The organism is Streptomyces tibetensis (assembly GCF_007655005.1).
Taxonomy (GTDB): domain Bacteria; phylum Actinomycetota; class Actinomycetes; order Streptomycetales; family Streptomycetaceae; genus Streptomyces; species Streptomyces tibetensis.
Map to the genome: position 1 here is coordinate 53215 of NZ_SZVW01000029.1, position 56214 is coordinate 109428.

Annotated in this window: 56 protein-coding genes and 1 pseudogene (2 of these 57 cut by a window edge); 29 read left to right on the forward strand and 28 right to left on the reverse strand. The window is 70.9% G+C overall.

The features are described 5' to 3' along the window. The 6 genes from FDO69_RS37130 to FDO69_RS37150 form a co-directional block, all read right to left on the reverse strand. A protein-coding gene (locus FDO69_RS37130; protein ID WP_104787601.1) for a VOC family protein crosses the window boundary here: on the reverse strand, positions 1 to 10 show its 5' portion. The gene continues 365 nt to the left of window position 1, outside the view; the window shows 10 of its 375 coding nt (coding positions 1-10); it begins with the start codon at positions 8 to 10; its stop codon lies off the left edge, out of view. Positions 11 to 139: 129 nt separating this feature from the next. Continuing rightward, positions 140 to 400 (reverse strand): DUF3099 domain-containing protein, encoded by a 261-nt coding sequence (locus FDO69_RS37135; protein WP_104787603.1) that lies wholly within the window; start codon positions 398 to 400, stop codon positions 140 to 142. Between the two features lie 86 nt (positions 401 to 486). Further along, entirely contained in the window at positions 487 to 774 is a 288-nt protein-coding gene (locus FDO69_RS37140; RefSeq protein ID WP_003991226.1) for a DUF1416 domain-containing protein, read from the reverse strand. 39 nt (positions 775 to 813) lie between these two features. Then, entirely contained in the window at positions 814 to 1659 is an 846-nt protein-coding gene (locus tag FDO69_RS37145) for a sulfurtransferase (protein ID WP_104787606.1), read from the reverse strand. A gap of 137 nt (positions 1660 to 1796) precedes the next feature. Continuing rightward, a complete protein-coding gene (locus tag FDO69_RS43170) occupies positions 1797 to 1877 on the reverse strand; it encodes a putative leader peptide (RefSeq protein ID WP_350310325.1) in 81 nt (26 codons plus the stop codon). A gap of 202 nt (positions 1878 to 2079) precedes the next feature. Then, the gene (locus FDO69_RS37150; protein ID WP_104787609.1) at positions 2080 to 2817 is read right to left on the reverse strand and encodes an LmeA family phospholipid-binding protein; all 738 of its coding nucleotides are present in this window, start codon (positions 2815 to 2817) and stop codon (positions 2080 to 2082) included. Positions 2818 to 3142: 325 nt separating this feature from the next. Between FDO69_RS37150 and FDO69_RS37155 the strand changes: the two genes are divergently transcribed. The 3 genes from FDO69_RS37155 to FDO69_RS37165 all read left to right on the forward strand — a co-directional run bounded on the left by FDO69_RS37155 (position 3143) and on the right by FDO69_RS37165 (position 5753). Next, the gene (locus tag FDO69_RS37155; protein ID WP_104787611.1) at positions 3143 to 3805 is read left to right on the forward strand and encodes a DedA family protein; all 663 of its coding nucleotides are present in this window, start codon (positions 3143 to 3145) and stop codon (positions 3803 to 3805) included. A gap of 92 nt (positions 3806 to 3897) precedes the next feature. After that, positions 3898 to 5118 (forward strand): sensor histidine kinase, encoded by a 1221-nt coding sequence (locus FDO69_RS37160; RefSeq protein WP_234388268.1) that lies wholly within the window; start codon positions 3898 to 3900, stop codon positions 5116 to 5118. Next, positions 5109 to 5753, forward strand: coding sequence for a response regulator transcription factor (locus FDO69_RS37165; protein WP_167526763.1), 645 nt, complete (start codon positions 5109 to 5111; stop codon positions 5751 to 5753). Before FDO69_RS37160 ends, FDO69_RS37165 begins: the two co-directional genes overlap by 10 nt. A 51-nt stretch (positions 5754 to 5804) precedes the next feature. On the opposite strand, the gene FDO69_RS37170 is transcribed toward FDO69_RS37165, so the two are convergent. Genes FDO69_RS37170 through FDO69_RS37180 form a run of 3 tightly spaced genes read right to left on the reverse strand, consistent with a single transcriptional unit; the run spans position 5805 to position 8043 of the window. Further along, on the reverse strand, positions 5805 to 6896 hold the full coding sequence (locus tag FDO69_RS37170) for a hypothetical protein (protein WP_104787619.1): 1092 nt from the start codon (positions 6894 to 6896) through the stop codon (positions 5805 to 5807). A gap of 2 nt (positions 6897 to 6898) precedes the next feature. Then, positions 6899 to 7153 carry a MoaD/ThiS family protein gene (locus tag FDO69_RS37175; RefSeq protein WP_104787622.1) on the reverse strand — a complete coding sequence of 85 codons (255 nt, stop codon included), beginning with the start codon at positions 7151 to 7153 and terminating at the stop codon, positions 6899 to 6901. 38 nt (positions 7154 to 7191) lie between these two features. Continuing rightward, a complete protein-coding gene (locus FDO69_RS37180; protein WP_170320998.1) occupies positions 7192 to 8043 on the reverse strand; it encodes an alpha/beta hydrolase in 852 nt (283 codons plus the stop codon). 172 nt (positions 8044 to 8215) lie between these two features. On the opposite strand from FDO69_RS37180, the gene FDO69_RS37185 reads away from it, so the two are divergent. The 6 genes from FDO69_RS37185 to FDO69_RS37210 all read left to right on the forward strand — a co-directional run bounded on the left by FDO69_RS37185 (position 8216) and on the right by FDO69_RS37210 (position 13843). Next, positions 8216 to 9004: a response regulator transcription factor gene (locus FDO69_RS37185; protein ID WP_104787628.1), complete on the forward strand. Its 789-nt coding sequence runs from the start codon at positions 8216 to 8218 to the stop codon at positions 9002 to 9004. 128 nt (positions 9005 to 9132) lie between these two features. After that, complete coding sequence (locus tag FDO69_RS37190; RefSeq protein ID WP_104787631.1) at positions 9133 to 10155, forward strand: LacI family DNA-binding transcriptional regulator; 1023 nt, start codon at positions 9133 to 9135, stop codon at positions 10153 to 10155. A gap of 110 nt (positions 10156 to 10265) precedes the next feature. Beyond that, positions 10266 to 11285 (forward strand): S1C family serine protease, encoded by a 1020-nt coding sequence (locus tag FDO69_RS37195; protein ID WP_104787634.1) that lies wholly within the window; start codon positions 10266 to 10268, stop codon positions 11283 to 11285. Between the two features lie 31 nt (positions 11286 to 11316). Then, positions 11317 to 11496: a hypothetical protein gene (locus tag FDO69_RS37200; protein WP_104787636.1), complete on the forward strand. Its 180-nt coding sequence runs from the start codon at positions 11317 to 11319 to the stop codon at positions 11494 to 11496. A 149-nt stretch (positions 11497 to 11645) separates the two neighbouring features. After that, positions 11646 to 12383: a response regulator transcription factor gene (locus FDO69_RS37205; protein ID WP_104787639.1), complete on the forward strand. Its 738-nt coding sequence runs from the start codon at positions 11646 to 11648 to the stop codon at positions 12381 to 12383. Further along, positions 12380 to 13843 carry a sensor histidine kinase gene (locus FDO69_RS37210; protein ID WP_104787642.1) on the forward strand — a complete coding sequence of 488 codons (1464 nt, stop codon included), beginning with the start codon at positions 12380 to 12382 and terminating at the stop codon, positions 13841 to 13843. The genes FDO69_RS37205 and FDO69_RS37210 overlap by 4 nt, the downstream gene beginning before the upstream one ends. Before the next feature lie 330 nt (positions 13844 to 14173). On the opposite strand, the gene FDO69_RS37215 is transcribed toward FDO69_RS37210, so the two are convergent. Continuing rightward, positions 14174 to 14572 (reverse strand): PIN domain-containing protein, encoded by a 399-nt coding sequence (locus tag FDO69_RS37215; protein WP_104787644.1) that lies wholly within the window; start codon positions 14570 to 14572, stop codon positions 14174 to 14176. Beyond that, entirely contained in the window at positions 14569 to 14856 is a 288-nt protein-coding gene (locus tag FDO69_RS37220; protein ID WP_104787647.1) for a hypothetical protein, read from the reverse strand. The genes FDO69_RS37215 and FDO69_RS37220 overlap by 4 nt, the downstream gene beginning before the upstream one ends. Before the next feature lie 316 nt (positions 14857 to 15172). On the opposite strand from FDO69_RS37220, the gene FDO69_RS37225 reads away from it, so the two are divergent. Beyond that, entirely contained in the window at positions 15173 to 16021 is an 849-nt protein-coding gene (locus FDO69_RS37225; RefSeq protein ID WP_104787650.1) for a hypothetical protein, read from the forward strand. A gap of 78 nt (positions 16022 to 16099) precedes the next feature. Next, on the forward strand, positions 16100 to 18193 hold the full coding sequence (locus FDO69_RS37230; RefSeq protein ID WP_104787653.1) for a pectinesterase family protein: 2094 nt from the start codon (positions 16100 to 16102) through the stop codon (positions 18191 to 18193). 67 nt (positions 18194 to 18260) lie between these two features. Here FDO69_RS37230 and FDO69_RS37235 read toward each other — a convergent pair whose 3' ends face one another. The 5 genes from FDO69_RS37235 to FDO69_RS37255 all read right to left on the reverse strand — a co-directional run bounded on the left by FDO69_RS37235 (position 18261) and on the right by FDO69_RS37255 (position 25904). After that, entirely contained in the window at positions 18261 to 19292 is a 1032-nt protein-coding gene (locus FDO69_RS37235; RefSeq protein WP_104787655.1) for a glycoside hydrolase family 5 protein, read from the reverse strand. Positions 19293 to 19450: 158 nt separating this feature from the next. Then, positions 19451 to 20686: an LmeA family phospholipid-binding protein gene (locus tag FDO69_RS37240; protein ID WP_104787658.1), complete on the reverse strand. Its 1236-nt coding sequence runs from the start codon at positions 20684 to 20686 to the stop codon at positions 19451 to 19453. 49 nt (positions 20687 to 20735) lie between these two features. Then, positions 20736 to 22550, reverse strand: coding sequence for an Hsp70 family protein (locus FDO69_RS37245; RefSeq protein ID WP_104787661.1), 1815 nt, complete (start codon positions 22548 to 22550; stop codon positions 20736 to 20738). Continuing rightward, a complete protein-coding gene (locus FDO69_RS37250) occupies positions 22540 to 23832 on the reverse strand; it encodes a KAP family P-loop NTPase fold protein (RefSeq protein ID WP_159030686.1) in 1293 nt (430 codons plus the stop codon). The genes FDO69_RS37245 and FDO69_RS37250 overlap by 11 nt, the downstream gene beginning before the upstream one ends. A gap of 248 nt (positions 23833 to 24080) precedes the next feature. Beyond that, on the reverse strand, positions 24081 to 25904 hold the full coding sequence (locus tag FDO69_RS37255; RefSeq protein ID WP_104787666.1) for a bifunctional metallophosphatase/5'-nucleotidase: 1824 nt from the start codon (positions 25902 to 25904) through the stop codon (positions 24081 to 24083). Between the two features lie 145 nt (positions 25905 to 26049). Here FDO69_RS37255 and mshD point away from each other — a divergent pair, with 145 nt between their 5' ends. The 3 genes from mshD to FDO69_RS37270 are packed head-to-tail and all read left to right on the forward strand — an operon-like array spanning position 26050 to position 27561. Continuing rightward, positions 26050 to 26976: a mycothiol synthase gene (gene mshD / locus FDO69_RS37260; protein WP_104787669.1), complete on the forward strand. Its 927-nt coding sequence runs from the start codon at positions 26050 to 26052 to the stop codon at positions 26974 to 26976. Positions 26977 to 27025: 49 nt separating this feature from the next. Beyond that, positions 27026 to 27367, forward strand: coding sequence for a DUF5753 domain-containing protein (locus FDO69_RS37265; protein WP_104787671.1), 342 nt, complete (start codon positions 27026 to 27028; stop codon positions 27365 to 27367). Then, on the forward strand, positions 27364 to 27561 hold the full coding sequence (locus tag FDO69_RS37270; RefSeq protein WP_104787674.1) for a DUF397 domain-containing protein: 198 nt from the start codon (positions 27364 to 27366) through the stop codon (positions 27559 to 27561). Before FDO69_RS37265 ends, FDO69_RS37270 begins: the two co-directional genes overlap by 4 nt. Before the next feature lie 787 nt (positions 27562 to 28348). On the opposite strand, the gene FDO69_RS37275 is transcribed toward FDO69_RS37270, so the two are convergent. The 5 genes from FDO69_RS37275 to FDO69_RS42515 all read right to left on the reverse strand — a co-directional run bounded on the left by FDO69_RS37275 (position 28349) and on the right by FDO69_RS42515 (position 32990). After that, on the reverse strand, positions 28349 to 29275 hold the full coding sequence (locus FDO69_RS37275) for a LysR family transcriptional regulator (protein WP_104787677.1): 927 nt from the start codon (positions 29273 to 29275) through the stop codon (positions 28349 to 28351). Between the two features lie 187 nt (positions 29276 to 29462). After that, positions 29463 to 30089 (reverse strand): ABC transporter, encoded by a 627-nt coding sequence (locus FDO69_RS37285; RefSeq protein ID WP_234388269.1) that lies wholly within the window; start codon positions 30087 to 30089, stop codon positions 29463 to 29465. Continuing rightward, the gene (locus FDO69_RS37290; protein WP_104787680.1) at positions 30080 to 31594 is read right to left on the reverse strand and encodes an ABC transporter permease; all 1515 of its coding nucleotides are present in this window, start codon (positions 31592 to 31594) and stop codon (positions 30080 to 30082) included. Before FDO69_RS37290 ends, FDO69_RS37285 begins: the two co-directional genes overlap by 10 nt. Then, positions 31591 to 32451 carry an ABC transporter ATP-binding protein gene (locus FDO69_RS37295; RefSeq protein WP_104787683.1) on the reverse strand — a complete coding sequence of 287 codons (861 nt, stop codon included), beginning with the start codon at positions 32449 to 32451 and terminating at the stop codon, positions 31591 to 31593. The genes FDO69_RS37290 and FDO69_RS37295 overlap by 4 nt, the downstream gene beginning before the upstream one ends. Next, on the reverse strand, positions 32448 to 32990 hold the full coding sequence (locus FDO69_RS42515) for an RNA polymerase sigma factor (RefSeq protein ID WP_234388270.1): 543 nt from the start codon (positions 32988 to 32990) through the stop codon (positions 32448 to 32450). Before FDO69_RS42515 ends, FDO69_RS37295 begins: the two co-directional genes overlap by 4 nt. A gap of 251 nt (positions 32991 to 33241) precedes the next feature. Between FDO69_RS42515 and FDO69_RS37315 the strand changes: the two are divergent. From FDO69_RS37315 to pstB, 12 genes and pseudogenes are all read left to right on the forward strand, one after another. Further along, positions 33242 to 34509 (forward strand): annotated as a pseudogene (locus tag FDO69_RS37315) (RNA-guided endonuclease InsQ/TnpB family protein). Between the two features lie 114 nt (positions 34510 to 34623). Further along, positions 34624 to 35016, forward strand: a complete 393-nt coding sequence (locus FDO69_RS37320; protein WP_104787686.1) for a GntR family transcriptional regulator — start codon at positions 34624 to 34626, stop codon at positions 35014 to 35016. Further along, positions 35013 to 35897 carry an ABC transporter ATP-binding protein gene (locus FDO69_RS37325; protein WP_104787689.1) on the forward strand — a complete coding sequence of 295 codons (885 nt, stop codon included), beginning with the start codon at positions 35013 to 35015 and terminating at the stop codon, positions 35895 to 35897. The genes FDO69_RS37320 and FDO69_RS37325 overlap by 4 nt, the downstream gene beginning before the upstream one ends. Beyond that, a complete protein-coding gene (locus FDO69_RS37330; RefSeq protein WP_104787692.1) occupies positions 35894 to 36898 on the forward strand; it encodes an ABC transporter permease in 1005 nt (334 codons plus the stop codon). Before FDO69_RS37325 ends, FDO69_RS37330 begins: the two co-directional genes overlap by 4 nt. 40 nt (positions 36899 to 36938) lie before the next feature. Beyond that, a complete protein-coding gene (locus FDO69_RS37335) occupies positions 36939 to 37865 on the forward strand; it encodes a hypothetical protein (protein ID WP_104787695.1) in 927 nt (308 codons plus the stop codon). Positions 37866 to 38251: 386 nt separating this feature from the next. Further along, a complete protein-coding gene (locus FDO69_RS37340; protein WP_167526764.1) occupies positions 38252 to 40483 on the forward strand; it encodes an RNA degradosome polyphosphate kinase in 2232 nt (743 codons plus the stop codon). Then, complete coding sequence (locus tag FDO69_RS37345; RefSeq protein ID WP_104787698.1) at positions 40464 to 41591, forward strand: CHAD domain-containing protein; 1128 nt, start codon at positions 40464 to 40466, stop codon at positions 41589 to 41591. The genes FDO69_RS37340 and FDO69_RS37345 overlap by 20 nt, the downstream gene beginning before the upstream one ends. 34 nt (positions 41592 to 41625) lie before the next feature. After that, positions 41626 to 42060: an NUDIX hydrolase gene (locus FDO69_RS37350; RefSeq protein ID WP_104787701.1), complete on the forward strand. Its 435-nt coding sequence runs from the start codon at positions 41626 to 41628 to the stop codon at positions 42058 to 42060. Positions 42061 to 42305: 245 nt separating this feature from the next. Beyond that, positions 42306 to 43436 carry a phosphate ABC transporter substrate-binding protein PstS gene (gene pstS, locus FDO69_RS37355; RefSeq protein ID WP_167526765.1) on the forward strand — a complete coding sequence of 377 codons (1131 nt, stop codon included), beginning with the start codon at positions 42306 to 42308 and terminating at the stop codon, positions 43434 to 43436. Positions 43437 to 43539: 103 nt separating this feature from the next. Further along, positions 43540 to 44541 (forward strand): phosphate ABC transporter permease subunit PstC, encoded by a 1002-nt coding sequence (pstC, locus tag FDO69_RS37360; RefSeq protein ID WP_104787704.1) that lies wholly within the window; start codon positions 43540 to 43542, stop codon positions 44539 to 44541. Next, complete coding sequence (gene pstA / locus FDO69_RS37365) at positions 44538 to 45599, forward strand: phosphate ABC transporter permease PstA (RefSeq protein ID WP_104787707.1); 1062 nt, start codon at positions 44538 to 44540, stop codon at positions 45597 to 45599. Before pstC ends, pstA begins: the two co-directional genes overlap by 4 nt. 71 nt (positions 45600 to 45670) lie before the next feature. Beyond that, positions 45671 to 46447: a phosphate ABC transporter ATP-binding protein PstB gene (pstB, locus tag FDO69_RS37370; RefSeq protein WP_031105672.1), complete on the forward strand. Its 777-nt coding sequence runs from the start codon at positions 45671 to 45673 to the stop codon at positions 46445 to 46447. 137 nt (positions 46448 to 46584) lie between these two features. On the opposite strand, the gene FDO69_RS37375 is transcribed toward pstB, so the two are convergent. Continuing rightward, positions 46585 to 47583, reverse strand: a complete 999-nt coding sequence (locus tag FDO69_RS37375) for an inorganic phosphate transporter (RefSeq protein ID WP_104787710.1) — start codon at positions 47581 to 47583, stop codon at positions 46585 to 46587. 7 nt (positions 47584 to 47590) lie between these two features. Beyond that, positions 47591 to 48211, reverse strand: coding sequence for a DUF47 domain-containing protein (locus tag FDO69_RS37380; RefSeq protein WP_104787713.1), 621 nt, complete (start codon positions 48209 to 48211; stop codon positions 47591 to 47593). Positions 48212 to 48415: 204 nt separating this feature from the next. Here FDO69_RS37380 and FDO69_RS37385 point away from each other — a divergent pair, with 204 nt between their 5' ends. Continuing rightward, entirely contained in the window at positions 48416 to 48793 is a 378-nt protein-coding gene (locus FDO69_RS37385) for a metal-sensitive transcriptional regulator (RefSeq protein WP_104787716.1), read from the forward strand. Between the two features lie 12 nt (positions 48794 to 48805). On the opposite strand, the gene FDO69_RS41440 is transcribed toward FDO69_RS37385, so the two are convergent. Then, on the reverse strand, positions 48806 to 48973 hold the full coding sequence (locus FDO69_RS41440; protein ID WP_167526760.1) for a hypothetical protein: 168 nt from the start codon (positions 48971 to 48973) through the stop codon (positions 48806 to 48808). A gap of 91 nt (positions 48974 to 49064) precedes the next feature. Beyond that, positions 49065 to 49916 carry an SCO4651 family lipoprotein gene (locus tag FDO69_RS37390; RefSeq protein WP_104787719.1) on the reverse strand — a complete coding sequence of 284 codons (852 nt, stop codon included), beginning with the start codon at positions 49914 to 49916 and terminating at the stop codon, positions 49065 to 49067. A gap of 400 nt (positions 49917 to 50316) precedes the next feature. Here FDO69_RS37390 and FDO69_RS37395 point away from each other — a divergent pair, with 400 nt between their 5' ends. Further along, on the forward strand, positions 50317 to 51876 hold the full coding sequence (locus FDO69_RS37395; protein WP_104787724.1) for an FAD-binding oxidoreductase: 1560 nt from the start codon (positions 50317 to 50319) through the stop codon (positions 51874 to 51876). Positions 51877 to 52005: 129 nt separating this feature from the next. Here FDO69_RS37395 and FDO69_RS37400 read toward each other — a convergent pair whose 3' ends face one another. From FDO69_RS37400 to FDO69_RS37410, 3 genes are all read right to left on the reverse strand, one after another. Continuing rightward, entirely contained in the window at positions 52006 to 52704 is a 699-nt protein-coding gene (locus FDO69_RS37400; protein ID WP_104787727.1) for a phosphatase PAP2 family protein, read from the reverse strand. A gap of 246 nt (positions 52705 to 52950) precedes the next feature. Then, positions 52951 to 53958, reverse strand: coding sequence for an NlpC/P60 family protein (locus FDO69_RS37405; RefSeq protein ID WP_234388271.1), 1008 nt, complete (start codon positions 53956 to 53958; stop codon positions 52951 to 52953). Positions 53959 to 54179: 221 nt separating this feature from the next. Then, positions 54180 to 54926: a trypsin-like serine peptidase gene (locus FDO69_RS37410; protein ID WP_104787730.1), complete on the reverse strand. Its 747-nt coding sequence runs from the start codon at positions 54924 to 54926 to the stop codon at positions 54180 to 54182. A 215-nt stretch (positions 54927 to 55141) separates the two neighbouring features. Here FDO69_RS37410 and FDO69_RS37415 point away from each other — a divergent pair, with 215 nt between their 5' ends. After that, positions 55142 to 56214, forward strand: the 5' portion of a protein-coding gene (locus tag FDO69_RS37415) for a S53 family peptidase (RefSeq protein ID WP_104787733.1). The gene runs 217 nt beyond the window's last position; 1073 of the gene's 1290 nt are visible here — the first part of the coding sequence; its start codon is at positions 55142 to 55144; its stop codon lies beyond the right edge, outside the window.

The following is a 56214-nucleotide window of genomic DNA, read 5'->3' on the forward strand; positions in this document are numbered from 1 at the left end:
TCAGTCTCATGGGGCGCGGATACCCCGGGCGGGCGGGGCGGACGCCGCTCAGCCCGGGCAGGCGGGGCAGACGCCAGCCGGCCCGGGCGGGCGGGGCGGACGCCGGTCGGCCCGGGCGGGCGGGCGGGGCGGACGCCGGTCAGTGCGGGCGCTTCTTGCCGTCCAGCTCGTCCCACCACTCGTCGGACTGGGGATCCCCGGAGGGGTCGTCCCACCACCGGTCCTCCGGCCCGCGCCGGTTAGCGACCATGGCCGCCACGGGCGGGATGACCATGGCCACCACGCACATCCCGACGGCGACGGGAACGGACCACAGCCGCACGACACCCCACGCCAGCACGAAGAGGCCGATACAGAGGCCCATCATCGCGAAGTACGTGTGCCGCCGCCGTGCGTACATACCTCCAGCGTAGGTCCGGGCAGGCCGAAGGGCCGCACCCCAGGCGTCCAACCCGCGGGGTGCGGCCCTTCGAGGACCGGTCGTCGTCAGACGGCGATCGCGACCTCCGCCAGGCCGCCCTGCTGGGCGACGACCGTGCGGTCGGCGGTGGCGCCGGGCACGAGGGCACGGACGGTCCAGGTGCCCTCGGCCGCGTAGAAGCGGAACTGTCCGGTCGCCGAGGTCGGCACCTCGGCCGTGAACTCGCCGGTCGAGTCCAGCAGACGGACGTAACCCACCACGGGCTCGCCGTCCTTGGTCACCTGACCCTGGATGGTGGTCTCACCGGGCTTGATCGTCGAGGCGTCGGGGCCGCCGGCCTTCGCACCGCACATGTCGTACTCCTGAAGTCTGGAAAGGTCGGTCGGGGTTGGTTACTTGTTGGCGCCGAGCTCGATCGGCACGCCCACGAGGGAGCCGTACTCGGTCCAGGAGCCGTCGTAGTTCTTGACGTTCTCCACACCGAGGAGCTCGTGCAGCACGAACCAGGTCAGCGCGGAGCGCTCACCGATGCGGCAGTAGGCGATGGTGTCCTTGGCCAGGTCGACGCTCTCCTCGGCGTAGAGCTCCTTGAGCTCCTCGTCCGACTTGAAGGTGCCGTCGTCGTTGGCGTTCTTGGACCACGGGATGTTGCGGGCGGACGGGACGTGACCCGGGCGCTGGGACTGCTCCTGCGGCAGGTGGGCCGGGGCGAGCAGCTTGCCGGAGAACTCGTCGGGCGAACGCACGTCGACGAGGTTCTGCGAACCGATCGCGGCCACGACGTCGTCGCGGAAGGCGCGAATCGAGGTGTCCTGGGCCTTGGCCTTGTAGTCCGTCTTCGGACGCTCCGGCACCTCGTCGCCGGCGACGAGCTCGCGGGCGTCGAGCTCCCACTTCTTGCGGCCGCCGTCGAGCAGCTTGACGCTGTCGTGGCCGTACAGCTTGAAGTACCAGTACGCGTACGAGGCGAACCAGTTGTTGTTGCCGCCGTAGAGGATCACGGTGTGGTCGTTGCCGATGCCCTTGTCGGACAGGAGCTTCTCGAAGCCCTCCTGGTCGACGAAGTCACGGCGGACCGGGTCCTGCAGGTCCTGCGTCCAGTCGATCCGGATGGCGTTGCGGATGTGGTTCTTCTCGTAGGCGGACGTGTCCTCGTCCACCTCGACGATGGCGATGGTCGGGTCGTCCAGGTGCTCCTGGAGCCAGTCGGCGTCAACCAGGACGTCGTTGCGGCTCATGCTTCTTCTCCTCCGGGGCAGTTACGGCGGGGCGTGCGAGGTATGCAGGGCGCGCCCTTGAGGCAGGGCGGCGCACGGGTGCCCGTGATGCGGGGCTGCGGGGATGCGCGCGCCGGCGCGACTGCCGACGCGATCGCTCAGAAGGTGCGACAGAGCATGGCGGCGACGCGGCACAGGTCTACTGCCCGCCGCTTCGTGAGGTCCGCCTGTCGCTTCATACCGTCGATCGTAGGGACGGTCAGGCGGGCATGTCACCGGTGTGTCGCATGCTGAGACGAGATGATCCGCGATGTGGGACCCGAGAGCTGTGCGACGCCTGACGGCAGGGGTCGTGACCCGACGTATCGGCCGTCACATCTGAGCTGCGGACGCCGTCGTCTCGCCCACCGGACACCCTTGGTCCGCCGCCCTGCGCCGTGTCTACCCGGCCAGCCGGACGTCGGAACCCTTCACCGTGATCTCGACGCCGTCCGGGGCGGCCTGGACGGTGTCCACCTTGATGCCGCCGGGCAGGCCGTCGATCTTCTGCTGGAAGTCCGTGATCGCCCGCACCCGGTTCTCGGCGATGTCGACACCGCCGAAGCTGGGCAGACCGTCGGCGTGCACGCGGACGGTGCCGTCGTCCACCTTCACCGAGCTGAGCACGGAGACCGGCTCCGGGAGCTTGGTGCCGAGGACCGTGGCCTCCACGGTGACCTTGATCTTGCCGTTGCCGCCGTCGGAGAGGCCGACGACGTTGGCGGTGACGCCCGGGGCGACCTGGGTGGGCTCGGACTTCGCCGTCTTCAGCAGCTCGTCGTAGGCGATGGTCGCGGTGCCGGTCGCGCTGGTGGCGGTGGCGGAGCTGTAGTCGCCGGAGAACTCGACACCCTTCATGTCGGCCTGCAGGTCGTCGATACGGATCTTCCGGCCGCCGTTGCCCGCGGCGGCCTCGTAGTCCTTGATGCCGACCTCGATGTCGTCCAGGGAGCCGCCGGCGACCTGGGTGAGGAACGGGAAGCCCTTGATCGACACGTCGGGGGTCGCCGACAGGTTCTCCGTGGTCTTCAGCCGATCGGCGGCCTCGTCCTCCGCGAAGTTGACCGCGACGCGGTCGGCGATCACGAAGAGGCCGCCCAGGATCACGACGAAGATCAGCAGTATTCGCAGTGCGCGCATGCGTTGTGTCCCCCACCGGTCCGGTGTTTCGACGACCCGGTGGCCGTCCCTGGCGTGAGAGTAACGCCGAGCGGAAGGGGGATCGGCGGATTGTTGATCACCTGTGACAGGCGGGGGGCTCGGCGTCTGCGCTGATGCCGGGTGGTTCCGCGGCCCGGCGGATCGGGTGCGTTCCGCAGGGGTGCGGTTTTCCGCAGGGTGTCCGGTGCGGGAAGCCGTACTGAACTGGACGGCCATCCTCATACCGCCGTTGACCTGTGGTTTCTAGCTTGGTGGGCGGTCGGGGCACCTGCCCGGACGACCGGCCCGCCGTTTGGAGACTGACATGCATCTCGCGCCCTTGGCTCTGCCCCAGGAACCCGCCGGCGGTATCGCGGGCTGGGCCGCCGATCTCGTCGACACCATGGGGGGTCCCGGAGCCGGCCTGGCCATCGCGCTGGAGAACCTCTTCCCGCCGCTTCCGAGCGAGGTGATCCTGCCGCTGACCGGGTTCGCGGCCGGGCAGGGGGTGCTCACCCTGGCCTCGGCGCTGTTCTGGACGACGCTCGGCTCGGTTGCGGGAGCCGTGGTCCTCTACTGGATCGGCATGCTCTTCGGCCGTGAACGCATGCACGCGATCTGGGCGAGACTGCCGCTGGTCAAGACTTCAGACCTGGAGCGCACGGAGGAATGGTTCGCGAAGCACGGCACCAAAGCGGTTTTCCTCGGCCGCATGGTGCCGATCTTCCGCAGCCTCGTCTCCGTCCCGGCCGGGGTGGAGCGCATGCCTCTGCCCGTGTTCGTCATGCTGACCACGCTCGGCAGCCTGATCTGGAACTCGGTCCTGGTGACGGCCGGATACTGGTTGGGCGACCGGTGGGAAGTGGTGGAGACCTACGTCGGCATTCTCTCCAAAGTGGTGCTGGTTCTGGTCGTCGTCGCCCTCGCGGTGTACGTGACCGCACGGCTACGAGGCGGCAACCGGGCCCAGCACCGCCGCACTTCATGACCTGCCACCGGCTTCTGCGCACCGTGGTTCCGCCCGGCACGGCGCCTGAACCGTCTTGCTCCGGCTATACGGCCACATTAGGCTCGGCCTTCGTGCAGGGGGACTCCGCAGGCGCCGCCGTCCATCACCCGCCGGGCCCTGTGGGCCGTGATCACTTCGGCGAGGACGACAGGGCGATCCCGCCGGCCTCTTGGCCGCGCCGGTGCGCCGGTACCTTTCTCGGCTGCTCAACGGCCCTGCTCGGTTGCCTCTACTTCCTCGTCGTCGGCACCGCACTGGGCCCCTTCCTGCTGTGGCCGCTCACCCGCTTCAGCGCGCTCGGCATCCTGATGACCGGAGCGCGCAGGCTGACGAGCCTGGAGCGGACCCGCCGGGCTGTCTTCTTCGGCGACCGCTTCCCCGAGCACTACACGGCACCCGGCCAGAAGGTCCTTCACTATCTCGCGGTCCGCAGCTACACGGGGTTGATGTGCGGCGTCGTGATCGCACTGCTGGGTTTCGGCATCGTCCTGGCGGGGCTGCTCGTCAGGGGAACGGCCAGGGGATCCCTCCGCTGGGACGAGTTGCTCATGCAGGTGCTCCTCGGTGGCGTGCTGCTCTTCCTCGACGTCCAGGGGCTTCGCTCCATCGCCGCCCTGGACGCACGCATCGCCCGCGAGTGTTTCGGCCCCTCCGAACGGGAGGTGCTGCGGCGGCGCATCGAGGAGCTGGCCACCAGCCGGGCGGCGGTCGTGCGGGCGGTGGACGCCGAACGCCGGCGCATCGAACGGGACCTCCACGACGGGATCCAGCAGCGCCTGGTGGCACTGGGCATGCTGCTCGGCCGGGCACGGCGGGGACGCGACCCCGGGCAGGCGGACACCCTGCTGCGCCAGGCCCACCAGGAGTCCCAGGACCTCCTTGCGGAACTGCGCGAGGTGACGTGGCGGGTCTACCCCTCCGCCCTGGGCACTCTGGGGCTCAAGGAGGCGCTGGGCGGAGTGTCCGAGCGGTGCGGCCTTCCCGTGCGGACGGAGTTCGACGTCATCGGGGAGCTGCCGCAGCCGGTGGAGACCGCCGCGTACTTCGTGGTGTCGGAGTCCGTGACCAACGCGGCCAAACACTCCCGTGCGACGGCCGTCTCCGTGCGGGTGATGCGCCGTGGCGGGGTGCTCGCCGTGCAGGTGCGGGACGACGGCGAGGGCGGCGCGGATCCCATGGGCAGCGGACTGAGCGGCCTGAGCAGCCGGGTGGCCGCGCTCGACGGCCTCTTCCGCGTCGACAGCCCCGTAGGGGGACCCACCACCATTACCGCGGAACTGCCATGCGCTTGATGATCGCCGAGGACTCGACCCTGCTGCGTGAGGGGCTGGTCCGGCTCCTCGTCGAGGAGGGACACGAGGTCCTGGGCGCGTTCGGCGACGCCGGTCCCCTGCTCGAGGAGATGGCCGCGCGGCGGCCCGACGTCGTCGTCCTCGACATCCGGATGCCGCCGACCCACACCGACGAAGGGCTGCGTGCGGCGTTGGAGATCCGGGAACGGTGGCCGGAGACCGGGGTACTCGTGCTGTCTCAGCACATCGAGCGCAACTACGCGGCGCAGTTGCTGGCGTCCAGCGCGGAACGGGTGGGGTACCTCCTCAAGGACCGGGTCGCCCAGGTCGAGGAGTTCCTGGACGCCCTGGAACGCGTCCAGGCGGGCGGCGCCGCCCTCGATCCCGAGGTCGTACGGCAGCTGGTCGTCCGCACCACGCACGGAGACCCGCTGGCCCGCCTCACCCCCCGCGAACGCAGCGTCCTCGAGGTCCTGGCCCAGGGACACACCAACACGGCGATCGCACAGAAGCTGCACGTCTCCCTGAGTGCGGTGGAGAAGAACCTCAACACGATCTTCGACAAGCTGGAGCTGTCGCGCACCACCGGTTACAACCGACGGATCCTGGCGGTCCTGAGGTACCTGGAGTCGTAACGGCTCCGCACCCGTCCCCCACACCCGTTCTCCCAGGCCGGCGTCCCGGCGCTACGCCAGCGCCCGGCCCAGGACGTACACCGCCGGGGCCGCCGCGGCCAGGGGCAGGGCCACGCCCGCCGTGAAGTGGACGAACCTGGAGGGGTAGTCGTAGCTCGCGACCCGGTGGCCGATCAGGGCGCAGGCGGCGGCGCCCGCGCCGAGGAAGGCGCCCTGCGTGCCCAGGTCCGTCAGCGTGCCGACAGCGCTGCCCGCCCCGGACGCCGCGAGCAACGCCACGACCACGGACACCGTCGTGCGCGGCGACGGCACGATGGCACGGGCCAGGACCGCGACCGCCACGGCCACCGCGCCCACCGTCACCGCGTCCGCGGCGGCCGCGAGGTACCCGCCGGCCGCGATCGCCAGCGCGGAGGCCGCGACCGTCGCCATCAGGCCGTACATCCGCTCGTCCGGGTCCGCGTGCGACCGCAGTTGCAGGACCAGCGCGAGCAGCACCCACACCCCGAGCGTGCCGAGGATCGCCGACGGCGAGCGGTCCGAGACCAGCAGCGCGGCGTCGGCGGCCAGCGCGCCCGCGAAGCCCAGGGCGATGCCCTGCCGGGCGGGCCACATCCCGTTCAGCCGGAACCAGCCCGCCGCCGTGACCGCCTGCAGGACGACCAGCGGCACGAGCAGCGCGTACGTCCCGACCGCCGCGGCACCGGCCAGCAGCAGCCCGAGCAGCGCCGTCAGCGCGGCCGGCTGCATGCCGGGCTCGATGATCGGGGAGCGCCCCTCCGCCCGGGCCCGCTGGGCGTCCGTGAGGCGTGCGTTCCCGCCGACGGTGGCGGGGCCGTAACCGGCGGCGGAGGCGTCGCCTGCGGCCGGGGCCGTGGGCCCCTGCGGCGTCCGGGGGCTCTGGGCCGGCCGGGGCGACTGGGGCGTCAGTATCGCCGTCTCCGGGTCGGGCGCCTGCGGGGCCACCGGCTGGTGGTTCTGCGTCTCCCAGGTCTGCCCCTGCCACTGCTGCGTGTACTGCTGAGCGGCGTGCGGGTCCTCGTGCCCCTGGTAGCCCTGCCCGGGCCACGCCTGCGGCTGCTGCCCGTAGGGGTCGTAGCCGTCGTACGGCTGGTGGGGCTGCTGGTTCGGCTGGTCGGTCATCGTCACCCTCCTGCGAACGGCGGGAGCACCTCGACCGTGCCGCCGTCGGCCAGCCGTACCGTCTCATGTCCGCGGGTGCCCACGGGGTCACCGTCCACGAGGAACGAGCACCGGCGCAGGACGCGCTCGAGTTCGCCGGGGTGCCGCTCGCGCACCCCGTCGAGCGCCTCGGCGAGCGTGACCGCGTCGTACGGCTCCTCGGCCACCCCGGCCGCGGCCTTGGCGGCGGCCCAGTAGCGCACCGTGACCTTTGGCATCTGCTTCCTCAATGAATTCGACGGTGAACCCCGTCAGGCTAGCCCGCCCGGCGGACGCTCCACTCCCCGATCCGGGCCAGCAACTCGTCGCCCGCCGCGTGCTCGGCGTGCCCCATACCCGGCTCCAGCCACAGTTCGCCCTGGTCACCGGCGGCCGCGGCCAGCATGCGCGGATGGTCGACGGGAAAGTAGCCGTCGGCGTCGCCGTGCACGATCAGCAGCGGGGTCGGGGCGATCCTCGGCACCGCCTCCACCGGGGAGAGCGGCACCGGGTTCCAGTCCCGGTGGTGGATGCGCGTACGGAATCCGTACCGGCCCACGAGCCGGCCCTCGGGCCGGGTCACCAGCCAGTGCAGCCGCCGCATGGGCCCGGTGCCCCGGTAGTACCAACGGGCCGGTGAGCTGACCGACACCACCGCGTCGGTCTGCCCCGGGTGCAGCGCCGCGTGCCGGAGCACCACCGAGCCGCCCATGGAGAAGCCCACCGTCACCACCCGCGCGTGCCCGCGACTCCGCGCCCAGGCCACCGCCGCCGCCAGGTCGAGCACCTCCCGGTCGCCGACCGTGGAGTGCCCGCCGGACATCCCGTGCCCGCGGAAGGAGAAGGTGACCACACCCCCGCACCGGGCGAACGCCTCCGCGATCCGACGCACGTGCGGGCGGTCCACCGCGCCGGTGAAACCGTGGGCGACGACGAACACCGGATGAGCGGAAAGCGTCCCGGAGGTGTCGTGCAGGGCCGCTCCCGGCTCGTACCGGGCGTCGATCGCCACACCGTCGGACGTCCGCAGAAACACCCGCGACGACATCCGCACAGGCTTTCCCCCGTTCGTCTCGGGATGCGGACGATCGGTGGAACGCGCCACATGACCTGCCGGACCAGAGCTCATGTGGGCTATTCTGCTGGGCAGAGGACTCGGGCAACGTAGCCCCCGGGTCCTTTTGTGCTTTCGGAAGCGTTGTATACGACGCGGGAAACCGCAGGTGTACGGGGCCTTCGGGATCGCAGAGCGGTGCTGTGCCAACAAACGTCCTCGCAGGGACCGAGGAGGAACCAGACATATGAGTTCTCTGCTGCTCCTGACCAATGCCCTCCAGCCGTCGACGGAGGTGCTCCCCGCCCTCGGCCTGCTCCTGCACAACGTGCGTGTGGCCCCCGCGGAGGGCCCCGCCCTCGTCGACACCCCCGGCGCCGACGTCATCCTCGTCGACGGCCGGCGTGATCTGCCCCAGGTCCGCAGCCTCTGTCAGCTGCTGCGCTCCACCGGACCGGGCTGCCCGCTCGTCCTGGTCGTCACCGAGGGCGGCCTCGCCGCCGTCACCGCCGACTGGGGCATCGACGACGTCCTGCTCGACACCGCCGGCCCGGCGGAGGTCGAGGCACGACTGCGGCTGGCCATGGGACGGCAGCAGATCGTCAGCGACGACTCCCCGATGGAGATCCGCAACGGCGACCTCTCGGTCGACGAGGCGACGTACTCGGCCAAGCTCAAGGGCCGCGTCCTCGACCTCACCTTCAAGGAGTTCGAGCTCCTGAAGTACCTCGCGCAGCACCCCGGCCGGGTCTTCACCCGCGCCCAGCTGCTCCAGGAGGTCTGGGGCTACGACTACTTCGGCGGTACGCGCACGGTCGACGTGCACGTACGGCGGCTGCGCGCCAAGCTCGGCCCGGAGCACGAGTCGCTGATCGGCACCGTCCGGAACGTCGGTTATCGATTCGTTACGCCGGAGAAGCCGGAGAAGATGGAGCGCGCCGCCGAGGAGGCGAAGGCCAAGGCGGCCAAGGCAAAGCAGGACACCGCGGACAAGTCGGCCACCCCGGCGGCCGCCGACGCCCGCGCCAAGGCGTAAAGAGGCGTAATGCGACGCCGACCTGGGCATCGCTCCCCGCACAGGGCGCCCCGGACACCGGTCGGGATATCGTACGGAACCTCCTTTACGCCCTGCCCGGAGCCGGTATATCCGCGTAGACTCCGCGCGTGGCCAAGGTGACTCGGGATGATGTGGCGCGGCTGGCAGGGACTTCCACTGCCGTGGTCAGCTATGTCATCAACAACGGACCCCGGCCGGTCGCCCCGGCCACGCGCGAGCGTGTCCTCGCCGCGATCAAGGAACTGGGGTACCGGCCCGACCGGGTCGCCCAGGCGATGGCCTCCCGGCGCACGGACCTCATAGGCCTGATCGTCCCGGACGCGCGCCAGCCCTTCTTCGGGGAGATGGCCCACGCGGTCGAACAGGCCGCATCCGAGCGCGGAAAGATGGTGCTCGTCGGCAACTCCGACTACATCGGCGAACGCGAGGTCCACTACCTGCGGGCCTTCCTGGGCATGCGGGTCTCGGGGCTGATCCTCGTCAGCCACGCGCTCAACGACCTGGCCGCCGCCGAGATCGAGGCCTGGGACGCCCGGGTCGTGCTGCTGCACGAACGGCCCGAGGCCATCGACGACGTCGCCGTCACCACGGACGACCTGGGCGGCGCCGAGCTCGCCGTCCGCCACCTGCTGGAGCACGGCTACGAGTACGTCGCCTGTATGGGCGGCATAGCCGAGACCCCCGCCGTCGGCGACCCGGTCTCCGACCACGTCGAGGGCTGGCGCCGCGCGATGGACGAGGCCGGGATCTCCACGGAGGGCCGCCTCTTCGAGGCCCTCTACAACCGCTACGACGCCTACCAGGCCGCCCTGAAGATCCTCTCCGGCCCCGACCGACCGCCGGCGATCTTCTGCTCCACCGACGACCAGGCGATCGGCCTGCTGCGCGCGGCGCGCGAGCTGCGCATCGACGTCCCCGGCGAGCTGGCGGTGGCGGGCTTCGACGACATCAAGGAGGCGGCCCTCGCGGATCCGCCCCTGACGACGGTCGCGTCCGACCGTCCGGCGATGGCCCGGGCGGCGGTGGACCTCGTCCTCGACGACGGGCTGCGGGTCGCGGGTACCCGGCGGGAGCGGCTGAAGGTGTTCCCCTCGCGGCTGGTCACCCGGCAGTCCTGCGGCTGCCCGTAGGCCCCTGACTCCGGGGCGGCGGGCCTCTTTATATCGGGCATACGAGGTTCTGTCGGGCTTCTCAGGGAGCACTCAGGAAGCTCTCATGGTCGGGCGGCAAGCTCTGTTCCATGACCGAGAGCTTCCACCGCAGTGGCGAGTACGAGAACCCTTACGAGGGTCAGCAGCAGGCCCCGGTGAACCCCGAGTGGCCGCCCCCGCCGGCGTACGCCCCGGCACATGCTCCGCATCCGAAGAAGCGCAACCGCGGCCCCCTGGCCCTGATCGCCGCCGTGGCGATCGTCGCGGCGGCGATAGGCGGCGGCACCGCCTACGGCATCCAGGAACTGACCGGCAACGACACCGTCGCCACCAGCTCCACCAGCACCGACGTGGTCCCCTCCAGCCAGAAGGGCACGGTCGCCGGGGTCGCGAAGGCGGTCAGCCCGAGCATCGTCGAGATCAGCGCCGACTCCAACGCCGGGTCCTCCACCGGCTCCGGCGTGATCATCACGAGCGGCGGCGAGATCGTCACCAACAACCACGTCGTCGCCGGGGCCTCCCAGATCAAGGCGACGACCAGCGACGGCAAGTCGTACACCGCGAAGGTCGTCGGCACCGACAGCAAGAAGGACCTGGCGCTGATCAAGCTGGAGAACGCCTCCGGCCTGAAGGCGGCCACGCTCGGCGACTCGGCCGGGCTCCAGGTCGGCGACCAGGTCGTGGCGATCGGCTCCCCCGAGGGGCTGTCCGGCACCGTCACCAGCGGCATCATCTCGTCCCTCGACCGCGACGTCACCGTCCCGACCGAGGAGGGCCAGGACCAGGGCCAGCAGCAGTGGGGACAGGGCCAGGGGCAGGGCGACCAGTGGCCGTTCGAGTTCGGCGGACGCCAGTTCAACGGCGACACCGGGTCCGACACGACGACGTACAAGGCGCTCCAGACCGACGCGTCCCTCAACCCGGGCAACTCCGGCGGCGCGCTGATCGACATGAACGGCAACATCATCGGAATCAACTCCGCGATGTACTCGCCGACCAGCCAGGCCTCCTCGTCCTCCGACGCGGGCAGCGTCGGCCTGGGCTTCGCCATCCCGATCAACACCGTCAAGGCCGACCTCGCGAAGCTGCGGGCGGGTTCGACCGACTGAGTCCCAGCACCCGACAGCGAGGAGTACGGCGATGATCCAGCAGGTTGTGCACACGGAGCCGGGCGGCGACCCGACGGCGGTCGCGCTGGCCCTGGCGGTGGCGCACGCCCTGCACGCGCCGACGGGCCGGGCCGCGGAGGTGGCGGCGCCCACGACACCGCGCCGGGCGAGCCGGTCGGTGCGCGCCCGGCGCGGGGCTGCACGGGGCTGATGCTCCTCCCGGCCCCGCCCGTCGGTGCGCGCACGGCGCGGGGCGGCACGGGCTGATGCTCCTCCCGGCACCGCCCGTCGGCGTGCGACGCTGAGAGCGTCAGAGCAGCAGCGCCCCCGTCCCCCTTCACCCCCGAGGACCCCCGACCCATGAGCCCCGCAGACGGCGACCGTGACCCGCAGCGCATCCTGATCGTCGACGACGAGCCGGCCGTACGCGAAGCGCTCCAGCGCAGCCTCGCGTTCGAGGGGTACGGGACCGAGGTCGCCGTCGACGGCGCGGACGCCCTGGACAAGGCCGCCGCCTACCGGCCCGACCTGCTGGTCCTCGACATCCAGATGCCCCGCATGGACGGCCTGACGGCAGCACGCCGCATCCGCGCCACCGGCGACACCACGCCGATCCTGATGCTCACGGCCCGTGACACGGTCGGCGACCGCGTCACCGGCCTCGACGCGGGCGCCGACGACTACCTGGTCAAGCCCTTCGAGCTGGACGAACTCTTCGCCCGTATCCGCGCCCTGCTGCGCCGCAGCTCCTACGCGGCGGCCGTGGGCGCGGCCGACCCGGCCGACGAGGACGCGCTCACCTTCGCCGACCTGCGCATGGACCTGTCCACGCGCGAGGTCACCCGGGGCGGGCGCCAAGTGGAGCTGACCCGAACCGAGTTCACGCTTCTGGAGATGTTCATGGCGCACCCGCGCCAGGTCCTCACCCGGGAGCAGATCCTCAAGGCCGTCTGGGGCTTCGACTTCGAGCCGTCGTCGAACTCCCTCGACGTGTACGTGATGTACCTGCGCCGCAAGACCGAGGCGGGCGGCGAGCCGCGCCTCGTCCACACGGTGCGGGGCGTGGGCTACGTACTGCGGCAGGGCGGCGCGGAGTGAGTTCCCGGACGGTCGTACGGCGGTTCCGGGCCCTGCCGATCCGCTCCCGACTGGCGCTGCTGGTGGCGGCGGCGGTGGCGTTCGCGGTGGCGGCGGTGTCGGTGACCTGCTGGTTCATCGTGCAGGGGAAGCTGTACGACGAGATCGACAACGACCTGAAGTCGTCGGTCGCGCCGCTGCGTTCGGACGAGTTCCAGGCGCTCACCGACGAGTGCCTTCAGACGCCTTCCGACTCGCTGGGCATGGGGTCGCGGCCCAAGACCTACGGGCAGCTGGTCCACGTCGACGGCAAGCTGTGTCTCTTCCCGACGTCCACGACCCAGGTGCAGGTCACCGGCGACGACAAGGCCGTGGCCAGGGACCCCGACCCGAACCAGGGCCACATCCGCGACGGCACGGACGACCACGGCAACAAGCTGCGCGTCCTGACGACTGCGGTCGTCATCAAGGACGGGCCGGTGACCCGGGGCGTCGCCGCCGACTACTCCCTCGTCATCGCCCTGCCCCTCAAGGGCACCCAGTCCACGCTCAACGAGCTGGCCCTGATCCTCCTCCTGGTCTCCGGCGTGGGAGTCCTCGGTGCCGGAGCCGCCGGTCTGGCCGTCGCCCGGGCGGGGCTGCGCCCCGTCGACAAGCTGACCGAGGCCGTCGAGCATGTGGCCCGCACGGAGGACCTGAACATCCGCATCCCCGTGGCGGACGACAGCGAGGACGAGATCGCCCGCCTGTCCCGCTCCTTCAACTCGATGACGTCGGCACTGGCCAGCTCCCAGGAGCTGCAACAGCAACTGATCGCCGACGCGGGCCACGAACTACGCACACCCCTCACGTCCCTCCGCACCAACATCGAACTCCTCACCCGCAGCGAGGAGACGGGCCGGCCCATCCCCGAGGCTGACCGCAAGGCGCTGCTCGCCTCGGTGAAGGCGCAGATGACGGAGCTGGCCGCGCTCATCGGCGACCTCCAGGAACTGTCCCGCCCCGACACGGGCCAGCACGGGGGCCGGACCCAGATCGTCGCCTGGCAGGACACGGTCGAGTCGGCACTGCGGCGGGCCCGGCTGCGGGGCCCGGAGCTGACGATCACGGCGGACGTCGAGCCCTGGTTCGTCCGCGCGGAACCCTCCGCCCTGGAACGGGCGATGGTCAACATCCTGGACAACGCGGTGAAGTTCAGCCCGGAGGGCGGCACGATCGAGGTACGCCTCACCTCGGGCACCCTCACGGTCCGCGACCACGGCCCGGGCATCCCCGCCGACGAACTCCCCCACGTCTTCGACCGCTTCTGGCGCTCCCCGAGCGCACGGTCACTGCCGGGCTCGGGCCTGGGCCTGTCGATCGTGGCGCGTACGGTGCAGCAGGCCGGGGGCGAGGTGTCCCTCAACCCGGCGCAGGACGGCGGCACGGTCGCGACGGTACGACTGCCGGGGGCTGCCGTGCCTCCGCCCGAGGTGCCTTGACGGACGCCACGGCTTGGCTTTTCGGCTCACGCAAGACTTCCGTCGACGAGAATCTGTCTGTGCCGTTTGACGAAGGCCACCGTCGGATCGGACCTCCACTGCGTCCACGCACACGCGCCGCACCACGATGCTCGACCACTCCGGACTCTCTGAACGTTGTGGTCTGCTCACCGCGAGCCCCCCGGCGCCATGGCCGCCACGCGACCGTTCCATCGAGAGGCTGCCCCGTAGCCACGGCGAAATCACGGGGCATGTCGGGGCATGGCGAGCGATGGCGTGCGCCCCCTGGCATCACGACATCGCGCGCTCGGCACAGTGGCGTGACCGTCGTCAGTGGAAGCCGAGCATGCCTGGTGAGTCGATGTCGACGGTGACCACGCCGGGTGGATACTGCCGTTCGCGGTCCGTGAGCAGGATCGACATCCCTGTGAATTCAGCGCGCGGCAGTGCGCAGTACAGGGCGTGGCAGTTGTCCGGGCCGCCATAGCCGTCTCGGCTCATGGTGCCGACGGCCACAGAGGCGGTTGTGTTGAGGTGGTCGACAACGACCGAGGAGAAGTCGAGCACTCGCTGTGCAGCTCCCTCGTCCTGCGACTCCGCCTGCATCAGGCACAAGGCAGGGATCCGCAGGAGGTCGCCAGGGGTGCGTGCCATGTTTCCGGCCAGGAGGTTCAGCGTCTTGTGCCCCTGCGCGAGGGCCAGGGTGGCGCCGGTGTCCAGAATGATCACGCGGCGGCACCCCGAGCCGCACGGACCTTCTCCGCGGCGATGCGGTAGATGTTGCCGAGGATGTCAGGCGCCTCGTCGAACTCGACATCGCTGATGTCCACGCCGATCGTCTCCCGCACGACGCGGCGGTCCGCGGCGACCCGCTCGGCGACCTGCTCGGCAGTGGGCTGTTCAAGGGCGAGCTGCTCGACGAGCTGCCCCAGGGTCACTCCACGTTCCTTGGCGACCTGAGCGAGATGATCGCGGGCCTGCCGGGACACCTGGATGGTCGTATTCTCAGCCATAGCCCCACCATAGCGCCACCACAACCCTGGCGGACCTGCTGTTCAGCCAGTTCCCCAGGAGGTGCGAACCGAGCTCTCGTTCGTGACGCCGGCCAGGAACGACACTCAAGGGCTCGCGCCGAACACGAGTATCGGGCTGCGGGGGGGCTGCGGATCGCCCTCAGTCGCGGTCCCAGCACTGACACCCGATAAAACGGGACATGCTTCCCCGCTCCCTGTCGATGTCCTGTCATACCCATCAGTAGCGCAAACTCCTGCCGCTGTTCTGACATCTTCGTCGCCGTCACCCATCCGCAAGCAGGAGTGAGCCCCCCACATGCGTCTCATTCGCACGTCAACTCTCAGGAAATGCGGTGTAGTTGCCGCTTCCACCGCCCTCGCCGTCACCGGTCTGCTCACCGGTGCGGGCACCGCCGCCGCCGGGCCCGCCGGGGCGACCAACATCCGGGGCGTGGACCCCGGGGACACCGACCTGATGATCGAGCGGCTCTGCAGTCAGGAGACGAGCCTCACGGGCGTGTACGGCGCCCTCAACGTCGACACCGGTGAGTTCAAGACCCGGGACGAGTACCTGCGGGACGTCATCGGGCTGTGGGCGCCCGCGGGGCCGTGGGAGCTGTTCCGCGGCTGGTGCGGGTACGCCGAGGCCTCGACCTGGTCCATCAAGGGCGACACCGTCCGCACGTCCCGGTGGATCGGGAACAAGGGATCCGCCGACGACAAGGAGACCTTCGTCAGCAGCTACAGCACCAAGACGTTCGCGAAGAAGAGCGTCGGCGGCTCCATCAGCCTCTCCCTCGCCAAGAGCATCTTCAGCGGAACCGTGGGCGGCAGTGCCGGGTACGAGTGGGGCTGGGAGAAGGAGTCCAAGTTCGAGACCCGCAGCGAGAAGACCGTCCCGCCGTGCCGGCAGGTCGCCGTGACCTGGACGCCGTACCAGCGCGTGGTGCGCGTCAACCCCGTCTTCTACGTCGAGGACTACCAGTGGAACAAGGGCGACGGGGACCGGACCGTACACAGCTGGCGGGACCGGGGGTACCAGACCATCTACTCGCACGGGTTCTACATCGACGGCATCTCCGACAAGCTCCTGCCCAGCGGCCAGCCCGACGGCCGTGAGGACAAGATCGAGGAGAAGCTCGACCCCAAGTCCTGCACCGACTAGAGCACTTGGGACGGCAACCTTTCCGTGTGGGGCGGCGACTGATCAGCGGTCATTCCCCCACACGGAACGGATCGCCCCATGAGTGAGCCGCGTAGCAAGGCCCGCCCCCGTCACCGCAGAAGCCGCACCGCCCTGGCGGTCGGGGTCCCCCTGGCCCTGACCGCCGCCGGTACCTTCGCCTACGGCGGCGACCTCGGCGTCCTGGGCTCCACCGCATTGCAGGCCTCCGCCGCCACCCCCGCGTCCACCACCTCCCCCACCCCCTCCTGGGCCGCCGACACCGCCGACGGGTTCGCCTCCGTCGACTCCCTCGGGCAGAACGGGACGTACGGCGGGCGTGGTGGCCAGGTCGTCACCGTGAAGACGCAGGCCGAGCTGGAGAAGTACGCCACCGCGACCCAGCCGTACGTCATCGTCGTCGCCGGGGCCATCGCCATGAACCCGGTCGGCAAAGAGATCAAGGTGCAGTCCGACAAGACCATCGTGGGTCAGGGGACCGCCGGGCACATCGTCGGCGGCGGGTTCTTCCTCGGCCAGGGCGTGCACAACGTGATCATCCGGAACCTGACCATCCGGGACGCGTACCAGGGCATCTGGAACGACAAGGACCATGACTTCGACGCGATCCAGATGGACGGCGCCCATCACGTCTGGATCGACCACAACGACCTGCGGCACATGGCCGACGGGCTCATCGACGTCCGCAAGGACTCGACGAACGTCACCGTCTCCTGGAACAAGCTGAGCGACAACAACAAGACCTTCGGCATCGGCTGGACCGAGAACGTCAAGACCGACATCACGATCCACCACAACTGGATCCGCGAGACCGAGCAGCGCAACCCTTCCACGGACAACGCCGCCCACGCGCACCTGTACAACAACTTCCTCGAAGACGCCCCGAACACGAGCATCGGCTCGTCGTACGGGAACTACTCGCGCGGCTCGACCAGGATGGTCCTGGAGAACTCCTACTTCCAGGGCATCAAGAACCCGGTGATCAAGGACAGCGGCGCCGCGGTCGTGCAGCGCGGCAATGTCTTCTCCGGCACCAGCGGGCGCAACGAGAGCGGCGGGAGCGCCTTCGACCCGAAGGCGTACTACCCCTACAGCCTCGACAAGGCCGCCGATCTGCCCGCGCTCCTCAAGTCCGGTGCCGGGCCCCGCGCCTCCCTCGGCACCGCCACGACCACCGCCTCCACCAAGGCCGCGGCCGCCACCACCCTCACCGTGGCCAAGGACGGCAGCGGTCAGTACAAGACCGTCCAGGCCGCCGTGAACGCCGTACCGGCGAACAACCCCTCGCGCGTGGTGATCGCCGTGAAGCCGGGGACGTACCGGGAACTGGTGAAGGTGCCCTCCGACAAGCCGCACGTCACCATCCAGGGGACCGGCGGCAGCCGCAAGGACACCACGATCGTCTACAACAACGCGTCGGGAACCCCCAAGCCGGGCGGCGGCACCTACGGCACGGGCGGCAGCGCGACCGTCGCCGTCGAGGCGGACGACTTCCAGGCGCGCAACCTGACCATCTCCAACGACTTCGACGAGAAGGCCAACCAGAACATCAAGGACCAGCAGGCCGTCGCCCTGCGGACCGCCGCCGACAAGGTGTTCCTGGACGGGATCATCGTCAGCGGGGACCAGGACACCCTGCTGCTCGACACCGCGTCGAAGGACCGGCTGGGCCGGGTGTACGTCGGCAACTCCTACGTCATCGGCAACGTCGACTTCATCTTCGGCCGGGCCACGGCCGTCGTCGACAAGTCCGTGATCACGCTGAAGAAGCGCTGGGACGGCAGCTCGGCCGGGTACATCACCGCTCCGAGCACCGCGGCGAACCGCAAGGGCATCCTGATCGCCAACTCCACGGTGAACGGCGACGTGTCGGCCGGGAGTTTCTACCTCGGGCGACCCTGGCACGCCGGCGGGGACGCGTCCCTCGACCCGCAGACCACGGTCCGCAACACCGGCCTGAGCAACGCGATCAAGTCGACCCCGTGGACCGACATGAGCGGGTTCTCCTGGAAGGACGACCGGTTCGCCGAGTACAAGAACTCCGGCGCGGGGGCGGGCGGTGCGAGCAGCAACCGGCCGCATCTGAGCGACGCTCAGGCCGCGAACCAGGAGGTCGCGGACTGGCTCGCGGGCTGGACGCCTTCGGCGTCCTGAACGACTCCCTTCCGGGTCCGGCTGACGAGCGGCGCCGGACCCGGAAGGGCCACCACCTCAAGGGTGCTCACTGCTTCCAGGCGTAGTGCAGCCGGTCCAGGCCGCTCTGGTTGTTCACCGTCAGGCTGAGGTTCGTGCCCGTGCCCTGGAGCGTGGTGAGGGAGTAGGTGTCACCGTTGCGCAGGCCGGGCCAGTAGACCGAGCCGAGGCCCAGTTCCCGGATGGTGTCGGTCGCGGCCTGTATGTAGGCGATCTCGTTGGAAGTGCCCGCCGGACCGTTGTAGTCCAGGCCGGTGGTCATCGAGGCGCCGAACTCGTCGAGGATCGTGCGAGAGGCACAGTCGCCGATGCGGCTCTTGAAGTCGGCCTTCCACTGGTCGACGCTGGTCCAGTCGGTGTGCCAGAAGCCGTAGTTGTGCAAGGCCAGGCGCACGCCCTTGAGGCGCGGGTCGGCGCAGACCGGCTTGACGTCCTCGCTGTACTTGTAGCCGCCGATGAGGACCCGATCCCGGGGCACGTTGCGGTGGGTGGTCACCCACTTCGCGGCGATGTCGGTCCACTCCTGGGCGGTGTAGCCGAACGGCTCGTTCATCGGCTCGAAGTACACCTTGGAGTTGCCGACGTAGGCGGAGGTGATACGCGCCCACATCCGGTTCCAGGACGCCTGGTCGTCGATCTTGCCGTCCTTGGCGTTGTCGGCCTCCCAGTAGCCCAGGATGACCTTGAAGCCCTTGGCGGTGGCGGCGTCGATCGCGCCCCGGTACGACTTCCAGAACGGCCCGTTCACCGAGGTCGGGTTGACCGGGAGGCGGACGGTGTTGGCGCCGAGCTTGGAGAACCCGCCGATGATCGCCTTGGACTTGGCGTAGGTGGTGGCGTAGCTGTCGGCGGTGGACAGGCCCGAGGGCACGACCGCGTCGTGGGCATAGTTGTCGCGCGGGTCGGCCCAGTTGACGCCCTTGAAGTCGCTGACGGGCGGCGGGGTGGGACGGTGGGCGGGAGCGGCGGCCGCGGGGGAGGCGAACGCTCCACCGAATGCCGTGACGCAGGCCAGCAGCGCCCCCACGCCGGCTGTCCCGCGCTGGTTCTTGTCGGACACGACATCCCCTTCTGAGCAGGTGCAAGGGTGAGCGGGCCGCCGGGCGGATCACTCATGGGAGCACGAAACTAGAAGGAGTCTCGAACAGAGGTCAACACATCAGCACATAAAGTTTCAGGCGGGCCCGGTCGGGCGGCGTGTTCCGGAGCCGGGCCGGCTCAGCCGCCCACCGTCAGCCCCGAGCCCGACAGCCGCACCCGGATGCCGTCCTCCTCCACCCGTACGTCCTCCAGCTTCACGTCCCCCTGCTCCGGCTTCGGCAGCTCGAAGGCCAGCGCGAGCCGGTCGGCCAGGACCGGGCGGGTCAGGCGCGACAATTCCCCGAGGAGATCGGGGTCGAGGCCGAGACTCCTGAGCACGTCGGGGTTGTCCAGGGCGAGGTCGATGAGGTTCAGGCGTTCGGCCTGGCGGGCGAAGCGCGGGGAGCCGGTCAGCTCGGCGAGCTTGCCGTCGTCGGCCAGGGCCTGGTTCACGGTCGCCTCGGGCACACCCATGCGGTGCACGATGGCCGGGACCGACAGCAGCGCCTTGGCCTTCCGGGTCTCCCGGGCCAGATCCGCGGACGCCTCGGGCGTCAGGTGCAGCCCTTCCGAGGCGCGCTTGCCGGGGCGGTAGGTGGCCAGGTCCCCGATGTCCAGGCGCATGCCGCCGATCTCGGTGGCGATGCCCCGCTCCCCCTGCCGCTGGATCCGGGCCTCGGCCCGCAGCTTCAGGTTGTGCCCGGCGACCGGCAGGGTGCCGCGCGCCCGTACCCGGTCCCGGCCCTCACCGGTGAAGGTCACCTGGGAGGCGCCGAGTTCGCGGTTGAGGTCCTCGAAGGACAGCATGACGTCCCCGTCGAACCGGGGGACGTCGGCGCCGCGCACGGACGTCAGCCCGTCGGCGTTGAGCGTCACGTCATGGGCCGTGGCCGACACCTTCGCGAGCGAGACGCGGTCGGCGGCGACGTCCGGGACCGTCAGCTTCACCGACTCCAGCCGCTTTTCGGCGAGCTGGGTGAGGAAGGGGAAGCCGCCGATCTCCACCTCGGGCGCGGCGGCCAGGTCGAGGCGGTCCTTCAGGGTGTCGGCGGCCCGGTGCTCGGCGTAAAGCACCGCCCAGCGGTCGCCGAGCGCGGCGAACGAGGCGAGGACGACCAGGCCGACGACGGCCTTCACGGCGAACGGCAGTCCGGCGAAACGATTCTTTCGACGTCGGCCGCCACGGCGGTGGTCGGGCGGCGACCACTCCGGCTCCGGCTCGTGCCGCTGCTCGGCGTCCCCGCCGAGAAAGTCCTCCAGAGGGGTCGCCTCCAGAGGCCCGTCGTCGAGTGCGCCGAGTTCCTCGTAGGGGTTGCGGGGCTGCTCAGAGCGGTCGTCGGGATGATGCGTGGCCATGCGGTGGGGGGTGCGCATCGTCTCATCCGACCATGCGCACCGCCCCTGGCCGCAACCTGAGCCCCCACTATGCGATCGATGTCACGGGCGTCGACGCATCGGAGACGAAGCGCTCCACCTCCTGGGCGCGGTGGTCCATCTGCGCGGTGAGCTGCTCCGCCACGTGCGCGACCACGGTGGACACTTCGGCGGGATCCAGTTCCGCGTTCCGCAGCGTCGTACTGATGAGCTTGCGTGCGCCTGCCTCTGTCGCCGTCGGGATTCCCAGCGCCACTGCGGCGACGGCTCCCGCGGCGCCGAGTTTCCTGAACACCTGTCCGCCGGACGCCATGAACCGCACCACGTAGGAGAATGCGCGTCCATTCTCCTCAAGGGTCCTCAGCACCGCCTGCGCCGCCCGGAGCGTGCGCCACATCGGTCGGATCCGCGCGCCGATGGCGGTCCCGATGATCCCGGGCAGCTCGAGGTCCAGGGTGAACCGGTCGTCCCGGATGTCGTACGAGCGGCAGATGTCGAGTGCCATCGGGGTGAGTTCGGCGTTGAGCCGTACGCGCAGGCCGACGAGCACCTCGTCCATGCCGGTGAGGCGGCGGATGAGCGCGTCGATGTCCTGTTCGTCCTTGGTGTCGGCGAACTGGTCGTCGGCCCTCTCCAACAAGCGGGTCAGCAGGGTGTTCCTGGCCTGGTCGAAAGCGGAGAGCAGGCCGGCCCGGATCTTCTCCTCGAACTCGGGGCGGACCTTCAGCGCCTGGATGTCGCGCCGGAACCGGGCCACGTTGACCCGATGCCGTCCGACACTGGCGAGCCCCCGGGTCACCGACAGCGAGGGGTCGGTGTCGTTCTCGACGGTGGCCCCGGGGAACGCGTCGAGACACAGCCGGCGCACCACCGGCATGCGGGAACCGCCTCCGGTGAGAACCACCAGCTCGGGCTCGTCCGCACCGAGCAGCTCGCGCACCTCCGCCAGGACGCCCGCGAACCGCTCCGCCCAGCCGCCCCGGTCGCGCACCACGTCCCCGGGGATGTTCTGCTGCCTGAGCCAGCCGATGGCGGGGACCAGGAACGGCGTGAACCGGCGGTCGCAGCCTGCCTGGAGATCCTGGAGGCGTACGTCGTCCCCGCCGAACTGCGCTTCCTTGGCCCGGCGGCATACGAGCCGCAGCATCTCCGGCGCGCCGTCCTTGTCGAGCGCCGCGGTGAACTGCTCGTTCGCCCGGAAAGCCGCCCGTACCCGCTCGACGAGTTCGTTGTCGATCAGGGCGCAGCCGAGGCCGGATCCCACCGGCAGGTTGCGCGGCACGAGGTCGGCCACGAACGTGAAGTCGGTCGTGGAGGAGCCGATGTCGACGACCAGGACCCGGTCGAGCCCGCGCGGGTCACGCCGTACTGTCCGGCGGTCCCTGACGTGGACGAGCGCGGACTGGGACTCCGCGACGAGCTGGACGGGCAGCCGCATCGACGAGAAGTGCTCGCGGTACGCCGCGACCGAGGCGGCGTCCCAGCCCGTGGGGTGGCCGACGTACACCGCGCAGTCGTCCCTGACCTCCGGGTGCGCGGCGAAGAACTCGGTGAGGAGGACCTGGGCGAACTGCACGGCCTCGGGGACGACCAGCCCCTGCGGATCGGGCCGCGTCTTGAAGTTGACGCTGAAGTGCAGCGCGTTCTTCGCCAGCACCGCGGCCTCGCCGATGACGTACCGGTGACCGCCCTGCTCCAGGGGTTCGCGCCCCAGTGCCGTCACGATGGCGGTGCCCTCGGTTCCCCTGGCGTAGATCTCCGCCTTGCCGCGCCCGTGCGTGGGCAGCCAGCACAGGGAGCTCTCCCCGTCGCCGAGGTCCAGGCCGACCGCGTACCGGACCTCGGATTCGCAGTCAGCCGGCATGGGCGTCGCCCTCGCCGGTGAGTGCTCCGCCGGTGACGGTCAGCACCTCGGTGAGCAGTCTGAGCACGCTGGCCGTCGGAGGAGGCGGGAAGGAAAATCCCGTACGCCGGGACGACACGGTGGCGATCAGCCGCCGCACCCCCGGGTTCCGCGCAGCGAGCTCCCCGTCCCGGCCGCCGAGCTCCGATTTCGTGAACTCCGCGTCGTCGAACCGTGCCCAGACCCCGGGATCGTTCTGCAGGGCGGAGAAGAAGTCCGGGAACTTGATCTGCAAAGCGAGCAGGACGCCCGCGTGCAGCAGGCGGTCACTGCCGGGCCGGCCGTCGTGCTGCTGGAGTGTCAGGACGGTGTGGTTCAGGCCGTTGATGAAGCGGCGCACCCGCCGCGGGTTGGCCGCGAACGCGACCTCGATGAGCTCCCAGAGCTCCCGCGAGGCACCCACGGCGGGTTCCGTGATTTCGCTGCTGAGCTGCTGGTACAGCAACTCGAAGGGGATACCCGGCAGATGGAACGGGAAGTGGATCAGTTTCTCCAGGTACTGCCGCCCGCGCGCGCCGTCCGTGCCCTCCCGGTCGAACCGCTTGGCGGCGGCCTCCGCGACGACCTGGTAGTCCATGGCGAGCACGAAGACACAGGAGCCCTCCCCCAGGAAGAGCTTCAAGGAGTCGAGCACGGTGATCGCCGCTTCCTCGTGGCAGCGGTCCAGGTCGTCGACGAACAGGACGAGCCGACCGCCGTCGGCGTAGATGTCGACGACCTCGCGGAAGTCCTGCTCGAAGCGGTTGACGTGTAGATACGTCTCCGCCCCCGGTGCGGTGAGCGCGCTCTGGACGGCGTCGACGTCCTCGGGGACCAGGAAGCCCGCCGTCAGCGGGCCGGCCGCCCTGCGGGCGAGCAGCCAGGCCGCCGCCTGACTGAGCCGTTTGACCGTGCCCAGCGCCGCGGACAGCCGCTCCTGCCGGGTCTCCTCACCGGCCTGACGCCGTCTGTCGAGGTCGACGGCTATCTCGGTGAGGACGGTCTGGATCAGGGCGTGCCAGATCTCGTCCTTCTGGTCGTACTTCCAGGGGTTGAACCAGACGGTCCGCACGCCGCGTTCCTTCAGCAGGCCCTCGCAGACCTTCATGAAACTCGACTTGCCCATCCCCCAGGGGCCGAAGACGCCGATGGTGAGCGGCAGCCCCTCGGCGGTCTCGATCGCATCGCAGAGCACCTTGGCATGGGTGCCGAACCCGAACCGGTCTCCGTCCGGTCCCGAGATCGGGTTGTCGGGCAGCAGCATGGTCCCCCTCACGGACCGCCGCGCCTCTCGGCCACGGTGACCGGTTGCTGACGGCGGGTCACTCATCGTGCCGCAACGGGTCTGACCTGGGCGGGGATTCAACCGAAATACCAGGACGTTTCAGGTACTGGGTCGCGTGCGCACACCGGAGGGGAGAGGGGCCCGGCGATCGCCGTAACGCGGCCGGAACCGACGACGGGGCCGGTGGCATGCACCGGCCCCGTGCCAAGCCCCGAGGGGCTCTCGGTTCAGTGGACCATCGTGATCCGGTCCGCCTTCGGCGGGGCGATCGGGTTCGATGCCGAGGAGTTGGCCGTCAGGTACTGCTCCAGCGCGGCCAGATCATCACTGCCGACGACGTCGTTCGTGCCCTGGCCGAGGGTCGGGAAGCCGTCGCCGCCGCCCGCGAGGAAGCTGTTCGTCGCGACGCGGTAGGTGGCCGACAGGTCGATGGCCGAGCCGTTCAGCTTGATGCTGTCCGTGACCACCCGGTCGGCGCCGGACTTGGTGAGGTCCAGCGTGTAGGTCAGGCCGGACGAGACCTGGAGGATCTTCGGGGCCGCCGCGTTCGGGCCGGACACCTGCTCCTTGAGCGCCTGGACGACCTGCGCGCCCGTGAAGTTCTGGAGGTTCACGGTGTTCGCGAACGGCTGGACCGTGAAGCCCTCGGCGTAGGTGACGACACCGTCGCCCTCGGCGCCCTTGGCCGCGTAGGTCAGCGGCGCGCGGATGCCGCCCGGGTTCATCAGCGCCAGGTCGGTCTCCGGGTCGAGCTGCTTGCCGTGGGCGAGCTGGGCGTCGGCGATGAGGTCGCCGAGCGGGGACTCGGTGCCGGTGTTGCCGATGTCGCCCGAGATGTAGCCGATCGGCTTGTTGCCGATGGGCGCGGCCAGGGTGTTCCACTTACTGATCAGCTCGGTCATGTCGGGCGCCTTGGGGACGTCCCGGGTGACCACGCGGTTCGCGGACTTCACGGCCGTACGGGCGATGTCGCCGGTCCTGCGGTCGTACGTCAGCGTCGTGTCGGTGTAGAGGCGCCCGAAGGACGCGGCCGAGGTGACCATGCGGGGCTTGCCGGCCGGGTCGGCGATGCTGCACACGTACGCGTTGTGGGTGTGGCCGGTGACCAGCGCGTCCACCTGCGGCGTGACGTTCTTGGCGATGTCGACGATCGGGCCGGAGATGCCGTCGCCCGCGCCCGGGGAGTCACAGTCGTAGTTGTACGACGCCGACGCCGGGAAGCCGCCCTCGTGGATGAGCGCGACGATCGACTTCACGCCCTGCTTCTGCAGCACCTTGGCGTACTTGTTGATCGTCTCGACCTCGTCCTTGAAGGCCAGGCCCTTGACGCCCTCGGCGGAGACGATGTCCGGGGTGCCCTCCAGGGTCACGCCGATGAAGCCGACCTTGACGCCGTTCTTCTTCCACACCCAGTAGGGCTTGAGAATCGGCTTCTTCGTCTTCTCGTCGAGGACGTTGGCCGCGAGGTAGGGGAAGTCGGCGCCCTTGAACTTCTTGTCCGAGTAGCAGCCGTCCTTCGGGTGGCAGCCGCCGTTCTGGAGGCGGCCGAGCTCCTTGGCGCCCTCGTCGAACTCGTGGTTGCCGACGGAGGTGACGTCGAGGTCGAGCTTGTTCAGCGCCTCGATGGTCGGCTCGTCGTGGAACAGCCCGGAGAGCAGCGGGGAGGCGCCGACCATGTCGCCGCCGGCGGCCGTGATGGAGTACTTCTCGCCCTTGCGGGCCTGCCGCAGATGCGTGGCGAGGTACTCGACACCACCGGCGTCGATGGTCTTGGTCGTCCCGTCGGGCTGCGCCTCGGTGACGCGGCCGGAGGAACCGGCGGGCGGCTCCAGGTTGCCGTGCAGGTCGTTGAAGGACAGCAGCTGGATGTCCTGGTAGCGGCCGTGCCCGTGGCCGTACCCGCCCTTCCCGTGCTCCTCCCCGGCGGAAGCCGAGCCCGGCAGCCCGGCCGCGGCCAGCGCGCCGACGGTGACGACACCGGCGGCGAGAGCGGCGAAACGGTTCGTACGACGTCTGCGGCGGTCCGGGTGCGCCGGTGAAGTGGCTGGCATACGCCCCCCTTTGGGTCTGCTGGGACAGTGATGTCGTCCGGCGCAGCCTAGAGTCAACGCGCGTAGCGCAACAGGTGTTTCATGGTTACGGCCTGGTTGCTTCTTTGCCGCCGATTTGCCGGTGGTGCCCCGTACCCTCGTACGCATGACCAGCGACGACACCGTGAAGCCGGGCCACCCCCGCTCGATCGAGACCCTTGCCGCGCTCTCCGCGGAGCAGACCGAGGCCGTGCTCGGACTGCTCGACGAGGCGGCCGGGACCGACGGGCAGCAGGCGGTGTCCGAACAAGGCCGGTTGCAGTTGCGCGGCGGGGAGCGGGAGGGCGTGTCCCACCTGCTGCTCACCGCCGGCGGGGAACTGGTCGGTTACGCCCAGCTGGAGGACACGGACCCGGTGGAGCCGCCGGCCGCCGAGCTGGTGGTGCATCCCGGGCATCGCGGACACGGGCACGGGCGGGCGCTCGGCTCGGCGCTGCTGGCCGCCTCGGGGAAGCGGCTGCGGGTGTGGGCGCACGGCGGGCACTCCGCCGCCCGGCATCTCGCGCAGGTCCTCGGCCTCACACTCTTCCGTGAACTGCGCCAGATGCGGCGCTCGTTGACCGACTTCGACGCGCCCGACCCGGTACTCCCCGAGGGCGTCTCGGTCCGCGCCTTCGTCCCCGGCAAGGACGACGCGGCCTGGCTCGCGGTGAACGCCGCCGCCTTCGCGCACCACCCCGAGCAGGGCTCCCTCACCCAGCGCGACCTCGACGACCGCAAGGCCGAGCCGTGGTTCGACCCGGCGGGCTTCTTCCTCGCCTTCCGCGGCGACGAACTCGTCGGCTTCCACTGGACCAAGGTGCACGCCGAGGAGGGCCTGGGCGAGGTGTACGTCCTCGGCGTCGGCCCCGGCGCGCAGGGCGGCGGCCTCGGCAAGTCCCTGACCACGATCGGCCTGCGGCACCTGGCGGGGCAGGGGCTGCCGACGGCGATGCTGTACGTCGACGCCGACAACTCCGCGGCGGTGTCGGTGTACGAGCGGCTGGGGTTCGTCACGCACGAGGTGGACCTGATGTACCGCACGGAGACGTGACGGAGCCGTCGGGAGGTCCCGGGTCAGGACGTCGCCGTCCGGATCGATCGTGGACGAGTTCGCGCTCCGACGTCCTGCTGCCCAGGGCAAGACGTGGCACGACCAGCTGCTTCACCTTGAGGTTGCCGCGCTGTGGCCCAACTTGGCGCTCCAAGTACTGCCGTTCTCGGCGGGTGCGCATCACCATATGAACGGATCGCTGACGCTGCTCTGGCAGCGGAGCGGAAGCGCCGTTGCCTACACGGAAGGCAACAGCGGTGGTCGGCTGATCGAAGATCCGGACGAGGTTCTTCGGGAGCGATCGTCCTACGATCGCCTTCGCGACCTGGCGTTGTCCCCGTCGGACTCGCTCGCGTTCATCAGGGGCGTACTGGAGGAGCACAGATCATGACGAGCACCCGCGACCTCACCACCGCTGTGTGGCGCAAGTCGTCCTACAGCGACGGGGGAGCGAACAACTGCGTCGAGGTCGCCGACAACTGCCCCGGCATGATCCCGGTCCGTGACAGCAAGCAGCCGCAGGGCCCGATACTCGTGTTCGGCGTGAGCCCTTGGGCGTCGTTCCTCACGTACGTCACCAACTGACCGTCGGGGCCGCCCGCTTCCTTGTCACTGTCGTGCTTCCACGGCCTGCCTCAAGGGCGCTTCGCGTCGCCTTCGGCGAGCGGCCTGCGGCCGACCCTTGACCCAGTCCGCTCCAGCACGAGGAAGAAGCGAGCGAGCGGCCCGGAAGGCGGGTGGCCGAACCCCGTGTGCGGTCATCGGCCCGTTGCCCCGCACCCGGCGTCGGCGGGCGCGCACGCGTCTCGCCTGCACGCCGGCTCGGCTCAGCGGCGAGCGGTGGTGGTGGGGGGTGGGGGGCCTTGGGAGCCCGGTGGAGCATTTGGACCATGCCGCCCGGCCCTCACCAGCGGTTTCGCTCCCGCCCTTGGCCCATCCGCTCCAATACAGCAGAGGGCACCCCCTTTGCTCCCTCGCCTGGCCCCCTATCCCCCATCCCCTGCCCCCGGCCCGGCTCCCCTCCTCCCTCTTCCCCTCCCCACGGCCCCCCACCCCCCACCACCACCGCTCGCCGCTAAGACCACCCGGCGTGCAGGCGAGGCGCGGGTGCGCGCTGACGCCGGGTGCGGGGGCAACGGGGCGTTGATCGCACACGGGGTTCGGCCACCCGCTCTTTCCGGGCCGCTCGCTCGCTTCTCTCCCGTGCTGGAGCGAGGTGAGTCAAGGGTCGGCCGCAGGCCGATCGGCGGAGCCGACGCGGAGCGCCCTTTACTCGGCTCGTGGAAGCACGACACTGCAAAGAAGCGAGTGGCCCCGACAGTTTCTGTCCGACAGGCCGAGGGTGGAGCGGTACTCAGGACTCGGGCCCTGGTCACTGCGCCCAGGAAGGGCGCCACGTCCTGCCCTCTGCGAGCCCGGGCTGTGCCGCCAGGTGGGCGCGCAGGGCCGTCAGGCCCGGGTGGGGGTTGTCCGTACGCCAGAGCAGGGAGTGCGGGTAGACCGGGGTCGGGTCGCGCAGCGGGACGAGGCGCAGGTCGTGGTCGGTCGGCCAGACCAGCGGGGTGCGTTCGCTGAGGAACGTCGCCAGGGTCGGGGAGTCCGCGACGGTGTCGAGGAGGGCCTCGACACCGAAGTTGGGGCCGATGGTGTCGATGGCCGGGCCGAAGGTGGCGGCGAGTTCGTCGTAGTAGGCGGCCCACTCCGTGCCGGGCTCGTTGCCCGGCATCCAGATGCGGTGTCCGGCGAGCTGCGCCGGCGTCACCCACTCGGCCCGGGCGAACTCGTGGTCGGGGCCGACGCACAGCCGGAGCGGCTCGTCGAGGACCGGGGTCGCCGTGATGCCGTCGGGGAGCGGATGCCCGGGCATGGTGACGGCCCGGAACGTGGCGTCGACGGCCCCGTCCCGCACGGCGGCGACCGCCGCGTCGACTCCGAACAGGGTGACGACGTCCAGCCTGATCTCCGGGTGCGCCCGGTGGAAGTCCCGTACCAGTCCCGCCGTGGCGGCCCGGCGCCCCACGACGTCGACCCGCAGCACCCGGTCGCCGGGCCGTACGGCGGCCACCGCCCGTTCCTCCGCCTGGAGAAGGGCGCGGGCGTGCGGCAGGAGCGCCTGCCCGTCGATGGTGAGCTCCGCCCCGCGCGGTGTGCGGACCAGCAGCCGCACCCCGAGGTCCTTCTCCAGCGCGGCGATCCGCTTGGACACGGCCTGCTGGGTGAGGGCCAGGTCCACGGCGGCCTTCTGAAACTGCCCGGAGTCGGCGATCGCGACGAAGGCGCGTACGGCTTTGAGGTCCACAGGGGCAGACTAGTCACACAACCGTTGGTTGTCGGAATGCCCCCGACCGGGAGGCGACGGGGCTTGCTGGGCCGATCGGGGCGTTCTCGGGAAGCGCGGCGGAGATCGGGCAGGCGTTCGGGCCGGCGATAACGGCTCCCAAGGACGGATGCGGCCGTCTGCACAACCACTCGATGTGCCCCGGCGTCTAGAGCCGCACCCGCCGCCGCAGAGGTTCGATCGCGCACACCACACCCAGGAGCACGGCCCCGCCCAGCACCAACCCCCACCGCTCGTGCGCCGCCGCCCATCGCTCGTCCTCCACCGGCACGAACAGGGCCCAGCGGCCGGGCCAGAACAGCATGGCCAGGACGGCCGTGGTCAACAGCGCGCCCGTGACCGGCCGTCCGGGCCGGGTGACCTCACTGAAGCGCACCGCCGCCGCGGCTCCGGCCACCGCCAGGACGAAGGCCGCCCCCGCCTCCAGCGTGATGTCGGCGACCGGGGGCCGTACCTCCGGCGGCACGAGCAGCAGGGCCACCGTCCACCAGGCCGCGGCGGCCGGGACGACGAGGACCGTCCGCAGGGCGACACGGACCGGGCGCCGGGTCGGCACGGTGGACGTGGTGTGCCGGGCCGGGTCGTCCAGGAGGAAGGCCAAGCCCACCGCGAAGGCGAGGATCGCGGCCCGCAGCAGGTACAGGGAGAGGCGTTCGGCCGTCTCGCCGGTCCGGGTCAGCGCCGCGAGCAGCAGTCCCGCAGCCCCGGCCGCGCCGATGCCGCGCCACGGCACCGTCCGGTGGACGGGCAGCACCAGCTGCCGGTTCAGGAACACTTGTCCTCCCCCTCGGGCGCGGGCAGGTCCAGCAGCTCGGCGGCCCGGGCCGCGGTGACCTTCGGTGCGGTCAGTTCGCCCCAGTGGTCCTTGACGCGTGCGCCGGCCTCATCGCGGGGCAGGTCGAGCAGGGCGCGCAGCACCTCGGTCTGGGCCTCGGTCATGTACAGCCCGTGCGTGGGCTGGAGCACGTAGGCGGAGCCGGTGACGCTGTCGTCGAGGCGGACGCGGCGCAGCGCGTCGAGCGGGTCGGACTCCCAGCCCACGGCCAGCCACATCAGGGGGACGATGCGACCGTCGCAGATCGAGTTCGCGGCCTTCTCGTCACCCGCGATCAGCACACCCGCCGCGGCCGCGGCGAACTCGGGGACGCGGTTGCCGCCCCACTGGGTGCCCACCGTCACCTCGTGCGGACGCTCCAGCGGGGCCAGAGCGGCATCACCGGAGAGGCCGTAGCGCGCGTCGATCCGTTGCCGTACGACGAGGTCCTGCTCGTGGGCGCTGCCCCCGGCCAGGGACCGGACCCGGTCCACCACCCCGGCCCAGTCCGCGCCCCGTGGCCCCCACTCGGGGAACGCGCAGTACGTCGATCCGTCCCGCCGGAGACAGGTCTGCACCTGCTCGGGGTGCAGCGTGGCGCGTTCGCGCGCCTTGACCAGTCCGGGGGATTCGCCCGCCGACTGGGCCACTCCGCCGACCAGCGTCATGGCGAGCGCTCCGGCGGCACCGGCCATGACGACCGGCTTGCGGCCACCGGCGACCAGGATCGCCACCAGGCCCAGCAACAGGGCCAGTCCGGCGAGGTACAGGGCGTGCCAGGCGGCGGGCCGGCCCATCAGGTCGGACGGCAGGGTGTTGCTGGAGGCCTCGACGACGGCCGGCAGCAGCCAGCGGGTCGCGTCGTCGCTCGTGCCCCAGAAGAAGGCGAACAGGAAGAGTCCGAACACGACCAGCAGCGGGGCGGCGATGGCCGACCTCACCAGCCCGGCCAGGAGCAGTCCGGCCGTCCCGAACAGCAGCACCGTCAGCGGCCCGACGAGCAGTTCGCTCACCGACCCGTGCCCGATCGCGGCGGGCCGCAGCGCCTCCCGGCCGAACTGCCCGGCCACGCACACGGCGGTGAGCAGGGCCGCGGCCACGACCGACAGCCCGTGGGCGGCCGTACGGCGCCACTGCGGGAGCACCAGCACCGCGAAGTGCCGCTCCGTGCCGTGCCGTCGGGAGCGCAGCGCGGCCTGGTTGACGGACAGCAGGACCGCGAGGCCGACGAGCATCGGCGCGCTCTGGGTGGCCCGGTCGGCGTCCTGGAGGGCCGGGTAGTCGCCCCAGGCCTTTCCGGCGCGCCACAGGGTCCAGCCGAGGTACACGGCGAAGGCGAGGAGCACCGGGATCCGGGTCAGCAGCCGGCGGGACTCGAACAGGGCCAGGGCGAGCACGGCCTTGAAGGACCCGCCGGGCGCGTTCCGTATCGCGGACGTGACGGGCTTCTCCACGAGCGTGGTCACGCCGCCACCTCCGCTCCGGCGTCGTCGAGGGTGAGCAGGTAGCCGTCCTCCAGGGTGGGTTCGAGCAGTTCGGCGCCGGGCGGCGGGGCCCCCACGTTGCGGAAGGTCCCGGTCCCGGTGCGCCACCCCGCCTTGGCGCCCGGGTCCCGCTCGGTGCTGCTCCACACGCGCCCCTCGGCCCGCGCGGTCAGCTCGGCCGGAGTGCCCTCGAAGCGCACCCGGCCGGCGGCCATGACCACCACACGGTGGCAGAGCATCGCCACGTCCTCCGTCTGGTGGGTGGACAGCAGCACCGTCCGTCCCTCACCGGCTTCCGCGATCAACTCACGGAATCGCATGCGCTGTTCGGGGTCGAGCCCGACGGTCGGCTCGTCGAGCACCAGGAACCCGGGATCGCCGACGAGGGCCGATCCCAGGGCGACGCGCTGCCGCATGCCCCCGGACAGCTTGCGGATCCGCTTGCCCCGCACCTCCGCCAGGCCGACCTCGTCGAGCACCCGCCGCACCTCCCGGTGCCGGGCGGCCCGGTCGGTCATCTCCTTCAGGATCGCCACGTAGTCGACGAACTCGAAGGCGGTGAAGTCCGGGTGGAAGCCCGGGGTCTGGGGCAGGTAGCCCAGCCGACGCCGCACCTCCTGGCGGCCGCGGGCGGTTCCGGGATCGTGCCCGAGCACGGTGAAGGCCCCCCGGTCGGCGGGCAGGGCGGTGGCGAGCACCCGCAGCAGGGTGGTCTTGCCGGCGCCGTTGGGGCCGAGCAGCCCGGTGACGCCGGCGGTCAGCCGCAGCGACACGTCGTCGAGGGCCCGGGTACCGCCGTAGCGGAGGCTCAGCCCGGAGGCGGACACGGTCGTGGTCATACGGCACGTCCCTGGAAGAGGTCGAATCGGTCACGAAGCAGGAAGAGCAGCCCGGCGGCGAGCGCGGCGACCGCCGCCGCCACGCCCTGCCCGGCCACGGTGAACGGCGCGAGCGGTACGTCCGCCCCGGCCCGCAGCACGTCGGCCGTCAGCAGCAGCCCGGCCCATGCCCCGCCCACCAGGGACGGTGCGAGTACCGGGCCGAGACGGGGCATCAGCGCGAGTCCGGTCGCGGTCAGCAGCCGCCCCCGCGCCCCGTCGCCCCGCAGCGCGTCCACCAGCCGCCGCGAGGCGATGCGCCACAGCCACCCGGCCGCGTCCGGGGAGTGGCCCTCCTGCCGGTGGCGGGCCGTGCCCCGCCACACCGCGAGGAACGTCTCCTGCACCACGTCGTCGACGACTCCGGGATCGGCGCACCGCCCCCGCAACCGGGCCCGGAGCCAGGGCGCGTAGCGCCGGTACAGCTCCCCGAAGGCACGCCGGTCGACGTCCACGGCTACGGCCCGCAGCAGCTCCCCGTCGCTTCTCGTATCGCTCACGTCTCCTCATCGGACGGCCCGGCCCGAACGGTTCACTTGTTTCTTGCGAGGATCCTCCGGCGTTTCCGCCGGGGAGGGCTCGGAGGCGGAGCGCCCGTGTCGCTGTCCGATGTTCGATGGTGGTGCAAACGTGCATGCCCACTGTCGCTGGTGGGGGTGGTGGCTGCGGGATCGGGGGACGTGCGTGCGGTGATCGTACGTATGGTCCTGTGCGGGGTTCGGGTCGTCTTGTCGTTGCGGGAGGGGGCGGGATGGCGCAAGTGGGGTCGGCCGCGGAGGCGGTCGGACATGCCCGCTACACCTTCCGGCTGCGTGTGTCCTCGACCGCCCGCAGGGCGCTGGTGACGGAGTGGGACCGGTGCCGGTGACTGTGGAACGAGGGTGTGGCCAAGTCGAAGGCGGTGTATCTGCACAACCGTGCGACGGGGGAGAAACGGACGTGCGGCCCGGCGCAGCTCGACCGGATGCTGACCGAGGCCCGGAAGACCATTCCGTGGCTGCGAGAGGGCTCCTCGGTTGTCCAGCAACAGGTCATCCGCGACTTCGGCCGCTCCCGCACCAAAGCGCACAAGGACATCAAAGAGCGACTGCCCATGTCCCGCCGGGCGGGGATGCCCACGCACAAGAAGAAGCGTGAAGCACTACCGACCCTGAACTACACCCGGCGCGGGTTCCGTCTGAAGGGCGGCCGTCTGTGTCTGGCGGGCGGGGTCGTGGTGGGGGTGGTGTGGTCGCGGGCACTGCCCGCTGAGCCGTCCTCGGTGCGTGTGTACCAGGACAGCCTGGGGCACTGGTACGGCTCGTTCGTCGTACCCCCCGAGGTGCAGCCGCTGCCGCCGACGGGTCGTGTGCTCGGTGTCGACTGGGGCGTGACGCAGGCCGCGACCACCACCTCCGACGCCCACGACCTGCCGCACCCCGAACACGGCAGGAAGGCGAGCAAGAAGCTGACCCGGTATGACCGGATGATGTCCCGCCGCCGGCCTAAGAAGGGCCAATCGGCATCAAATGGCTACCGCGAGGCGAAGAAGCTGCGGGCCAAGGCATACAAGAAGGTCGCCCGGCAGCGCCAGGACACCGGCCGCAAGTGGGCCAAGAAGGTGGTCCGCGACCACGACGCCGTCGCCGTCGCCGTGGAGGACTTCAAGCCCAAGTTCCTCGCCAGGAGCACGATGGCCCGCAAGGCCGCGGACGCCGCCATCGGCGCCACCAAGGCCGCTCTGCTGGAGATGGGCCGCAAGCACGGGCGGGACGTCCGCCTGGTCCACCCCGCGCACACCACAACGGACTGCGCCAACTGCATGACGAGAGCCAAGCATGCTTCCCCAAGCTCTCGGCTGCGCTCGAGCAGGGGAGACCCCATTCGCTGGGTGAGCGCACCTACACGTGCACCGCATGCGGAGCCGTGTCCCCCAGGGACAAGAACTCCGCACGCGTGATGCTCCTCCGGGCTGGTCTCAACCCGGCTGGCGCCGATGGCGCAAGACCCCCTGGAGCGCAGCTTCAGGGGGCGGCCTGAGCCAGGAATCCCCTCCCTTCAGAGGGAGGGGAGGATTCAAGAAAGCACGCTTGACTTTCCCCACCCCCTTGCACCACCCTTTCACTACTCAATTAGTGAAAGGGTGGTGCAGGAGTGGTCGAGTACCGCATCGACCGGCGCAGCGGCGTCGCCACCTACGTCCAGATCGTCCAGCAGACCAAACAGGCCCTGCGCCTGGGCCTGCTGGAGCCGGGCGACAAGCTCCCGACGGCCCGTGAGGTGGTGGAGGCCACCGCCATCAACCCGAACACGGTCCTCAAGGCCTACCGGGAGCTGGAGCGCGAGGGCCTGGTCGAGGCCCGCCGCGGACTGGGCACGTTCGTCCGCAAGGCCCTGAGCACCGCCCCCGCCGACTCCCCACTGCGCGCCGATCTGGACGCATGGGCGGTCCGGGCCCGCGAGGCCGGCCTGGAGCGCGAGGACGTGGCCGCCCTCTTCACTTCCGTACTCGACGCGCATTTCGCAGACTTCAAGGGGGACGCATGACCGACACCGCCATCGAGGCGGCCGGACTGGGCAGGAGGTTCGGGCGACGCCGCGCCCCGGCCCTGGACGGCTGTGCCTTCCGGCTCCCCGCGGGCCGCGTCTGCGCCCTCACCGGCCCGAACGGCGCCGGCAAGTCCACCCTGCTCGCCCTTGCGGCCGGGCTGCTCCGCCCCACCGAGGGCACCGTCACCGTGCTCGGCACGACCCCGGCCGCGGCCCGTGAGCGCCTCGCCTACGTCGCCCAGAACAAGCCCCTGTATCCCCAGCTCACGATCGCCGGGACGCTGCGGCTGGGCCGCGACCTCAACCCCCGGCGCTGGGACGCCCAGGTCGCCGAGCGGATCGTCGCGGAGGGCGACCTCGACCCCGACACGAAGATCCGGGCGCTCTCCGGCGGCCAGCGCACCCGCGTCGCGCTCGCCCTGGCCCTCGGCAAACGCCCCGAACTGCTGCTGCTGGACGAGCCGATGGCCGACCTCGACCCGCTCGCCCGGCACCAGCTGACGGCCACGCTCATGGCCGACGCGGCCGACCACGGCACCACGGTTGTCATGTCCTCGCACGTCGTCGCGGAGCTGGAGGGCTCCTGCGACCACCTGCTGCTGCTCGGCTCGGGCCGCGTCCGGCTCGCCGGGCCGCTCGACGACCTGCTCGCCGCGCACACCCTGATCACGGGCCGGGCGGGCGAGGCCCTCGACCCGCACACGGTGGTCGAGTCGCGCACCACCGGCCGCCAACTGACCGCCCTGGTCCGGCCGGAGGGCCACCTCGGCGACGGGTTCCAGAGCGACCGACCCTCCCTGGAGGAAGTCGTCCTGGCCCACCTGCGCTCGCCGGACGCCCCGCCGCTGCTGCTCGACGCGCGGGAGGCCGCCGTATGACCGCCCTCACCGCGGCGACCCCACCCGCCGTCGTCCGGCACATCTCGCCGTCGCGCGGCCTGGTCCTGGCCATGCTCCGGCTGCACCGCACGGCGCTGCTCTTCTGGGTGGGGCTGGTGGTGGTGGCCGCCGGGGCGCTGCTGTGGGCGATGGGCCCTGGTGCGGACGCCGCCTGGGCCGAGTACACGGACATGGGCTGCGACCTGTCCCGCCCGAACCTGGGCTGCGACTTCCCCGGCCCCGCGAACAGCCGGTACGAGACCGCCGTGGCGGTCGCGAGCGGCCTCGTCAGGCTCCTCCCGCTGCTCACCGGCGCCTGGGCGGGCGGCGCCCTCATCGCCCGCGAGCTGGAGAACGGCACCGCCCAGCTCGCCTGGACCCAGTCGGCCGGCCCGGCCCGCTGGCTGGCCGCCAAGCTCGCGGTCCCGGCCCTGCTGCTCGTGACAGGCACGCTCACGCTGACGTTGCTGCACCGCATGCTGTGGTCGTCGGACCAAGCCCTGATCAGCGTGGGCTGGCGCGCGTGGCACGACGACGGCATCTTCGAGATCAACGGCACCATCGCCGCAGCCCAGGCCCTCGCCGCCCTGGCCCTCGGCGTCCTGGTGGGGTTGCTGCTGCGCCGATCGCTGTCCGCCCTCGGCGTCGCGGTCCTGGCCCTCGTGTCACTCGTCTACGTCGTCGGCGAACTGCGCCCGCACCTGTGGCCGGTGAAGACGGTCGTGACGGGCCTGGACGACGCCACCGCCGGCTCCGACGGCATGATCGCCGAGACCGGCGCCCTGACCGCCTCCGGTGCCCGTGTCCCGATCCCGTCGTGCTCGGGGGAGCCCGGCTGCGAGGCCAGAATCGGCATCACCCACTACTACGCCGACTATCACCCGGCCTCCCACTTCTGGCCCCTCCAGCTCATGGAGACCGGCCTCCTCCTCGCCGTCGCCGCCCTGGCCACCGCGACCGCCTTCGTCCTGCTGCGCCGCCGCACGGGAGCCGCCGTATGACCGCCTTCGTCCTGCTGCGCCGCCGCACGGGAGCCGCCGTATGACCGCCCTCACCGCGACGACCACCCCCGCCGCCCGCCCCGCCCTCCACCGGGGCGGCCTGCTGCGGGCGGTGCTGCGGACCCACCGCACCGCCCTGGCCCTGTCGCTGCTGGCCCTGGCCGCCGCGAGTGCCGCCCTGGTCTGGCTGCACTCCCTCGAGAACGAGGCCCGGGCAGGCGTGAGCGCCTGCGCCACGCCCCCCATGGACGGGCTCCCCTCCTGCGCGGCGGTCGAGGCGATCACCGTCGACCAGACGTACGCGAACGGCATCGCCTTCCTCGCCACCGCCCTGTCCTGGCTGATGTTCGCCGTGGCCGCCTGGGCGGGCGGCGCCCTCGTCGGCCGCGAGCTGGAGAGCGGCACAGCCCAGCTCGCCTGGACCCAGTCCGTCGGCCCCCTGCGCTGGCTGACCGCGAAACTGGCCGCCCCGGCCGCGCTGCTCACCGCAGGCACCGGCGCGCTCGTGCTGCTGAACGTCTGGGCGCGCGGGGAGGCCGACCCCGACCTGGTCGGCGACTGGTACTACCCGGACGCGTTCGTGTCGACGGGCCCGGTGGCCGTGGCCTACGCCCTGGCCGGACTCGCCCTCGGCGCCCTCGCCGGACTGGTGTGGCGCCGGGCCCTGCCCGCCACGGGAGTGGCCCTCGCCGCCTCCCTGCTTCTCCACAGCCTCCTGGAACGGCACCGCGAGGACCTCTGGCCGACCGTCGGCCGCACCGCGCCCGGCAGCATCGAGCTGCCCCGCTCGGCCTTCCAGGTCACCTGGGACACCCCCGCCCCCCACGGCGTCCACATCAGCCACGCCACGTTCCACCCGCAGTCCCACTTCTGGCCGCTCCAGTACGTGGAGACCGGCCTGCTGCTGGCCGTGGCCGGCACCGCGACGGCCGCCGCCTTCCTCCTGCTGGCCCGCCGCCTCCCCTGAACCCGGTCCGCGCGTCCTTCCACGGGGGGATGGACGCGCGGCCCGCCCCTCGGGGACACTCCGTGGCGCCCACCGACGCCGGCACCGGGACAGTCCGTGCCCCACGGCGGCACAGAAAAGCGTCCACAGCCTGTGGGCAGCCGCCCCGGCCCCCTCACCCGGCCCTGTGGACGCCCGCGGGCCGCCCCCCGGTGTCCCGCACGTCATGTCTCCGTAACCATCGATTCAGACGAGCTTGCGAAGCTCGGCCAATGAATCCCGCCGTGCCCGAGCCTCCCCCGTCCCGCGAGGGCCCCGAGGGAAACGGGAGCACTCATGTGACGTCTTCGCTCCCGCCCGTGCTGTCCGACGCGCCCGTGATGCTCGCGGCGCGGAAGAATGGGTCCATGAGCCAGCCGAACACCCAGGCACAGGTCCAGCACGCGCAGCCCTCCGTGGGCTCCATAGCAGCCCACCGCCCTCACACGGTGGCGGCCGTCGTCTCCGATCTGGAACCCGACATCGACGCCGACCTCGACGCGTACGAGGAGTCGCCGTACGACGGGCCCCAGCTGCCCCAGGGACGCTTCCTCGACCGGGAGCGCAGCTGGCTCGCCTTCAACGAGCGCGTGCTCGAACTCGCCGAGGACCCCGACACCCCCCTGCTGGAGCGGGCCAACTTCCTCGCGATCTTCGCCAGCAACCTGGACGAGTTCTTCATGGTCCGGGTGGCCGGACTGAAGCGCCGCATCGCCACCGGCGTGGCCACCCGCTCCGCCTCCGGCCTCCAGCCGCGCGAGGTGCTGGAGATGATCTGGGCCCGCTCGCGCGAACTCATGGCCCGGCACGCCGCCTGTTACCACGAGGACGTCGCCCCTGCACTCGCGGAGGAGGGCGTCCACCTGGTCCGCTGGAACGAGCTGCAGGAGAAGGAGCAGGCCCGCCTGTTCACCCTGTTCCGGCACCAGATCTTCCCCGTGCTGACCCCGCTGGCGGTCGACCCGGCGCACCCCTTCCCGTACATCTCCGGCCTGTCCCTGAACCTGGCCGTCGTCGTGCGGAACCCGGTCACGGGCCACAAGCACTTCGCCCGGGTCAAGGTGCCGCCGCTGCTGTCGCGGTTCCTAGAGAGCTCCCCGGGCCGCTACGTCCCCATCGAGGACGTCATCGCCGCGCACCTGGAGGAGCTGTTCCCGGGCATGGAGGTCCTGGAGCACCACGCCTTCCGCCTCACCCGCAACGAGGACCTGGAGGTCGAGGAGGACGACGCCGAGAACCTGCTCCAGGCCCTGGAGAAGGAGCTCATGCGGCGCCGCTTCGGGCCGCCGGTGCGCCTGGAGGTCGAGGAGTCCATCGACCGCGAGGTCCTGGACCTCCTCGTGCGTGAGCTGAAGATCAGCGAGGCCGAGGTCTATCCGCTGCCCGGCCCGCTGGACCTCACCGGCCTGTTCCGCATCGCGTCCCTTGACCGGCCGGAGCTGAAGTACCGCAAGTTCGTCGCCGGCACCCACCGCGACCTCGCCGAGGTCGAGTCGGCGTCCGCGCCGGACATCTTCGCCGCGCTGCGCGAGCGGGACGTCCTGCTGCACCACCCGTACGACTCGTTCTCCACGTCCGTCCAGGCCTTCCTGGAGCAGGCCGCCGGCGACCCGGACGTCCTCGCCATCAAGCAGACCCTGTACCGGACTTCGGGCGACTCCCCGATAGTCGACGCGCTCATCGAGGCCGCCGAGACCGGCAAGCAGGTCCTGGTGCTGGTCGAGATCAAGGCCCGCTTCGACGAGCACGCCAACATCAAGTGGGCGCGCAAGCTGGAGGAGGCCGGCTGCCACGTGGTCTACGGCCTGGTCGGGCTGAAGACCCACTGCAAGCTGTCGCTGGTGGTCCGCCAGGAGGGCGAGACGCTGCGCCGCTACAGCCACGTCGGCACGGGCAACTACCACCCGAAGACGGCCCGGCTCTACGAGGACCTCGGCCTGCTCACGGCCGACCCGCAGGTCGGCGCCGACCTCTCGGACCTCTTCAACCGCCTGTCCGGCTACTCGCGCCGGGAGACCTACCGCCGGCTGCTCGTGGCGCCCAAGTCGCTGCGCGACGGCCTGGTCTCGCGGATCACCAAGGAGGTCCAGCACCACCGCGCGGGGCGTCCCGCGTACGTCCGCATCAAGGTCAACTCGCTGGTCGACGAGGCCGTCATCGACGCCTGCTACCGCGCGTCCCAGGCGGGCGTGCCGGTGGACATCTGGGTGCGCGGCATCTGCGCGGTGCGCCCGGGCGTGGCGGGCCTGTCGGAGAACATCCGGGTCCGCTCGATCCTCGGCCGTTTCCTGGAGCACTCCCGGGTGTTCGCCTTCGGCAACGGCGGCGAGCCCGAGGTGTGGTTCGGCAGCGCCGACATGATGCACCGCAACCTCGACCGCCGGATAGAGGCCCTGGTGCGGGTCACCGACCCGGCCCACCGGGCAGCCCTGAACCGGCTGCTGGAGACCGGCATGTCCGATTCCACCGCCTCCTGGCACCTCGGCCCGGACGGCGACTGGACCCGGCATGCGACCGACGCGGACGGACAGCCACTGCGCAACGTCCAGGAGATGCTCATAGACGCCCGGAGGCGCCGGCGTGGCACAGCAACACCTTGACCCCACGGACCCCCGGTCCAGGCACGACGGGCCCGTCCCCACCGGAGACGCTCTCGCGGGCTATCTGCGGGCCCAGGCCACGGAGTTCCTCCGGGCGCTGCGCCTGCACCGGGAGACGGGGTCGGGGCCGAACGGCTCGGGAGGGTCCGCCGAGGCGGCCCGGGCTCTGCGCCGCTCGGCCCGCCGCATCAGCGCCAGCCTGCATTCCTTCCAGTCCCTCCTCGACGCGGACTGGTGCGAGACGATGCGCCCCGAACTGGCGTGGGTGTCGGGGACGCTGGCGATGGAGCACGCGTACACGGCCCGCCTGGAACGCCTGTTGGCGGCGCTGCACCGGTTGTCGGGCTCCACGGCCCTCCCGTCCCAGCCGGCCGCCCCGGCCGCGGGCGGTCGTGCCGCCGCGACGGCACCCGCCCCACCGAGAGCCGCACCCCGCGACGCCGGACCGCGCACCGCCCCGGCCTCCGCGACGGAACGCGGCAACCTGACCGTGGGTGCGGCGAAGGCGGGCGCCCTGCTCGACCGCCAGCTCACCCTCGCCCGCACCCGGGCCCACTCCACGGCACTGGAGGCCCTGGGCAGCAGCCGCTTCCACGCCGTCGCGGACAAGGTCGCCGTCCTGGCCAGCGAGGTCCCCCTCACCAAGACCGCCGGCAGCACCGACCTGCGTCCCCTGGCCCGTGCCGCCCAGGACCGCCTCGCCGACGCCGTGACCGCCCTCCCCCTGCTCACCGCGGGAAACCCGTACAACGCCACGGCCCTCGTCCACGGCCTGTCCCCGGACACGGTCCCGCACCCGCAGGACGCCCCGTGGCACCAGGTACGGCTGCTGCTGCGCCTGCACCGCTACGCCCGCGAGGCCGTCAGCGGCCCGAAGGGCAACGCCGTGGTCGACCTGCGCCTGCTCTGCGCGGGCCAGGCCCTGAACCGGCACCGCGACGCCTCGGAGGCGGCGGCAGCGGCGGCCCAGGCGGCCCGTACCCCGCGCATCGCCCCCGCCACGGCGTACGCCCTCGGCGTGCTCCACGCCGACCAGCGACACGAGGTGGAGGCGGCGCGCTTCGCGTTCCAGCAGGCCTGGCAGAAGGAGACCGTGGGCGCGTCATGACCGGGCGCCCGGCACCAGGAGGCGGTGAAACACGGTGAACACTCCCAAGGACACCACCGTCCAGGCGGCGGGCTGCGTCCTGTGGCGCCGGTCCCCGGCCACCGGGGAGCCGGAGCTCTGTCTCGTCCACCGGCCGAAATACGACGACTGGTCGTGGCCCAAGGGGAAACTGAAGCGTGGCGAGGACGCACTCGCCGGAGCACTGCGCGAGGTGGCGGAGGAGACGGGCTGCCGGGCCGTGCCGGGCCCCGAGCTGTCCGCCCTGCGCTACCTGGCGGGCGGCCGCCCCAAGCAGGTCCGTTACTGGGCCGCCGAGGCGGTGAGCTGCGCGTTCTCGCCGACGGACGAGGTGGACCGGGTGCTGTGGCTGGCGCCCGCCGCCGCCCGCGACCGTCTCACGCAGCCCCACGACCGGCCCCTGGTCGAGGAGCTGCTCGCCGTTCTGCACCTGCCCCGGGCGGGTGGTTGACCGGACGGTCCCGTTTCGTCCGCAAAAGCGGAATGCCGACGCGCTCTCCCCGTGAGCATTCCGTTACCTCACCAGGCCTTAGGCAGGGGTTCACCCCTCGTTCATGTGCGGCCATCGGCGCCTTCACCTGATCTGCCTAATTTCGGCCTTACCGACGCGAGCCGCGCCTGCTGAGCGCGACCGCGTCCGCGACACCTCGTCTCGCACGCCGCCGATCAGGACGGCGGCTCCTGGAAGGAACTCAAGTGAAGCTTCAGCGCATGAACCGGCGGGCCCTCGCTCTCGGTGCTCTCGCCGTCTCCGGCGCCCTGGCCCTCACGGCGTGCGGCTCCGACGACACCGGCGGCGCCTCCAACGGCGGCGGTTCCTCCAACGCCGCCGCGCCGAGCAACGTCAAGTGCGACGACGCCAAGGGCCAGCTGCTGGCCGACGGCTCCTCCGCGCAGAAGAACGCCATCGACGCCTGGGTGAAGCAGTTCACCGCGGCCTGCCAGGGCCTCCAGATCAACTACAAGGGCGGCGGCTCCGGCGCCGGCGTCACCGCGTTCACCCAGGGCCAGGTCGCCTTCGCCGGTTCCGACTCCGCGCTGAAGCCCGACGAGGTCACCGCCTCCAAGAAGGTCTGCACCGGCGGCCAGGGCATCGACCTGCCGATGGTCGGCGGCCCGATCGCGGTCGGCTTCAACGTCGACGGCGTGGACAACCTCGTCCTGGACGCCCCGACCCTGGCGAAGATCTTCAACGGCAAGATCACCAACTGGAACGACCCGGCGATCAAGAAGCTGAACCCCGACGCCAAGCTCCCGGACCTCAAGATCCAGGCCTTCCACCGCTCGGACGACTCCGGCACCACGGACAACTTCACCAAGTACCTGATCGCCACCTCCAAGAGCGACTGGCCCTACGACGGCGGCAAGACCTGGCAGGCCAAGGGCGGCCAGTCCGCCTCCGGCTCCTCCGGCGTCGCCCAGCAGGTGAAGCAGACCAACGGCGCCATCGGCTACTTCGAGCTGTCGTACGCCAAGGACGGCCTGAAGACGGTCGACCTCGACACGGGCGCCGCCCAGCCGGTCAAGGCCACCGTCGAGAACGCCACCAAGGCGATCTCCGAGGCCAAGGTCGTCGGCACGGGCAAGGACCTCTCCCTGCAGCTGAACTACGGCACCAAGGCCGAGGGCGCCTACCCGATGGTCCTCGTCACCTACGAAATCGTCTGCGACAAGGGCAACAAGTCCGACACCCTGCCCGGCACCAAGGCGTTCCTGCGCTACATCGCCTCCGAGGACGGCCAGAAGATCCTCTCCGAGAACGACTACGCGCCGATCCCCGCCGACATCATCTCCCAGGTCCGCACCACCATCGAGGGCCTGAGCTGACCCGCGTGCGGCCCGGTCCCCTCCCCGGGGCCGGGCCGCACCGTCCGGTGCACCGCCGCCAGTGGCCGTACCCCGCGTACGGCTCCGCAGACCGGAGAACCCGATGGGCACACCCACACAGATAACCGACGCACCTCCCCCCGCCTCGCAGCCGGCCGTCGACAAGCGCGCCGCGCGCGGGGCCACCCGGCCCGGAGACCGGATCTTCCTCGGTCTCTCCCGCGGTTCGGGCATCCTGCTGCTGGTGGTCATGGCCGCGATCGCGGTCTTCCTCACCTACCGCGCCTCCCTCGCGATCAGCAAGGACCAGGGCAACTTCCTCACGACCTTCCAGTGGGACACCAACCTCGTCCCGCCGAACTTCGGCATCGCCGTCCTGGCCTTCGGCACGGTCGTCTCCTCGATCGTCGCCATGGTCATCGCGGTCCCGGTCGCCGTCGCCATCGCGCTGTTCCTCACGCACTACGCCCCGCGCCGGTTGCGCGGCCCCATCGCGTACGTGATCGACCTGCTCGCCGCCGTGCCGTCCATCGTCTACGGCCTGTGGGGCGCCCTCGTCCTGGTACCGCAGATGACCGGCCTCTTCAGCTGGCTGAACGACTACTTCGGGTGGACCGGCGTCTTCTCGTGGGAGGGCGGCGCCCCCCGCTCGATGCTGACCGTCGGCATCCTGCTCGCGATCATGATCCTGCCGATCATCACCAACGTGAGCCGCGAGGTCTTCCGCCAGGTCCCGCAGATGCACGAGGAGGCGGCCCTGGCGCTCGGCGCCACCCGCTGGGAAGTGATCCGCATGGCGGTCATCCCCTTCGGCCGCTCCGGCGTCATCTCCGCCTCGATGCTCGGCCTCGGCCGCGCCCTCGGCGAGACCATGGCCGTCGCCACCGTGCTGTCCCCGACCTTCGACATCCAGGCCAGCCTGCTGGACCCGGGCGGCGGCACGTTCGCCCAGAACATCGCCAGCAAGTTCGGTGAGGCCACCGAGTTCGGCCGCGACGCGCTGATCGCCTCCGGTCTGGTCCTGTTCGTCATCACCCTGCTGGTCAACGGCGCGGCCCGGGCGATCATCGCCCGCCGCAAGGAGTACTCGGGGGCCAACGCATGAGCACCGCGACCGTCACCCCGAAGGGCCCCAGCACCCTGCGCGGCGCCCGCCTGCCCAAGTGGTCCCCGTACGCCATCGCCGGCGGCTCGATCGCCGTCGCGATCGGCATCGGCCTGGCCGGCGGCCTGCACAGCCGCGTCCAGTGGGGCCTGATCGCCGCGATCCTCTACGTCGTCGGCACGTATGCCATCGCCTCGGCCGTGGAGGGCAAGCGGCAGGCGAAGGACCGCATCGCGACCTCCTTCGTCTGGGTCGCCTTCCTGCTCGCCGTCGTCCCGCTGGCCTCGCTGATCTGGTCGACCGTCGTGCGCGGCGTGAAGGTCCTCGACGTCTACTTCCTGACCCACTCCATGGGCGTCGTCGCCGACACCGAGCCCGGCGGCGGCATCTACCACGCCATCCTCGGCACCCTGGAGCAGGTCGGACTCGCCACGGTGATCGCCGCGCCGATCGGCGTGCTCACCGCGATCTACCTCGTCGAGTACGGCCGGGGCAACCTCTCCAGGGCCATCACGTTCTTCGTCGACGTCATGACCGGCATCCCGTCGATCGTCGCGGGTCTGTTCATCCTCAGCCTCATGCTGATGTTCGACATGGAGCCCTTCGGCTTCGCCGGCTCGCTGGCCCTGGCCATCCTGATGATGCCGGTCGTCGTGCGCTCCACGGAGGAGATGCTCAAGCTCGTCCCGAACGAGCTGCGCGAGGCCTCCCTGGCGCTCGGCGTCCCCAAGTGGCGCACCATCCTGAAGGTGGTCCTGCCGACCTCCATCGGCGGCATCACCACGGGCATCATGCTCTCGATCGCCCGTATCACCGGCGAGACCGCCCCGGTCCTGCTGCTGGTGTGGGGCAACGCGTTCATCAACGCCAACCCCTTCGAGGGGGCGCAGGCCTCGCTGCCGCTGTACATCTACCAGCAGTACGCGAACAGCGCGGGCTCCGGTGCGGCGTACGACCGCGCGTGGGCGGCGTCGCTCACCCTGATCGCCTTCGTGATGCTCCTGAACCTGGTGGCCCGCGGGATCGCCCGCTGGAAGGCCCCGAAGACCGGTCGCTGACGCGACAATCTGCGGCTGCCGCCGCGCGGGGCCACACAGCGACCCCCCAGACTTTTGGAAGTGAAGTAGTCATGGCCAAGCGAATCGACGTAAGCGGACTGACCGCCTACTACGGCTCCCACAAGGCGATCGAGGACATCTCGATGACCGTCGAGCCGCGCTCGGTGACGGCGTTCATCGGCCCCTCCGGCTGCGGTAAGTCCACGTTCCTGCGCACGCTGAACCGCATGCACGAGGTGACCTCGGGCGGCCGCGTCGAGGGCAAGGTGCTCCTCGACGACGAGGACCTCTACGGCACCGGCATCGACCCGGTGTCGGTCCGCCGCGAGGTCGGCATGGTGTTCCAGCGGCCGAACCCGTTCCCCACGATGTCGATCTTCGACAACGTCGCGGCGGGCCTGCGGCTGAACGGCAACTACAAGAAGAGCGAACTGGCGGACATCGTCGAGCGCTCCCTCAAGGGCGCGAACCTCTGGAACGAGGTCAAGGACCGTCTGAACAAGCCCGGCTCGGGCCTCTCCGGCGGCCAGCAGCAGCGTCTGTGCATCGCGCGGGCGATCGCGGTCGAGCCGAACGTCCTGCTCATGGACGAGCCCTGCTCGGCCCTCGACCCGATCTCCACGCTCGCGATCGAGGACCTGATCGGTGAGCTCAAGGAGCGCTTCACGATCGTCATCGTGACGCACAACATGCAGCAGGCGGCCCGCGTCTCCGACCGCACGGCGTTCTTCAACCTCGCGGCGGTCGGCCAGCCCGGCAAGCTCATCGAGATCGACGACACGGAGCGCATCTTCTCCAACCCGTCGGTCCAGGCCACGGAGGACTACATCTCCGGCCGCTTCGGCTGATCCGCCCGCTTCGGCTCATCCGGCTCGTCCGGTCTGCCGAGTCTCCTCGCGGTGCTGCATGGCGGTGCCACCGCGAGGCCGAAAAAGGGCCCGCCCCCGGCTCCCGGGGGCGGGCCCTCTCGTATGCGTCCGGTGCGCTACAGGAACGCCAGATTCACGATCCCGAACGAGGCGGCGGCCACGATCGCCGCGGCCGGCATCGTGATGAACCAGCCGAGGATGATGTTCTTGGCGACGCCCCAGCGCACGGCGTTCACGCGCTTGGTGGCCCCCACGCCCATGATCGCCGAGGTGATGACGTGCGTCGTGGAGATCGGCGCCTTGAACAGGAACGCCGAGGTGAACATGATCGACGCGCCCGTCGCCTCCGCCGCGAAGCCCTGCGGCGGGTCCAGCTCGATGATCTTCCGGCCCAGCGTCCGCATGATCCGCCAGCCGCCGGCGTAGGTGCCCAGCGACAGCATCACCGCGCAGGCGATCTTGACCCACACCGGGATCGGATCGCCGTAGTCCTCGACATCGGCGATGACGAGCGCCATCACCACGATGCCCATGGTCTTCTGCGCGTCCTGCAGACCGTGTCCCAGCGCCATGCCGGCCGCCGAGACGGTCTGCGCTATCCGGAAGCCCCTCTTGGCCTTGTGCGGGTTGGACTTCCGGAAGATCCACATGATCGCGGTCATCACCAGATAACCGGCCAGCAGGCCGACCACCGGGGAGATGAACATGGGGATGACGACCTTCTCCAGCACCCCGCTCCAGTAGACGGTCGTCCCGCCGGCCAGGGCCGCGCCGACCATGCCGCCGAAGAGCGCGTGGGACGAGGAGGACGGGAGCCCGAAGTACCAGGTGATGAGGTTCCAGACGATCGCGCCCACCAGCGCGGCGAAGAGGATGCCCATCCCCTTCGACCCGGTCGGTGTCTGGATCAGGCCCTCACTGACGGTCTTGGCGACCCCGGAGCCCATGAACGCACCGGCGAGGTTCATCACCGCGGCCATGGCCAGCGCGGCCCTCGGCGTCAGCGCCCGCGTCGAGACGGACGTGGCGATCGCGTTCGCCGAATCGTGAAAGCCGTTGGTGTACGTGAAGAAGAGCGCGACGCCGATGGTCACGACCAGAGCAAGGGTGTCCATGAAGGGCTCAGGACTCCTTGACGGCGATGGTCTCCACCGTGTTCGCCACGTGCTCGAAGGCGTCCGCCGCTTCCTCGAGCACATCCACGATCTGCTTGAGCTTGAGCACGTCCATGGCGTCGTACTTGCCGTTGAAGAGGTGCGCCAGCAGCTTGCGGTGGATCTGGTCGGCCTGGTTCTCCAGGCGGTTGACCTCGATCCAGTACTCGGTGAGGTTGTCCATCGTGCGCAGGTGCGGCATCGCCTCGGCCGTCAGTTCGGCAGCGCGCGCCAGTACCTCGATCTGCTGCTCGACGCCCTTGGGCAGTTCCTCGACGTTGTAGAGGACGACCAGGTCGACGGCCTCCTCCATGAAGTCCATGATGTCGTCGAGGGACGAGGCGAGGGAGTAGATGTCCTCGCGGTCGAACGGCGTGATGAACGAGGAGTTCAGCTGGTGGAAGATCGCGTGCGTGGCGTCGTCACCGGCGTGTTCCGCTGCCCGCATACGCTCTGCGATCTCGGCCCGGGCGGATGAGTCCGCCCCGAGCAGTTCCATCAGGAGCTTCGAGCCCGTGACGATGTTGTCCGCGGAGGCGGCGAACATGTCGTAGAAGCTCGTCTCCCTGGGGGTCAGACGAAAGCGCACGTGGGGTCCTCGGGGTGCTTCGGTTTCGGTCAGGCTGATGCTAGGCGCAACATCCGGCCACGGCTATCGGGCCGCCCACCAGTGTCGCCCATCGGGCACAGTGGTGAGCACGGGGGCGGTTCCCAGGGCCGTATACCCCGCAAACTTCGGTACCATATACCCACCAGGGGTATATGTCGGCCCGCTGCCCACCAGGAGGAAGCGATGACGGACGTGACCGACACAACAGATGTCGCACATGTCACCACCGGCACCGCCGGGACCGCCGGTGCGGAAGCGACGACCGATCACGACCACGGTGTGCACGGGTACCACAAACAGAAGGACGAGCACCTCAAACGCCTGCGCCGGATCGAGGGCCAGATCCGCGGCCTGCAGCGCATGGTCGACGAGGACGTCTACTGCATCGACATACTCACGCAGGTCTCCGCCTCCACCAAGGCCCTGCAGTCCTTCGCCCTGCAGCTGCTGGAGGAACACCTGCGGCACTGCGTGGCGGACGCGGCCCTCAAGGGCGGTGACGAGATCGACGCCAAGGTGAAGGAGGCGACCCAGGCGATCGCCCGCATGCTGCGGACGTGAGCCGGGCCCTGTTCAGCCTCTGGAGGAGTCCCGCTCCTCGGCCACTTTCAGCACCTCGTCGATGCTTTCCAGGCTGAGCCGCTCACGGGCGGCCGAGGCCGCGATGATCAGCTCTCCGCACAGCTCGATCTCGGCGAGGGCCACGTGGTCCTGAACTGCCGTACCGCCGACCGGAGCCACGTGCATCACCTCATCTCTGCCGTTGCCGGCTTCCTAGAGTAGGGAGCGGCCTACACACCGCGCATGGCACGGACGGGCTAGTTCACGCCGGTCACTCCTCGGCGATCCGGCCCGCGTAGATGTCGTCGGTCCGGGGCAACCGTACGCGCACCGGGGCCCCGAAATCGTAGAGCAGCGTCGTCGAGGCGACGGCTACGGGGCTCTTCTGCTGCCCGTTGAGGAAGCTGAAACGGTGCCTGACCTTGCGGATGCGTCCCTCGTCGTCGAGATAGGCGTCGAACGGCACCTCGGTGGTGGCGAACCCCTTGGCCGCCGCCTTCAGGGGCTCCTCGTTCCCCTTCGACGCCCGCCGGGCCGCGTCGGCGAGGTCCGCCGTCCCCCGGTAGTGACGCACTCCGGTTCCCGCGACCTCCGTCCTGCCCACATAGGTCGCCGTCCGCGTCCCCAGCAGTACCTCGGCCGCCGTGAACGGGTCGGTGGCCCCACCGGTGACGAGATTGCCGTCGGACAGGGTCCGGGTGTCCACCCGCACCCACTTGTCCGCGGGCACACCGGCGCCCCGGTTCTTCATGAACAGCGCACCCGGTGCGAGCAGTTCGGTGATCGGCCGGCGCTCGGCCACCCCCGCGGGATCCTGCGGCAGCAGCACCTTCAACCGCCCCATCCGCTTGCGGTAGTCGTACACCCCGGCGCCCCGGATGGTCACCCGGGTCCCGCCGGCGGCCATCTCCATCGACGTACGGGCCTTGGAACTCCCCGCGCCGACGAGCCGGTCGGCGGACTGCCTCAGCACGGTGACCGCTTCCCCGCCGCGGGAGTCCCCGGCGGCCGCGTCACCCCCGGAGCACCCCGCGGACCCCAGCCCCGCCCCGGCCAGGACCACGGCGGCGACGACCGTCGCACCCGTCCGCCTGTGCCGCCCTTCCCGCTGCCGCCCAGTCATCGCCTGCCTACCCCCAGCCGGTACCGTCCGTCACGGGCCCCCTCGTCGTTCGGTTAACGACGGGTTTGTGCCCCCGTCACGCGAGCCCGCGCCGACCGCCATACGAACCCTTTACCTGTGCTGGGTAACGTTGTCGGCGTGGCGCAGCAGGACGGGCTGGAACTTCCCCCCAACCTCCCGGAACACCGCACGACGACCATGGACAAGGGCCGTTTCTGCATGGCCCACTGCATCTGTGGGTGGCGTGGCCCGGCACGAAGAGCGAGAAGCCAGGCGCGTACGGACGCGGAGCGGCACGCGACGGGCTGAGACCGTGGCGGACACCTCCCGGCCGGGCCCGGACCATGGAACCCTCACCCCCATCACCCCGTCTCCCAGGACGGAACCACCGGGAGGCCCCATGGAACGGCGCACGATACTCACAGCCGGCACGGCGGCGATCGCCGCGGCCGCGACCCCCTTCACCACCGCCTGCACCCAGTCGGGCAGCCGCTCCGGGGCCACGGCCACGGCCGGCGACGCCGTGCGCACGTCCACCACCTCGAGAACCACCGCCGCCAACTGGTCCGCCCTGGCCCGCGATCTCGAGGGCCCCCTGATACGCCCGGGCGACGCCGACTGGGCCGCGGCCCGGCAGCTCTACAACACACGCTTCGACAACCTGAAGCCCGCCGCGGTCGCGTACGTGTCCCATCCGGACGACATCCGCACCTCGCTGGCCTACGCCCGCGCCCACGCCCTGCGCGTGGCGATCCGCAACGGCGGCCATTCCTACGCCGGCTGGTCCTCCGGCGACGGCCGCCTGATCATCGACGTCTCGAAACTCAACCGCGTACGGGCCTCGGGCACCACCGCCGTGGTCGGCGCCGGCGCCAAACTCATCGACGTCTACCGGGCACTCGCCGCGAAGGGCGTCACCATCCCGGCCGGCTCCTGCCCGACCGTCGGCGTCTCGGGCCTCACCCTCGGCGGCGGCCACGGCGTGGTCTCCCGTGCCTACGGCCTGACCTGCGACAGCCTCACCCGGGCCACCCTGATCACCGCCGACGGCAAGCAGCTCACCGCCGACGCCCGCGAGAACAAGGACCTCTTCTGGGCGCTGCGCGGCGCGGGCAACGGCAACTTCGGCGTGGTCACGGAGCTGCACTTCAAGACCCACCCGGCTCCGCAGGGCGTCTCGGCGTACCTGTCCTGGCCCTGGTCGAAGGCTGCTGCGGTGGTGAAGGCCTGGCAGGAGTGGGGCCCGTCGCAGCCCGACGAGATCTGGTCCTCCCTGCACCTGGCGAACGCCGCGGGCGGCACCCCGACCGTCTCGGTCTCGGCGTTCTCCCTGGGCACCTACGGCGAGCTGAAGAACGCCGTCGACCGCCTGGCCGACCGCGTCGGCGCCCCCGCCCGCAGCGTCTCCCTGAAGCGCCGCTCGTACGAGGAGTCGATGGAGGTGTACGCGGGCTGCTCCTCGTTCCCGACGGACGCGCAGTGCCATCTGCCCGGCTCGACCCCGGGCCGTTCACCGAAGGGCGCGCTCGGCCGCGAGACGTACGCCGCGGCGTCGGACTTCTTCGACCGCTCCCTGTCCACGGCCGGAATCCGCACACTGCTGGCCCAGATCGCCTCGGTACGCGGCGGCACCGGCAGCATCGCCCTCACGGCCCTGGGCGGCGCGGTGAACCGTGTCTCCCCCACCGCCACGGCGTTCGTGCACCGCCGTTCGCGCATGCTGGCCCAGTACATCGGCGCCTGGCGGGCCGGCACGAGCGGTGCGACGGCCCGCGACTGGCTGGCCTCGGCCCACAAGGCCATGCGCCCGCACGCCTCGGGGGCGGCCTACCAGAACTACACGGACCCGACCCTGACCGACTGGCGCAAGGCGTACTACGGAGACGCGGCAACCCGCCTGGCCAAGCTGAAGAAGCAGTACGACCCCGAGCGCTTCTTCACGTATCCCCAGGCGCTGTGAGCGGGTTGGCCGGTCACGCGCCGGCCGGCCCGTGAGCGCGGTCGCGTGCCGACCGCCCATGAGCGAGCCCGGTCGCGTGCCGGCCGGCCCGTGAGCGTTTTGCCCGGTCGCGTGCCGGCCGGCCCTGCCCTACGCGGCGAGGTCCCGCTCCGAGGCCCGCTCGTTGCGCGCCTCGGGGATCACCGTGTCCTTCGCTTCGGCACGCCCTCTGCTGCGCACCAGCCATCCCAGCCGGGGCGAGCGCTCGACGGCCTTCATCAGAGGCGTCAGCAGGGCCATGGCGAGCGGCGACAGCAGCAGCGCCACGGCGGTGCCCAGCGCGAACCCGCCCACGACGTCCGTGGGGTAGTGCACACCCATGTAGACGCGGATGAACCCGCCGAACAGCGCCAGCACGAGCCCGACGAGCCCGAACTTCCGGTTGGCGACGAACAGGCCGACCGCCAGGGCCATGACGATCGTCGCGTGGTCGCTGACGAACGAGTAGTCGGTCTTGCCCTGGACCAGCACGTCGAGACCCTGGTGGTCCAGGAACGGCCGGGGCCGCTCCACGAACCCCCGGATGGGCACGTTGACCAGGACGGCGATGCCGGCGGCCAAGGGCGCCCAGACCAGCGCCGCGACGGTGGACGCCGCGTCCTCGTCGCCACGCCGCCGCACGGACCACCAGCACCACACCACGAGCAGGACGATGGCGAGCAGCAGGCCGTACTCACCTACGTACTCCATGACGCGGTCGAACCACGCCGGTGCGTCCTTGGCCAGGCCATTGATGTCGTACAGCAGGTCGACGTCAGGGTTCGACCCGGAATCGGCGAGTCCAGCCATGGTGCTGCGGCCCCTTCGTCGTCTGTCCCGGCGCACCCGTGCGTGCGCCGCTGCTGCCACCCCCGTGGTTGTAGATCCGCTTCCGCCGCACGCGTGCGTGACGCGTACCGAATGGACGTCTGCTCGGCTACGTCATCAGGAACGCATGGTCCCCGCTGATACGTTCCACACTCCACCGAATGATCACGCAGACGTTATCGAAGAGAGACAAGTCTTCGCAGCTCAGGGGGTGGGTTCACGCACGGTTCACACCGTCGTGGGCAGTGCTTTCGCGCCATCTTCGGTGACACGGGTGGCGCCGAAGTAGTCAGGCGTGTCGATCGGGTCGAACCGGATGACGGCACCGGTCCGGGGCGCGTCGATCATGTACCCGCCTCCGACATAAATGCCGACATGCCGGATGGCGCGGGAATTGGTCAGGTCGTCCGAGAAGAACACCAGGTCGCCGGGGAGCAGTTCGTCCCGCGAGGGGTGCGGGCCGGCGTTGTACTGGTCGTTGGCCACGCGCGGGAGCTTGATGCCCACGGTCTCGTAGGCGGCCTGGGTCAGTCCCGAGCAATCGAAGCGTCCGCCCTGCTCAGCGGTGCCGGTACCGCCCCACAGATAAGGCGTGCCGAGCTTCTTCTGCGCGTACTCGATCGCGGCCGCGGCCTGCTCGGAGGGGTCGACCCGTCCGACCGGCGCGGCGAAGCTCTCCGAGAGCGTCGTGATCCGCTTCACGTAGTTCCGGGTCTCGCTGTACGGCGGCACGCCCCCGTACTTGATCACCGCGTACGCCCCCGCGTTGTAGGCGGCGAGCATGTTCTCGGTCGCATTCCCGCCAACCTTCTTCACGTACGAGGCGAGTTCGCAGTCGTAGGAGGCGGCCGAGGGGATCGCGTCCTTCGGATCCCACACGTCACGGTCGCCGTCGCCGTCGCCGTCGATGCCGTGGCCGGCCCAGGTGCCGGGGATGAACTGCGCTATGCCCTGCGCGGCGGCCTGGCTCTGGGCTCTGGGGTTGAAGCCGCTCTCCTGGTAGAGCTGGGCGGCGAGCAGGGCCGGGCTGATGGCGGGGCAGAGGTTGCCCCACTTCTGCACGAGGGCCGCGTACGCGGCGGGCACCGACCCCTTGGCCAGCGATTTCACCCCGCCGCCCACGCCGTTGACCAGGTTTCCGGCGACGAGATAGACCCCGACGACGAGCAGCATCACGAAGGCCAGGGCGGAGCTGATCGCAACGCTCGCCACGATCCACGCCTTACGCACCGTCAACCGCCCCTCGCCGCCCAGGAGTCCGTTGGCCAGTGTAGAGGCGGCCGGCACGCCCGGGAATGATCACGGGGAGAAGAGTCGGAGCGGACGGGGGAACCGGGCGCGGCACGGGCAGCGCGGCGAGAGCACGACGGCTCCGGCCGGCGCACGGGGTCGCGGCGCGTCACGGGCAGCATGGCGAGAGCACAACGGCTCCGGCCGGCGCACGGGGTCGCGGCGCGTCACGGGTGCCCCGCCACCTGCCGGTACAACCGCCGGGCCTGCGCGCCGAGGACCACGCTGTAGGAGACCCCGGGAGTCGTCCCGCCCTGGTCGTGCCCGCCGAGGACCCCGACGACCTCTCCGTCCCCGTTCACCCAGGGGCTGCCGCTCGTGCCCCCGCTGAAGCCGGGGCACGCGATGCGCTGCTGGGTGCGCCCGAGCGCGGACGGCTTGTCGGTGCATCTGACGGGAGTCTCACGGGCGTCGGGGTACCCGGTGACGGTCACTCCGGTGGCCCCCGTAGCCGTACCGGTCACGAACCGGTTCCCGCCGACGACGTCCTGGACCTCCCTGCCGCCGCGGGGCGCGAGCACGGCGAATCCCACGTCACTGTCCTCGTGCCGTCCCTCCACCCACCCACGGGGCAGGAACCGCCGCTGCACCGTCCACTCCCCGTAGGGCGCACGCCCGCTCCGGTAACCCGGCACGAACACCAGCCCTGCGTCGCCGCCCAGGCAGTGCGCCGCGGTGACGATCAGATCCCGGTGCGGCGCCTCCACCACGGACGCCGTACAGAAGTGCCCTCCCCCTGCGGCACGCAGGAGCACCCCGACCCGGGCGTCGGCCACGGTGACGGTCACACCGAAGGGCCCGGCCCCGTCGTCGGCGGTCGCGGTGGACGCGGTGAGGAGGGCGACGAGGATCACGGCGACGGTCAGGACGCGCTTCACCCGAGCGACTGTGCCCCACGAAGGTGAGAGGAGCATCAGTCAAGCCGCCCCCATCGCACAGCCATCGAGCCGTCAGCGACAGGTAAGCCCCGCACCCTCTTCAGTAAGGCGGAAGTCAGGATTCCGATCACCGTCTTGTTGTCACGTACTCAACAAGCGATCGTCGTCGCGGGTCGCCGCCCCCGCCGGGAAACACACCGGCGGTTCCCCCACCCGCAGGCCTCTGCCCACCACTGCCAGGAGGCTGTACCTTGCGCACGACATCCCCCAACTCCCCCACGTCCCGTCTCAGATGGCACCGCGTGGCGTCCGCCGTCACCGCCACCGCCGCACTCCTCCTCACCGGCCTCACCACCGCCGCCCACGCCCAGGCCGCGGACCCGGGCACCGCCAAGGTCACCTGGACCCGCTCCTGCGCCCTGCCCCGCCACCAGGGCGAGATGGCCTGCAACGCCCTGCGCGTCACCGGCGGCCGCACCGCCTTCCAGCAGCAGCACGGCATCTCCGCCAAAGCGGCCGACGCCTCCTCCCCCTCCGGCTACGGCCCCTCCGACCTGCGCAGCGCCTACGGCCTGACCTCCGCCGCCGCGAGCAACGGCTCCGGCCGGACCATCGCCATCGTCGACGCCTACGACGACCCCAACGCCGAGTCCGACCTCGCCGCCTACCGCTCCCAGTACGGCCTGCCCGCCTGCACCACCGCGAACGGCTGCTTCAAGAAGGTGAGCCAGACCGGCTCCACCACCGCCCTCCCCACCCCCGACAGCGGCTGGGCCGGCGAGATATCCCTCGACCTCGACATGGCGAGCGCCGTCTGCCCGAACTGCCACATCACCCTCGTCGAGGCGAAGTCGGCGTCCATGGCCAACCTCGGCACCGCCGTCAACGAGGCCGTCGCCCTCGGCGCCAAGTACGTCTCCAACAGCTACGGCGGCGGCGAGTCCTCCTCCGACGCCTCCTACGACTCCGCCTACTTCAACCACCCGGGCGTCGCCATCACCGTCAGCGCGGGCGACGCGGGCTACGGCGCCGAGTACCCGGCTGCCTCCAAGTACGTGACGGCCGTCGGCGGCACCAGCCTCTCCCCCTCCTCCACCACCCGCGGCTGGACCGAGAGCGTCTGGCGGACCAGCAGCACCGAAGGCACCGGCTCCGGCTGCTCCGCCTACGACGCCAAGCCCACCTGGCAGACCGACACCGGCTGCGCCAAGCGCATGATCGCCGACGTCTCGGCCGTCGCCGACCCGGCGACCGGCGTCTCGGTCTACGACACCTACGGCGCCGACGGCCAGGGCTGGGCGACCTACGGCGGCACCAGCGCCTC

Excerpts from the sequence above, each read along its gene's own strand:
- FDO69_RS37170 (WP_104787619.1), bottom strand. The coding sequence starts at position 6,896 with ATGACCGACCAGCCGAACCAGCAGCCCCACCAGCCGTACGACGGCTAC.
- FDO69_RS37200 (WP_104787636.1), top strand. The coding sequence starts at position 11,317 with ATGATCCAGCAGGTTGTGCACACGGAGCCGGGCGGCGACCCGACGGCG.
- FDO69_RS37145 (WP_104787606.1), bottom strand. The coding sequence starts at position 1,659 with ATGAGCCGCAACGACGTCCTGGTTGACGCCGACTGGCTCCAGGAGCAC.
- FDO69_RS43170 (WP_350310325.1), bottom strand. The coding sequence starts at position 1,877 with ATGAAGCGACAGGCGGACCTCACGAAGCGGCGGGCAGTAGACCTGTGC.
- FDO69_RS37180 (WP_170320998.1), bottom strand. The coding sequence starts at position 8,043 with ATGAGCTCTGGTCCGGCAGGTCATGTGGCGCGTTCCACCGATCGTCCG.
- FDO69_RS37185 (WP_104787628.1), top strand. The coding sequence starts at position 8,216 with ATGAGTTCTCTGCTGCTCCTGACCAATGCCCTCCAGCCGTCGACGGAG.
- FDO69_RS37240 (WP_104787658.1), bottom strand. The coding sequence starts at position 20,686 with ATGCGCACCCCCCACCGCATGGCCACGCATCATCCCGACGACCGCTCT.
- FDO69_RS37205 (WP_104787639.1), top strand. The coding sequence starts at position 11,646 with ATGAGCCCCGCAGACGGCGACCGTGACCCGCAGCGCATCCTGATCGTC.
- FDO69_RS37410 (WP_104787730.1), bottom strand. The coding sequence starts at position 54,926 with ATGCTCCTCTCACCTTCGTGGGGCACAGTCGCTCGGGTGAAGCGCGTC.
- FDO69_RS37330 (WP_104787692.1), top strand. The coding sequence starts at position 35,894 with ATGACCGCCCTCACCGCGGCGACCCCACCCGCCGTCGTCCGGCACATC.
- FDO69_RS37250 (WP_159030686.1), bottom strand. The coding sequence starts at position 23,832 with ATGCTGCTGCCCGACAACCCGATCTCGGGACCGGACGGAGACCGGTTC.
- FDO69_RS37325 (WP_104787689.1), top strand. The coding sequence starts at position 35,013 with ATGACCGACACCGCCATCGAGGCGGCCGGACTGGGCAGGAGGTTCGGG.
- pstC (WP_104787704.1), top strand. The coding sequence starts at position 43,540 with ATGGGCACACCCACACAGATAACCGACGCACCTCCCCCCGCCTCGCAG.
- FDO69_RS37220 (WP_104787647.1), bottom strand. The coding sequence starts at position 14,856 with ATGGCTGAGAATACGACCATCCAGGTGTCCCGGCAGGCCCGCGATCAT.
- FDO69_RS37375 (WP_104787710.1), bottom strand. The coding sequence starts at position 47,583 with ATGGACACCCTTGCTCTGGTCGTGACCATCGGCGTCGCGCTCTTCTTC.
- FDO69_RS37295 (WP_104787683.1), bottom strand. The coding sequence starts at position 32,451 with ATGACCACGACCGTGTCCGCCTCCGGGCTGAGCCTCCGCTACGGCGGT.
- mshD (WP_104787669.1), top strand. The coding sequence starts at position 26,050 with ATGACCAGCGACGACACCGTGAAGCCGGGCCACCCCCGCTCGATCGAG.
- FDO69_RS37165 (WP_167526763.1), top strand. The coding sequence starts at position 5,109 with ATGCGCTTGATGATCGCCGAGGACTCGACCCTGCTGCGTGAGGGGCTG.
- FDO69_RS37225 (WP_104787650.1), top strand. The coding sequence starts at position 15,173 with ATGCGTCTCATTCGCACGTCAACTCTCAGGAAATGCGGTGTAGTTGCC.
- FDO69_RS37395 (WP_104787724.1), top strand. The coding sequence starts at position 50,317 with ATGGAACGGCGCACGATACTCACAGCCGGCACGGCGGCGATCGCCGCG.
- FDO69_RS37270 (WP_104787674.1), top strand. The coding sequence starts at position 27,364 with ATGACGAGCACCCGCGACCTCACCACCGCTGTGTGGCGCAAGTCGTCC.
- pstA (WP_104787707.1), top strand. The coding sequence starts at position 44,538 with ATGAGCACCGCGACCGTCACCCCGAAGGGCCCCAGCACCCTGCGCGGC.
- FDO69_RS37245 (WP_104787661.1), bottom strand. The coding sequence starts at position 22,550 with ATGCCGGCTGACTGCGAATCCGAGGTCCGGTACGCGGTCGGCCTGGAC.
- FDO69_RS37385 (WP_104787716.1), top strand. The coding sequence starts at position 48,416 with ATGACGGACGTGACCGACACAACAGATGTCGCACATGTCACCACCGGC.
- pstB (WP_031105672.1), top strand. The coding sequence starts at position 45,671 with ATGGCCAAGCGAATCGACGTAAGCGGACTGACCGCCTACTACGGCTCC.
- FDO69_RS37140 (WP_003991226.1), bottom strand. The coding sequence starts at position 774 with ATGTGCGGTGCGAAGGCCGGCGGCCCCGACGCCTCGACGATCAAGCCC.
- FDO69_RS37335 (WP_104787695.1), top strand. The coding sequence starts at position 36,939 with ATGACCGCCCTCACCGCGACGACCACCCCCGCCGCCCGCCCCGCCCTC.
- FDO69_RS37390 (WP_104787719.1), bottom strand. The coding sequence starts at position 49,916 with ATGACTGGGCGGCAGCGGGAAGGGCGGCACAGGCGGACGGGTGCGACG.
- FDO69_RS37255 (WP_104787666.1), bottom strand. The coding sequence starts at position 25,904 with ATGCCAGCCACTTCACCGGCGCACCCGGACCGCCGCAGACGTCGTACG.
- FDO69_RS37230 (WP_104787653.1), top strand. The coding sequence starts at position 16,100 with ATGAGTGAGCCGCGTAGCAAGGCCCGCCCCCGTCACCGCAGAAGCCGC.
- FDO69_RS37340 (WP_167526764.1), top strand. The coding sequence starts at position 38,252 with ATGAGCCAGCCGAACACCCAGGCACAGGTCCAGCACGCGCAGCCCTCC.
- FDO69_RS37400 (WP_104787727.1), bottom strand. The coding sequence starts at position 52,704 with ATGGCTGGACTCGCCGATTCCGGGTCGAACCCTGACGTCGACCTGCTG.
- FDO69_RS37155 (WP_104787611.1), top strand. The coding sequence starts at position 3,143 with ATGCATCTCGCGCCCTTGGCTCTGCCCCAGGAACCCGCCGGCGGTATC.
- FDO69_RS37135 (WP_104787603.1), bottom strand. The coding sequence starts at position 400 with ATGTACGCACGGCGGCGGCACACGTACTTCGCGATGATGGGCCTCTGT.
- FDO69_RS37175 (WP_104787622.1), bottom strand. The coding sequence starts at position 7,153 with ATGCCAAAGGTCACGGTGCGCTACTGGGCCGCCGCCAAGGCCGCGGCC.
- FDO69_RS37150 (WP_104787609.1), bottom strand. The coding sequence starts at position 2,817 with ATGCGCGCACTGCGAATACTGCTGATCTTCGTCGTGATCCTGGGCGGC.
- FDO69_RS37195 (WP_104787634.1), top strand. The coding sequence starts at position 10,266 with ATGACCGAGAGCTTCCACCGCAGTGGCGAGTACGAGAACCCTTACGAG.